The following is a 57671-nucleotide window of genomic DNA, read 5'->3' as shown; positions in this document are numbered from 1 at the left end:
ATTTGGTGATGATATCGCTGGTGTCATTGTAGAACCTGTGGCTGGCAATATGGGAGTAGTACCTCCAGTTGAAGGGTTTTTAGAAGGTTTACGTGAGATTACATCTGAATACGGTGCATTATTAATATTTGATGAAGTAATGACAGGTTTCCGTGTAGGTTATAACTGTGCTCAAGGTTACTTCGGCGTTACTCCGGATTTAACGTGTTTAGGTAAAGTTATCGGTGGTGGATTATCAGTAGGTGCATTTGGTGGGCGCAAAGACATTATGGAACATATTGCGCCAAGTGGTGCGGTATATCAGGCAGGAACATTAAGTGGAAATCCGCTTGCGATGACTGGTGGTTACTATACATTAAGTCAACTAACACCTGAAAGTTATGAATACTTTAACCATTTAGGGGATATGTTAGAAGCAGGCTTAACGGATGTATTTGCAAAACATAACGTACCGATCACGATTAATCGTGCTGGTAGTATGATAGGATTTTTCTTAAATGAAGAAAAAGTGACAAATTTTGAAATTGCTTCTAAGTCTGACTTAAAACTATTTGCAGCTATGTACAAAGAGATGGCCAATAATGGTGTGTTCCTACCTCCTTCACAATTCGAAGGGATGTTCCTGTCGACTGAACATACTGAAGAAGATATTCAGAGAACAATCAATGCTTTTGATAAATCTTTAACTGTCATTTTATAAAATAAAAATTAAAATAATGTTTCGAGTTGTGATTAATAGGATATAGATTGATATGTAGTTGAAATAAGCTGCATAATCTAATCTGGAGGTCGTTATTATGACAAACAACAAAAACAGCAACAGCAACGACAAAGAAAATGAAGTCATCTATGATTCATCTAAGAATAGACATGAAAATGTAACCCATCAAGCAGATGGAGATACATACAAAAACGGTCAAAAAGTTCGTGAAGGTGAACATCACGATAAAGTGGTTGGAGACCGAGATAATGTAGACCATGCGAAGAAAAGTAATCCGTTGAAATGGATTTTACCTTTATTACTTCTTCTGATTTTAATACCTTTATTATTTAAGTTCTGTAATGATAATAAAGATGCTGAAGAAGATGTAAAGACAGAAGAAAAAGCAACAACTGAAGCTCCTACAACAGAAAAAGCTACAGAAGAAAAAACGTCTGATGCACAAGTAAAATCATTTGATTTAGCATCAATCGTCAACTTTGATTTAGTAGCTTAAAAATGTTGCTTAAAGTCTAAGACATATGTCTTAGACTTTTTTTGAGCATGTTAGTATAATTATTATACCTAAATATGGTATGATTTGTATGAAAAAGGCAGGTGATCCTTTGAATTACATCATTATTTTTATCGTGAGCTTACTCATGGGGCTGATCCTAAGTACTGTTCATCTTATTTTACCATGGTTATTCGGTCCGATTATTGCCACAGTGCTACTGAGAAAGTTTACTTCAAGAGAATATCAATGGCCGAAGTGGTTAAGCGAAATCGGACTATATATTCTAGGAGCTCAGATTGGAGCATCTTTTACGAAAGAAATTGTAGCTGATATTCACGATGAATTAATGTACATCATATTAATAAGTATCTTCGTTATTTTGTTAGCTATAATGATATCTTTTGTGTTAAAGCATTTTTTAAACTGTTCTCTCGAAACAGCAATTTTAGCGTCGATACCAGGTGCACTTAATCAAATGATCGTGATGGCAGAAGAGAATAAACATGCCAATCTATTGGTCGTCACATTAGCACAGACTTCGCGAATACTGATTGTTGTGTTGATTGTACCTTTCATTTCTTCTTTGCTTCCAGAAGGCGGGCATCATGCGACAATATCCCAGACGCCTTCCATGATGGAGGCTATAAATCTGCAAACCATGTTGTTGTTAATAGGTGCGATGGTAATTGCAGGTTATCTTTATAGACGCATACATTTTCCTGTACCGGATATGATAGGTCCGATAACTGTCCTGATGATCTGGAATTTAACGACCGGAATAAATTTCATGATTCCTACACCGCTAATTATTCTGGCTCAAATGTTTTTTGGCATTCGTATTGGATTACAGCTCTATGACCTTTCTTATCAAATTAATCGACAGCTATTTATTGGCGTGCTGATTCAGAATTTACTATTGATTATAGGGACATTTATAATTGTGTATTTAATGAATCTTTTTATGCATGAGAGTTTTAATGATCTTTTTTTAAGTGCAGCGCCAGGCGGTATGGCTCAGATTATTATTGTCGGACTGGAAACAGGAGCGAACGTAGCGATGATTTCAAGTTATCATATTTTTAGGATTTTTATTATTTTGCTGGTGGTAACACCATTACTATCCATCTACCTTAAATATAGAGCACGTCATATTTGAATATAAATTGACAATATATCATGAATCTAATACAATTATTTTAAGTTCATATTATATTAGGAAGAGTAGCGGATGCGTATTTATAGAGAGTGCATGGTTGGTGAGAATGCATAATGCAATTTTGTGAAGGTAGCCTGGAGCGTTTATTTGCTGAATAAAGTAGGTTAATACGTGTAAGAGCGTTAATCTTTTGAGTGCAGTAGCAATACTGAATTTAGGTGGTACCGCGGTAAATCCGTCCTATAGTTATAGGATGGATTTTTTTATTTGAAATTATTGAGTGGAGGTATAATAATGGAAACGAAATATAATCCAAATACAGTTGAAACAGGTAGATATAAAGAGTGGGTTGAGAAAGAATTATTTAAAGCAGAAAGTAAAAGCGACAAAAAACCGTATACAATTGTGATTCCACCACCAAACGTAACAGGAAAACTACATATCGGACACGCGTGGGATACAACATTACAGGATATCATTACACGTATGAAACGTATGCAAGGTTATAATACGTTATATTTACCTGGAATGGACCATGCCGGTATTGCGACGCAAGCGAAGGTAGAAGCAAAATTACGTGAAGAGGGTGTCAGTCGTCACGACATCGGACGTACTAAATTTTTAGAGCATACGATGGAATGGAAGGAAGAATATGCAGGATTTATTCGTCAACAGTGGGCAAAGCTCGGTCTTGGACTAGACTATTCACGTGAGCGCTTTACATTAGACGAAGGATTAAGTGAAGCGGTTAAAGAAGTGTTCGTTAAGATGTACGAAAAAGGTTTAATCTATCGTGGGGAACGTATCATTAACTGGGACCCTGCAGCACGTACAGCATTAAGTGATATTGAAGTTATTCATGAAGAAGTTGAAGGTGCGTTCTATCATATTAACTATCCTTTAGCTGATGGTTCAGGATTTATCGAAATTGCGACGACACGTCCTGAGACGATGTTAGGTGATACTGCGGTTGTGGTACATCCAGAAGATGAACGTTATAAAGAAATGATCGGTAAAAATGTAATCTTACCGATTATGAATCGAGAAATTCCTGTACTTGCAGATGAGTATGTTGAGATGGACTTTGGTACTGGAGCAATGAAAGTTACCCCTGCACATGATCCAAATGACTTTGAGATCGGGAACCGCCATAATTTAGAGCGCATCAATGTGATGAATACTGATGGCTCGATTAATAAGTTAGGTGGTAAATATGAAGGATTGGACCGTTTCGAATGCCGCAAACAGCTTATCGCTGACTTGAAGGAAAGCGGAGAACTTGTGAAAGTGGAACGTCATATGCATCAAGTCGGCCATTCTGAACGTAGTGGCGCAGTTGTAGAGCCTTATCTTTCAACGCAATGGTTTGTTAAGATGGCACCGCTTGCTGAGCAGGCATTAAACAACCAGAAAACAGAGGGACGCATTGAATTCGTTCCGAATCGTTTCGAAGGCACATTTAACCGCTGGATGGAAGGCATTCATGATTGGTGTATTTCTCGTCAGTTATGGTGGGGACATCAAATTCCAGCATGGTATCATAAAGAAACAGGTGAACTTTACGTAGGTAAAGAAGCGCCTGCAGACATAGAGAACTGGACCCAGGATGAAGACGTACTAGATACATGGTTCTCAAGTGCGCTTTGGCCATTTTCAACACTTGGCTGGCCAGATACTGAGACGATTGACTATAAAACGTTTTATCCGACGAATGTCCTCGTAACGGGATATGATATTATATTCTTCTGGGTAGCACGTATGATCTTCCAAGGATTAGAATTCACAGGAAAACGTCCATTTGATGATGTGTTAATCCATGGATTAGTACGTGCAGAAGATGGTCGCAAAATGAGTAAGTCTCTAGGTAATGGTGTTGATCCAATGGATGTTATCGATCAGTACGGTGCAGATAGCTTACGTTATTTCTTAGCGACAGGTTCTTCACCAGGACAAGATTTACGTTACTCAACTGAAAAGGTTGAAGCGGCATGGAACTTCATCAACAAAATCTGGAATGCTTCACGCTTTAGCTTAATGAACATTGGTGATGATTTTAAAGCTGAACATATTGACCTATCTGGTAAGAAATCACTAGCTGATGAGTGGATTTTAACACGCTTAAATGAAACTATTGCAGACGTTACGCGTCTTGCTGAGAAGTATGAATTCGGTGAAGTAGGTCGTATACTGTATAACTTTATCTGGGATGAATTCTGTGACTGGTACATCGAAATGAGTAAGATTCCGATGAACGGTGAGGATGAAGTACAAAAACAAATGACGCGATCAGTATTAGCATATACGTTAGATTCAATCATGCGTATGTTACATCCGTTTATGCCGTTTGTAACTGAACATATCTGGCAGAACTTACCGGTAACAGGTGATTCAATTGTTACTGCAAGCTGGCCAGTGGTGAAACCTGAACTATCAAATGAACAATCTAAACGTGATATGGAGCAGTTGATGGAAATTATTCGTGCTGTGCGTAATACGCGTAGCGAAGTGAATACGCCGATGAGTAAACAAATTCCGATGATGATTAAGACAAATTCTGAAGCCATTTCAAATCGTCTAGAAACAGAACGTCCATTTATTGAGCGATTCTGTAATCCATCTACATTAACGATTTCAACGGATGTAGAAATTCCAGAAGAAGTAATCACAACTGCGGTGACAGGAGGTTCTGTCATTCTGCCATTAGAAGGTCTGATTGATATGGAAAAAGAAATTGCACGTCTTGAAAAAGAACTTGAAAAATGGCAGAAAGAACTAGAACGTGTCGATAAGAAGCTAAGTAATGAAAAGTTTGTCGCTAAAGCGCCAGAGAAAATTATCAATGAAGAAAAAGAAAAGCAGGCACTATATACAGAGAAATATAATAGTGTTCAGGAACGTCTAAACCAATTGAATAGGAAGTAATGACTATGAATTATTTAGAGAGTTTATATTGGATACATGAACGCTATAAATTCGGTATTAAACCTGGTGTAAAACGAATGGAATGGATGCTCGACAAACTCGATAATCCTCAGCACAAGATAAAAGGTATTCATGTTGTAGGTACGAATGGAAAAGGGTCGACTGTAAGCTATCTTAAAGATGCACTTATAGCTAACCATTATGAAGTCGGTACATTTACAAGTCCATATATTGAAACGTTTAACGAGCGTATCAGTTTAAACGGTCAGCCGATATCTGATGAGGAAATCGTGCAACTCGTTGACATTGTGAAGCCAGTAAGCGAACAGCTGGAAGTAGAAACAGATCTTGGTACTGCAACAGAATTCGAGATTATTACGATGATGATGTTTGTCTATTTTGGTGAAGTTCATCCTGTAGACTTTGTAATTGTTGAAGCAGGACTGGGAGCAAAGAATGACTCTACAAATGTATTTACACCGGTCATGTCGATATTAACATCGATTGGGTTAGATCATACAAATATCATCGGAGATACTTATTTAGATATCGCTAAAGAAAAAGCGGGTGTCATTAAAGTTGGCGTACCGTTAGTCTATGCGGCAAAGAATGAAGATGCACAGGAGTATATCGATGGTGTCGTCGCTGAAAAGCATATCAAAGGGATTAAGCTTGGTTGTGACATTCAACTCATTCAAAATGGAAATGAATTTACATTCCGATATAAATCTTACGAACTTGAGGCGATTGAACTGAAGATGATCGGCGCGCATCAGCAGGAAAATGCAGCGCTCGCGATTGCTACATTGCTTGAAATGTACGATAGAGGTATGCTTCTTCTGGACTTTAATAAAATGATTCAAGCCATTGAAGATACAACGTGGACTGGTCGTATAGAGAAAATTCAGGAGGGTCCGACAATTATATTGGATGGCGCACATAATGTTGAATCAATTGAAGTATTAGTCGATACGATGAAATCTCATTATGCAGGTCATAAGATTGATGTGTTGTTCTCCGCAATCGATGGAAAACCAATCGGTCGCATGTTAAAGTCGCTTGAAGAAATAAGCGAGCATTTCTATGTGACAACATTTGATTTTCCTAAAGCGCTGCCGCTCGACACTTTATATGAACATGTCGAACATGATAAACGAATTAAGGTAAAAGATTACGCAGATTTTATCAGAAACTATGAAGGTGATGTACTGCTTGTAACAGGAAGCCTGTATTTTATTAGTGCCGTTAAAGATAAATTAAGACAATAAATTTTGTTAAAAAAATAAACTTTCGGAAAATGTAGGAATTAAGAGATTCGTACATTGCCGAAAGTTTTTTGTATTCTGAAGAATAAATGCATTTAAAATCTGAAATTTTTGAATGTACTTTATAAATTAGGGAATGCTAACAAAAAGGGGGAATTGTATGAATTTTAAATTAAAGATGCCGCATACATATTTACTACTGCTTATAATTGTCTGTCTCGCAGCTTTCATGACATATATCATACCTGCTGGAGAATTTGAACGTCAGAAAGTAGAAGACCGAACAGAAGTTATCAATGGTTCCTATCATCATGTAACGCAATCACCAGTTGCACCAATTGAGATATTTAGGTCTATTCCGAACGGTCTAATAGAAGGTGGAGAGATTATCTTCTATATATTTATCGTCGGTGGAGCTTTCGGTATTATCCATCGCACCGATGCCATTACTACTGGCGTTAACGCATTAATGGAACGTGTCGGTCGTCATGGAAGATGGCTGATTCCGATTACGATGACTATGTTTAGTATTCTTGGGTTTTCAATTGGTCTTAGTGAAGAGACAATTATATTTGTACCCATTGGAATTGCATTAGCGACAGCACTAGGATATGATGCCATGGTTGGAGCTGCAATGATCGCTCTAGGTGCAGGGATTGGATTCTTAGGTGGCATGATTAATCCATTCACGGTCGGAATCGCACAAAGTATAGCGGAAGTACCGTTATTTTCTGGTTGGGGCTATCGTACTTTGATCTATCTACTTGTCTTATTTACTGGCATTCTTTATGTAATGCATTATGCTAAGAAAGTTAAGGCGCATCCCGAAAAAAGTTTATTATATGATGTGAACGTAGAAGAGAGAAGAACAATGAGTGATGATGTGCTCGATACTAAATTTGATTCTTTTAAAAAGCGTCATGCTGTTATCTTAGTGATTCTAGCTGCAACGATAATTATCAATGTTTATGGTATATTCAAGTTTGGCTGGTTTTTAACACAGATGAGTGCAAACTTTCTAATTATGGGTATTGTTGTCGGAATCATTGGAGGACTCGGGGTTAACGGGACATTCGATGCATTGCTTGAAGGTATGAAGGATATTCTGTTTGGTGCGATGATTGTCGGTTTTGCTAAGGCTATTGTTGTCGTACTCACTTCTGGTAAGATTATTGATACAATTGTTTTTCATATGACAGATTTTATAGACCATCTACCCGCTGCCTTTTCAGTAGTCGCAATGTTCCTGACACAGCTTATATTGAACTTCTTTATCCCTTCTGGTTCAGGCCAGGCGATGACTACAATGCCGATTATGGTGCCTATCAGTGACCTTCTGGGGATTAATCGACAGGTTGCCGTTATGGCATTCCAATATGGGGATGCAATCAGCAACAATATCATTCCGACAAGTGCCAGTCTTATGGGCTTATTAGCAGTCGCTGGTATTCCATATAATAAGTGGTTGAAATTTGTCTGGAGAATTTCTGCAATATGGATTTTGATATGTCTTGGAGGACTGATACTTTATATGTATCTTTAAAAAATAAAATATTACTAAAATTAAAAAACTGCATAAATTATATGCAGTTTTTTAATTTTAGTCTAGAAATTTTTTAATAGATGTATCAAAATCACGGTTATTTTTAAAAAATGCACTTTTTACAGGATTTACTTTTTGTTATATATTATAAGCGAAAGTGAGGTGAATTATGACAGTCATCATTTTTTTGCTCGGTGCGTGCTTTAGTTCGTTTATAAGTTGCGTCAATGACCAGAACGGTTTATTTCGTCGTTCTAGGTGTCTTAAGTGTCATCATAAACTATCAGCTAAAGATTTGATTCCAGTCATTTCATATTTCATGCTAAAGGGACGATGTAAATATTGCAGCATACATATACCGACTGAATTGTTATGGGGTGAATTATTAATGGGTGCTGCTTTTGTATATATATTTTCCTTAAATAGTATAATTCATAATAATATTGCGCTTACAATCACAATTTTTTTAATCCCACTTTCGATCATTGATATTGAAACATATACTATTCCTAATCAATTACTTACGTTATTCTTTTTTTGCTTAATGACAGGTTATACGTATCTATTTATCTTTCATAGCGAAACAATTTCCGAGATAAGATTTGAACATATTATAATCAAATTACTGATTATTATTCTTCTGCATATTTTCTTCTTCTTAACGAAAAGTATCGGATATGGAGATATCAAACTTTTCGTAATTTTACTTATTTTTCTGCCAATCCCTTATTACATTGCAATGTTCTTTATGACATATCTAATTGGAGGTTTTGCCAGCATGATATTTTTATCCTATAAAAGAAATTTAAAGAAGATTCCGCTTGTCCCATTTATTGCTGCAAGTTTCTTTGTGGTGATGTATTTGTACCAGGATATTAAATATATTTATTTTGGAGGGTTTATTTAATGCAGACGGTTGCACTGGAATCTGATAAACCGAGAGAACGTCTTCTGACTTATGGTGCTGCACAGTTAACAAATCAAGAACTACTATCTCTTATTATTGGTAGCGGTGTTCGAGATGAAAGTGTTTATACGGTGGCACAGCGTTTGCTGGAACATATAGGTCATATTGGAGATTTAAGATATACGACGTTTCAGGAGCTGATCACAATTAAAGGCATAGGCGAGAAGAAAGCAGCGATGATTCTTGCCATTATTGAACTTGCCATAAGAATGCATACGCATACGAAAGAAGCAAGAATCAAAGTGAAATCACCTGCATGTGCAGCAAATTTATTGATGGAACGTCTGCGTTATATGACACAGGAGCATTTTATCGTATTATCACTGAATACAAAGAATATCGTGATGCACGAATCAACGATATTCATCGGTTCACTGAATGCATCTATCGTACATCCGAGAGAAGTATTTAAAGAGGCGGTTAAAAGAAGTGCAGCAGCAATCATCGTTGTGCATAATCATCCTTCTGGAGATCCAGAACCGAGCTATGAGGATATAGAAGCTACAAAACGTCTGATTAAATGTGGAGAGATCTTCGGGATAGACGTACTGGATCATATTATTATAGGAGATGGTTATTATGTCAGTATAAAAGAAAAGGGGATACTTTAATGGGACTTGATATGTATTTCTATGTTGAAGATAAAGCAACACGTGAACGTATAGAACTTGCATACTATAGAAAGTTCAATGCATTGCACAGATATTTTGATAAGAAATATCAGCTGGATAATCCTGGGCAATGTGAAGTGACCTCTCAGGACCTTCTTTATTTATTGAGCGCAGTAAAAGCTATACAGTCTCGTCCTGATGATGCACCTATGAGACTCCCGTATTATACAGGGCCGTTCTTTGGTTCATATGAATACGAAGCGATATATTTCGGCCACATCTCTCAGCTTCATAAAGACTTAAAACGCTTAATATCAATAGATAAAGAAAAATATCAAATACTGTATTTAGCAGATTACTAATCTTCGATTTTCGAAATTTATTCATATAAACTATTGAAATTTTCAGAAGATTAAATTATGATGGAGATAACTTATAGAGAAAGGAGGAAAATAAGATGAACAAATTAATACATTTTGTATTGATACAACAAGAAATTCAATATTTTCCTCGTGCAGTGCATAAATTTATGTGATTGCAGGGAGATCTCTCTAGATATAAAAGCGCACATGCTTTCATTTTATGGGAGTGTGTGCTTTTTTGTGTTTAAGGAGAAAGGAGATGGAATATGTTTGATGTTTTAAGTAAGTTAAGCTGGTTTTTTAAACAGGAGAAGAAACGTTATATTATTGCGATCATCGTTTTGTTAATAGCAAATGTAATTGAAGTCATTCCACCATGGTTAATTGGTCAGACGATAGATGCAGTTAACTTGAAGACGTTGAACGCATCAAAGTTTAACTGGATAATGCTTGTCTTCCTAATTACGATTATCCTTAGTTATATCATCAATTTCTTATGGCGTTATCTACTCTTTAATGGATCTCAACTGCTTGAGAGTATGATGCGCAGAAAGTTGATGGCAAAGTTTCTGACGATGAGTCCGGGATTCTATGAGAAAAACAGAACAGGAGACTTGATGGCCAAAGCGACAAATGACTTAAGTGCAATTCGTATGACTGTTGGTTTCGGAATATTGACATTAGTCGATAGTACGACTTACATGATTACAATTATTGCAACAATGGCAGTCCTTGTATCCTGGAAATTAACGTTAGCTGCATTATTACCGCTTCCATTTTTAGCGATAATCGAGCAGAAACTCGGTAAGATGATTCATGAACGCTATACAGTGAGTCAAGATGCATTCGGTGAAATGAATGACAGTGTACTTGAGTCTATAGAAGGAGTTAGGGTATCGAAAGCGTTTGCTCAGGAAGAAAATTTAAACGAACGTTTCCGTCATATGACCACAGATGTAGTAAATAAATTTATCCACGTAGAGAAACTTGATGCGTTATTCAAGCCTCTAACTATTATTATTACGGCTTTAAGTTTTATGATTGCGCTAGGGTATGGAAGCTTTCTGGTCAATCAAGGTGAAATTACGGTCGGTGCATTAATATCATTTAACGTCTATTTGAATATGCTTGTATGGCCAATGTTTGCAATCGGCATGCTCTTTAATATTATGCAGCGTGGCAATGCATCATTGGATCGTGTAATGGAAACGTTAGATGCTCAGGATGCCTTACTGGAACCGATTGACCACGTTGTACCTGACGACCATAATGTTGCATTTGAAGCTGTGACGTTCCAATATCCATCGAGCGAAACAGTCAATCTATCAAATGTTTCGATCCACCTGGACTCGGGAGATACTTTAGGGATTGTTGGTCCGACTGGAAGCGGAAAGACGACATTAATTAAGCAGATACTAAAAGAATATCCACTTGGACGAGGGGAGATAACTTTAGGAAATGTTGCTCTGGATCGACTAACAAAAAAAGAAGTAAGAGATAAAATTGGTTACGTATCCCAGGAAAATATCTTATTCTCAAGGACAATTCGAGAAAATATTAAGTTTGGTAAAGACGATGCGACCGAGGAAGAGATCGCTGAAGCTATACGCCTTGCAAACTTTGATGAAGATATCAAAAGACTGCCATCTGGTCTGGATACATTGGTAGGAGAAAAAGGGATAGCGATATCTGGAGGTCAAAAACAGCGTATCTCGATTGCACGTGCGATGATTAAAAATCCAGATATTCTTATACTTGATGATTCTTTAAGTGCTGTAGATGCAAAGACGGAAACAGCGATTATCGAGAATATAGAATCTTCACGTAAAGGTAAGACAACCATTATTTCCACGCATAGACTTTCTGCTGTACAGCATGCCGATCATATTGTCGTGCTCTCTGAAGGAATCATTGTACAAGAAGGTACACATGATGAACTAATTGCACAGGATGGATGGTATAAAGAACAGTTTAATCGACAACAACTAGGAGGTGAGTCGTCATGAGTACGACGAAACGTCTCTATCATGAAGCAGTAAAAGAAAAGAAATTATTTATCGCAGGTTTTATCATTCTTTTCTTTGCAGTCGTTACTGAATTATCAGGTCCGATAATAGGAATGTATATTATCGATCATCATATCAAGGATGCCGGTGAAATAATCAATATGCAGCCTATATTTCAGCTGCTTGGATTATATTTCCTTATTGCTTTAATCTATGCAATTATGAGTTATTATCAGACAATTGCCTTTCAGACAGCGGGTTCGAATGTTATAAAACATCTACGAACAAACTTGTTTGAACATATTCAGAAATTACCGATAAAATACTTTGATAACTTGCCTGCTGGAAAAGTTGTTGCAAGAATTACGAATGATACTCAGACGATTCTTGAACTTTTCACAGTGATGCTTCCGACATATATCGCAGGTTTTGCAAATATCTTAGGGATTATTATTGTCATATTCTATTTTAATGCAAAAGTAGGACTGCTGGCATTGATTGTTGTACCATTATTGTTTTTCTGGCTGTTGATCTATCGTAAGGTTTCAGATAAATATAATCATATCGTTCGTGAACGAAACAGTGATATGAATGCGATGCTGAATGAATCGATCAATGGGATGGCGATTATTCAGGCTTTCAATCAAGAAGCGAAGATACAGCAGGAATACGAAGAGCTGAATAAAGAGTATTTAAAGAACTATGAACGAATTATTAAGCTAGATTCATTAACAAGTCATAATTTGATGGGAATTATACGTTCTGCGGTGTTTTTAATCATGATCTATATATTTGGTCAGTCATTCTTATCGAATGAAGCGACATTAACAGCAGGAATGATGTATATTCTTGTAGATTATTTGACGCGATTATTTAATCCAATGTTCAATATCGTTAATCAGCTAAGCGTATTGGAACAAGCACGTGTATCAAGCAATCGTGTGTTTGAAATGATGGATGAAACGCCAGAAATCATTGAGCAGGACGAACTGGTGATAACACGTGGAGAAGTGAAGTTTCAAGATGTATCGTTTGGCTATAAAAAAGATGAACTTGTCCTTAAAAATATTAATATCCAGGCAGCACCTGGAGAGACAGTTGGTTTAGTCGGTCATACAGGTTCTGGTAAAAGCTCCATTATGAATCTGCTCTTTAGGTTCTATGACCCAACAAAAGGGCAGATTCTAATCGATGGAGTAGATACGAAGTCGGTGACAAAAGCTTCTATGAGAAGTCGTATGGGTATCGTCTTACAGGATCCATACTTATATACAGGTACAATTCTAAGCAACATTACTTTAGGTGATGAAAGTATATCACGCCAAACTGCAGAGCATGCCTTAATGCGCGTAGGCGGTCACCGCGTACTGCAGTCGCTTGAGGCAGGGATTGATACTGAAGTTGTAGAACGTGGTGCCACTTTATCGAGCGGACAGCGTCAGTTAATTTCATTTGCACGTGCACTTGCATTTGATCCAAAAATACTGATTCTCGATGAAGCAACAGCTAGCATAGATTCAGAAACTGAAGCGATGATTCAGCAGGCGATGGATGTATTAAAGAGTGGACGTACAACATTTGTTATCGCACATCGACTGTCTACAATTAAGAATGCAGATCAGATTATCGTGCTGGATAAGGGTGAGATTATTGAGCATGGCACACATGAAGAATTAATTGCACTTCGAGGTCAATATGCTAAAATGTATGCATTACAGTCAGGTAGGTAATGAGATGCTTATTATTAGGGATATGGATGAAGACAGTGCACAGGCAATCAGTCTATGGAATTTTGGAGAGGCATATGCACACTATAACCTGAATGGCGAACAAAGCGCTATTCAGGAATTTTTGCATGGACATTATTATGTTGTATATAAGGATGATGATATATTTGGTTTTTTTTGTGACGGTGATAGCGCCCAAGTCGATTTTATGTCGACAAATTTGTATGAGATAGACTTTGGTTTCGCGCTGAATCCAAAATTTATCGGTCAAGGGTATGGCAGGTCCTTTATTAAGATGATCATGCACTTTTATCATGCGTATCAAGATGTCTGTCATTTCAGACTCACTGTTGCATCATTTAACACGAGAGCGATCTATTTATACCATCGCATTGGATTTGAATTTAATAAGGAAATATCGATGATTGAAGATGGAGTACTCACGAAATTTTACGTAATGTCCCGTGATTTCCATCTTAAGACGGATGAAGCTATCCCTGTTTTACATTATAGTTATGTAAGAAGGTAGGGGGTCCGAATGTTTAAGTTTTTGAAAGCAATAATAAAATTAACACTGATTGTGACTGTATGTATCATGATATATTTAATTATACAGCTCAATCCGTTTGCAAATAATCCGAATCAACCAGAGAATGAAAGAGAAGCAGTCACATACAACCTCGAAGATAATGCATTATTTAGAAATATTCCTTTATCTCAAGTTAAAAATGCATTTAATTTCATGGACAAGCAGGAGTTTATGGCAGTTTCAGGTTTAAGTTTAATGGGATATAACGATGAATATCTGGCTGGTAAGCGTGGTAATGATTATATTCTCTATCGATTTGGGGAACAGCAAGTACAAGTTTATGCTGATGAGTATGCGCTGGATCAAGCATTAACAAAACGCAGTCAAAGAATTGAATTAAAGGATATTTCAGCCTATTAATGGTATGATAAATACACCAATAATATAACTTGAACTATGCATAGAAAATGTATGTTATTTTCTGTATAGTTCTTGTTTTTTTATAAACAACTTGAAATATAACTTAGAATGTTATCATTCATAAGTCCCACACTATGAACTAGGAGAATATATGAAACACAATCACTTTATTTTAATTCTACTTATTCCTGTCTTTTTAATATTAACTGCATGCAATAATCATAAAATAGCTAAAGTACAACATCCTATCGTTGAAATACAGAAGTTATCACATGTTAATCTGACCACTTATTACGCAAGTTCAATGACACTTGAAGAAAAGATAGCGCAACAGCTCGTGCTGGGCTTTAACGGTACGGATTATAATGCAGCCTTAAAAAGATACTCTGCTCGCAAAATTGGTGGTGTTATTTTGTTTAAGAGAAATATAGTGAATGAATCTCAAGTAACGCAACTGAATCGGGATATCTTTCACAATGCCACTGACATACCGATGTTTATCGGAATAGATCAAGAAGGCGGCAGAGTGAATCGATTGCCAGCTTCTATAAAAAATATTGAATCCGCCTACACAATAGGTTTATCGCATGATAAACAGTATGCATATCAGCAGGGGAGATATATTGGAGAAAATGTGAAACGTATGGGATTTAATCTGGACTTTGCACCTGTACTGGATATTTGGAGCAATCCAGTGAATAAAGTAATTGGAGACAGAAGTTTTGGTCACGATGCAAATACAGTGTCGGACATGAGTCGTTCGTTTCGTCGAGGCATAAACGATAGCGGAATCATTACGAGTGGCAAACACTTTCCAGGGCATGGAGATACGGTTGCAGATAGTCACGTGACACTACCTGTGAGCAATAAATCACTTGATGAGCTTATGAAGTTCGAACTGCTTCCATTTAAACGACATATTGATGATGGAATCGATATGATAATGGTCAGCCATATTTCATTTCCGAGCATCGATAGTAACTACCCGGCATCTATCAGTAAAGAAATTGTGACAAATATATTAAAGAAAAGGCTCGGGTATAAAGGCGTTATCATTTCAGATGATCTAAATATGGGTGCAATCAGTAATCGCTATTCTTTGAATGAGGCAGTTGTTCGTGGGCTTCAGTCAGGTGAGACAATCATGCTCATCGGAAGTGATGCTGTAGATGTTGATACACTGATTCAATATGTTAAATCGAATGTTGAAAACGGCAATATAGATAAAAAAATAATTGATGAAAATAATGAAAAAATAATCAGATTAAAGCTTAAATATGGTATCTTATAATATATTGAATATTCTATAATGAGGTGTTAATGTTGCCTAATTTCTACAAAAGAAATAAACTGGTCTTTATTTTATTCGGGCTGATTGTCTTTATCGTATTCGTCGGTGTATCTTTAAAAGAGCGCGCAACTTCTACAGCAGAAGCATTTGCTGGAGATACCGTTGCAGCTGGTCAGCGTATTGTATCCTATCCTGCTATGTTTGTAACATCGAACTTCAGCAATGTAATACATATGTGGGATGCTAATGAAGAAAATAAGAAGCTCAAACAAAAGATAAAGGGGTTTGAGCAGGTGGAAGCTGATAACTATAGGCTTGATAAAGAGAACCAAGAATTACGTCATGCCTTAAAGACAGAAAGTATTTCCATCTATGAGCCTGAAATTTCAACTGTCATCAGTAGAAATCATGATCAGTGGATGAATACGATGATCATTAATAAAGGGAAATCTTCCGGTTTCAAAGAGAATATGGCTGTAATTACGACTGAAGGATTGGTCGGTCGACTAAAGAAAGTAAATAGCTACTCATCACAAGTGGAAATGATTACTTCAAATGTTAAAGCAAGTAAAATTAGTGTCACGCTTCAGCAGGGTGATGAAGAAATCTTCGGTATGGTAGACCATTTTGATGATAAGAAGAACTTGCTGGTAATTTCTGACATTGATAATAACGTTAAAGTTAAAGTTGGAACGAGAGTTGTGACAAGTGGACTTGGAGGTCAGTTTCCTAAAGGAATTCTTATAGGGAAAGTTAAAAAAGTAGAAAATGATGAGTATGGTCTTAGCCAGATTGCGTATGTTGAAACTTCTGCAGATTTAAAAGGTCTTTCCCAAGTATATATCGCGAAGAAAAGTCCCAAAGCTGTTACGCTTGAAGGAAGTGGAGAATAATGCAAATCATTATTTTTCCTGCTATCGCATTGTTGCTGTTACTTATAAATAATTTAATAACGACATTTATGCCTATAAACTTCTTTGGATATGAGCTCTACTTTATACCCCACCTCGTATTAATATACTTGCTGATACTAACGGTATATAAGAATCCGAAAATTGCACTGATCTTAGCCATTTTATTTGGTATTCTATGTGACATTTACATTGGCAATATATACGGGCTCTATACATTTGGATTTATTATTGCAGTGTTGCTGATGGACCAGCTCTTTAAAGTTTTTTATAAAGACTTAAAGATGATGATTGCTTTATTGCTGTTATTTGTATTGTTATTCGAAAGCTTTAAGTTTATAACAGTTAAGGTACTTGGGCTGGCCACAACAGGTGGTTTTGGATTTGTTTTCACGCATTTAATTCCGACATTACTTATTAATTTCCTGTTTATTATCATTGTGTTTCCGATACTTCTTAAAATATTAGATAAATATACAATTTAAAATTGACTATTTACAATTCTGATGATATCATATTGAAGTTGAGTAGTTTCAAGCTACATACAACCGCACAACTTTAGGTTTAAGTGAGTGATCCACCTAAAGATGGCGTGACTTATAAATAATAGGAGGTGCAAGTATGTTTGCAATTATTGAAACTGGTGGAAAACAATTAAAAGTTGAGCAAGGTCAAGAAATCTGGGTTGAGAAATTAAACGCAGAAGAAGGTTCAACATTCACGTTTGATCAAGTATTAATGGTTGGTGGAGAAACAGTTAAAGTTGGTTCACCTGTAGTTGAAGGTGCTACTGTTACAGCGAAGGTTGAAAAACACGGTCGCGGTAAAAAAATCACTGTATTCAAATACAAACCAAAGAAAAACTACAAACGTAAACAAGGTCATCGTCAACCTTACACAAAATTAGTTATTGAAGCGATTAACGCGTAATGATTAATGTTACCGTCTTGGTCAATGAAGATGGACAAGTAACTGAGTTTACTATGGAAGGCCATGCGGATAGCGCACCTCATGGGCAGGATCTTGTGTGTGCGGGCGCATCAGCAGTTGTATTTGGTAGTATGAATGCAGTTATGGGTTTGACAGATGAAAGACCCGATATTGATTATGCAGATGATGGCGGTTATTTTACTGCTAGAGTTGTAGACCTTAATAATAAGGAAGCGCAACTGATCATACAGTCAATGCTCGTGTCGCTACAGACAATTGAAGCTGAATACGGACAGTATATAAAATTAAATTATAAGTGAGGTGTAACTCATGTTAAAATTAAACTTACAATTCTTCGCATCGAAAAAAGGGGTAGGTTCTACACGTAACGGTCGTGACTCTGAATCAAAACGTTTAGGTGCTAAACGTGCTGACGGTCAATTCGTAACTGGTGGTTCAATTTTATACCGTCAACGCGGTACTAAAATTTTTGCTGGTGAGAACGTAGGTCGTGGTGGAGATGATACGCTTTACGCTAAAATTGATGGCGTTGTTAAATTCGAACGTTTCGGACGCGACAAAAAGAAAGTATCAGTATACGCTGAAGCGAAATAATGTGAATCGTGGGACTTGGGACAGTTGTCTCAAGTCCTTTTTCATTTTATTTAATACCGGACATGTACAAAATCCTCAATGATTTTGTATGCTGTCCTTTTTTTATCACACATAATAGTGTTCGTCTGACGTATACAAAGTGTTATTCCATGTTATACTATATAAGAGGTGAGGAAATGAATCGCCGAGATATATACTTTAAGATGAAACATGATTTTGCAAACCAATTGCAGTTGATAGATACATATACACAGCTCGGAGAACATGAGAAAAGAGATAGACTTATACAAAGCGTTGTCATGTCATTTAAAGATGAACAAGACTTTTTAAAGTTGCCATTAAATCAGACGATTGATTGTTACATACGATACAAAATAGAACAGCATAAATTTGACTTCGCATTTGAAATAGGTACGCTATCAAGTGCAATTGGCTTATATGATAGGCGTGTTTCGTCAATATTTAATGATGTGTTTGCAGATGCCGGACATCGTATTGAAGAAAAGGGACTGATAACGATCAGTATCTTTGAAACTGAAGCTGCATTTGAACTGTTATTTGTTTTAACAGGGAGGATTATGGATAAAGCGATACATCCGGCAATAACTGAAATGAATCAGAATTTAGTAGAATATGAATATGAAATAAATAAAAGAGGTGTCTAAATGTTTATAGATCAGGTAAAGATTAATTTAAAAGCAGGAGATGGTGGTAACGGAATCGTTGCTTATCGTCGTGAAAAATATGTTCCACTCGGTGGACCATCAGGTGGGGATGGTGGAAAGGGTGCCTCAATTGTATTTGAAGTAGATGAGGGTCTCAGAACACTGCTTGATTTCAGATTTCAACGTATGTTTAAAGCGGAACAAGGTGAAAATGGACAGTCGAGCAATATGCATGGTCGCGGAGCGAAAGATCTAGTGTTAAAAGTTCCGCCTGGCACAGTTATCAAAAATGCAGAGACGGGTGAAATTATTGCAGATTTGGTGACACATGAACAGCGTGCAGTAGTTGCACGTGGCGGTCGTGGTGGACGAGGAAATTCCCGCTTCGCATCTGCAAGTAACCCTGCACCTGACTTCTGTGAGAATGGTGAACCGGGTGAGGAAATAGAAGTTTCACTCGAATTAAAGTTACTGGCAGATGTTGGCCTCGTTGGGTATCCAAGTGTAGGTAAATCTACTTTACTATCGATTGTTTCTAAAGCAAAGCCTAAGATCGGTGCCTATCACTTTACTACGATTAAACCAAATCTTGGTGTAGTTCAGACGAAAGATCAACGTAGTTTTGTGATGGCGGATCTTCCAGGGTTAATAGAAGGAGCATCAGAAGGTGTTGGGCTTGGACATCAGTTTCTTAAACATGTTGAGCGTACGCGTGTTATTATCCACATGATCGATATGGGACGTACGGATGGTCGTGATCCATTTGAAGACTATACAACGATAAACAAAGAATTGAAGCAATATAATGAAAAGCTTGCGCGTCGTCCTCAAATTATTGTAGCGAACAAGATGGATATGCCAAATGCTGAGGAATATTTACAGGAATTTAAATCTAAATTGGAAGAAGACGTTGAAATCATCGAACTGAGTGCGGCAACGTATCAAAATATTGATACATTACTATATAAAACCGCCGATATATTAGATGAAACGAAAGATATCGATTATGATCTAGATGAAGAAGCGAGTGCAGTTCATCGTGTCATGTATAAACATGAGAAATCAGTGGATCATTTTGAAATTACGCGTGATGACGACGGTGCATATGTCGTAAGCGGTAACTCGATAGAACGTCTGTTCAAGATGACAGACTTCACAAGAGATGCGTCGGTGCGCCGTTTTGCTAGACAAATGCGTACGATGGGTATCGATGATGCACTGCGTGAACGTGGGGCAAAAAATGGAGATACAGTACGTATTCTGCGTGGTGAATTTGAATTTATTGAATAGAAGGTGTATTTAATGACGACACAAAAGAAATTTTATTTAATACGTGAAGATGTACTGCCTGAATCTGTAAAGAAGACACTATTGATCAAGGATCTACTCGATAAGAATCCTAAACTATCTATCTTTGATGCCGTTAAAAAACATGATTTATCACGAAGCGCTTATTATAAATATAAGGATACGATCTTCCCGGTTGATGAAAAGGCGCGTGAGAAGAATTTGACGATAATGGTACAAGTGGATGATAAGGTCGGACTTTTAAGTAAGATACTATCCTTTATTGCGTTACAGAATGGGTCAGTATTAACGATACATCAGACCATTCCGATTAAAGAGAAGACGACCATTACGATTTCATTGAATGCTACAAATATCGACATGACAATTAACGAACTTATTGAAGCAATTGGTTCGATAGAGCATGTTAATGATGTAAAGCTCCTTGGAATGAGCTTATAGGAGGAACTATGTACGCATATTTAAAAGGTAAAGTAATAACAGTACTGCCAACGCATCTTGTAATTGAAGTGAGTGGGATAGGATATGAATGTCTAACTCCGAACCCTTACCGGTTTAATCATCAGTTAAATCAGATGATTACACTTCATACACAGCTTGTTGTAAGAGAAGATGCACAGTTACTCTATGGTTTTAAAGATGAGGAAGAGAAAGCGATGTTTAACGCTTTGAATAAAGTAACAGGAATTGGACCAAAATCAGCGCTTGCAATATTAGCTACAAGTACTCCTCAAGAGATTATTAGAGCAATTGAGTCGGAGAGTGAAAGTTATTTAATTAAATTCCCAGGAATAGGGAAGAAGACGGCAAGACAAATCATTCTAGATTTAAAAGGTAAATTGACGATTGCGGATGAAAGTGAATTATTTAAAGAAGTAAATGATACACTATTAAACGAAGCATTGCTTGCATTTGAAGCATTAGGATATTCAAAGCGAGAGATTTCTAAGATTGAAAAAGAGCTCAAGAAAAAACAGTTTAGTAGTGTGGATGAGTATGTAAAGCAAGGATTGCAGATGTTTGTGTCATAAAAAGGATGTGTTATTTTGGACGATAGAATCGTTGATAACAATTTAATTGATCATGATGAAGTTGAAGAAGAACTCTCTCTTAGACCAGAGCGACTTTCCCAATATATTGGACAGCATAAGATAAAGGAGAATCTTGATGTTTTTATTCAAGCTGCAAAGCTCAGAAATGAAGCGCTTGATCATGTACTACTCTATGGGCCGCCAGGATTAGGTAAGACGACGCTCGCGAATATTATTGCGCATGAACTCGATGTCAATATCAAAATTACATCTGGTCCTTCAATTGAAAGACCAGGAGATTTAGCAGCAATCTTGTCGAGCCTAAATGCGGGTGACGTTTTGTTCATTGATGAAATTCATAGAATATCACGTGTTGTAGAAGAAGTACTCTATCCTGCGATGGAAGATTTCTGCTTAGATATTGTAGTTGGAAAAGGAGAGGAAGCGCGAAGTATCAGAATCGATCTTCCTCCATTTACGCTTGTTGGAGCCACTACGCGGGCAGGAAGTTTGTCAGCACCGCTTAGGGATCGATTTGGCGTCCATCTGAGATTGGATTACTATGAGATAAAAGACTTGTCCCATATTGTGTCAAGAACAGCAGATGTGTTTGAGGTTTCAATAGATGCACAATCTGTACAGGAAATTGCGCTAAGAAGTCGAGGTACTCCAAGAATAGCGAATCGACTGTTAAAGCGTGTAAGAGATTTTGCACAAGTTAGAAATAATGGACTAATTGATATTGAAATGACGACGCATGCATTGAACCTATTACAAGTGGATCAATATGGACTTGACCATATCGATCACAAGATTTTACGTGCCATCATCGAACGTTACAATGGTGGACCAGTAGGATTAGATACGATTGCAGTCTCCATAGGAGAAGAACGCATAACTTTAGAAGATGTTTATGAACCTTACTTGATTCAAAAAGGCTTACTAGAAAGAACTGCACGAGGGCGTGTTGCAACTGTACATGCCTATGAACATCTGAATGTGCCATACGTTAATGAAAAGAGGAAATAATTGTGGATGTAAATGAATTCGATTTTAACTTACCGGAGTCTCTTATTGCTCAGACACCATTACAAGACCGTACAGCAAGTCGACTCCTTACACTGAATAAGCATACCGGTGAAATCAAGCATACAAACTTTAGATCGATAATCGATTACTTGAATGCAGGAGATACTTTAGTACTGAATGATACGAAGGTTATGCCAGCACGATTGTTCGGTTTAAAGGAAGATACAGGTGCGAAGATTGAAATGCTGATGCTGACAGAACATGATAACGGCTGGGAAGTTCTGATCAAGCCGGCAAAGCGTGTTACGATTGGAACGCGCATATCATTCGGTGAGGGTAAGATTATTGCAACTTGCGTGGAGGAACTTGATCAGGGCGGCCGAATTATGCAGCTGAGCTATGATGGGATACTTCAGGAGCGTCTGGATGAGCTTGGGTTGATGCCTTTACCCCCTTATATTAAAGAAACACTAGAAGACCAAAGCCGATATCAGACAGTCTATGCACGTGCTACGGGAAGTGCAGCTGCGCCTACTGCAGGATTACATTTTACAGAATCTTTGCTTGAAGATATTAAAGCTAAAGGTATTAATATCGCATATATCACGCTGCATGTAGGTCTCGGTACATTTCGTCCGGTGAGTGTCGATGATGTTGAAAGTCATAAGATGCATAGTGAATATTACGAGATGAGCGAAGAAACAGCAAAGCTATTAAATGACACACGTAATGGTGGAAACCGAATTATTACAGTAGGTACAACCTCAACACGTACGTTAGAGACAATTGTGGATGATTCCGGTCATTTTACAGCACAGAGTGGCTGGACGGATATCTTTATTTATCCAGGTTATTCGTTTAAAGCAGTGGATGCGATGATTACAAATTTCCATCTCCCAAAGTCAACATTAGTGATGCTTGTTTCAAGTCTTGCAACGAAAGAATTTATAATGAATGCATATCATGAAGCTGTGAACGAAAAATATCGATTTTTCAGCTTCGGAGATGCAATGTTTATCTATTAAAGGAGAGAACTATGAACGCAGTAACATATGAACATATAAAAACTTGTAAGCAATCTGGCGCACGCCTTGGTATTGTGCATACACCACACGGTTCATTTGAAACACCGATGTTTATGCCAGTAGGTACGCAAGCTACAGTTAAGACGATGAGCCCGGAAGAATTAAAAGCGATGAATGCAAAAATTATTTTAAGTAATACGTATCATTTATGGTTACGTCCTGGGAATGATGTTATCCGTGAGGCGGGAGGATTACATAAGTTTATGAACTGGGACGGTCCGATTCTTACAGATAGTGGCGGTTTTCAGGTATTCAGCTTAAGCGATATGCGTAAGATTGAAGAAGAAGGTGTGCATTTCAGGCATCATCTGAATGGTTCTAAATTATTTTTAAGCCCTGAAAAAGCAATGCATATTCAAAATGATCTTGGCTCAGATATTATGATGGCTTTTGATGAGTGTCCACCGATGCCGGCAACCTATGAATACGTTAAAGCGAGTATCGAAAGAACTTCACGCTGGGCAGAACGTTGCTTAGAAGCGCACCAGCGTCCCCAGGACCAAGCGCTATTTGGTATTATTCAAGGTGGAGAATATGAGGATTTACGCACACAGTCTGCAAAGGATCTTGTTTCGATGGACTTCCCGGGTTATGCTATTGGTGGTCTGTCTGTAGGTGAACCAAAACCAATAATGTACCGAATACTTGAACATACGACGCCACTTATGCCATTTAATAAACCAAGATATCTAATGGGCGTTGGTTCTCCGGATGCGTTAATTGAAGGTGCGATTCGTGGTATTGATATGTTTGACTGTGTATTGCCGACACGAATTGCAAGAAACGGAACATGTATGACATCTAAAGGACGCGTCGTTGTGAAAAATGCTAAATATGAAAGAGATTTCACACCGTTAGATGAAAAATGTGACTGCTATACATGCAAAAATTATACGAAAGCCTATTTACGCCATCTGATTAAAGCGGATGAAACATTTGGTATTCGTTTAACGACAATTCATAATCTGCATTTCTTGCTTAATTTAATGGAACAAGTGCGTGAAGCGATTCGAAATGACCGTTTATTAGATTTTAAGGAAGAATTTTTTGAAGAATACGGATTAAACGTTGAAAATCCGAAAAACTTTTAGGAGGTACAGAGATGAGCCCAGAAACACAAGCATTGTTAATCAATTTATTACCATTAGTCGCAATTTTTGCAGTTGCTTACTTTTTTATGATTAAACCCCAGCAAAAGCGTACGAAAGAACAGCAGCAGCTGATCAGAAATTTAAAGCGTGGAGATAAAGTCGCTACAATCGGAGGATTACAAGGAACTGTTAAATCTGTAGATAATCAATTTGTTACTTTAATCGTCAATAATAAAGGTACTGAAATGACATTCGAAAAACAAGCGATAAAAGGAGTATCTAATAAATAATTTTGATTCCTTCAGAATTTAGATGTATACTTTTTACATCAAAAGGATTATAGAGGTGAAAGTGTGAAGAAACGTAGCAGAATCGTTGCCCTTTTGCTGCTGACTATATTATTGTTCAGTACAATGGGTGTAACAGCAAAAGACATTATGAATAAAGTAAATCTCGGCTTAGATCTGCAAGGTGGCTTTGAAGTACTTTATAAAGTTGATAAACTTGAAAAAGAAGATAAGATCACACCAGAAGTTGTTAAAGCCACGAGCAAGACCCTTGAATCTCGTGTTAACGTACTTGGAGTAAGCGAACCTAAAATTCAGATTGAGAATAAAGATAGAATTCGAGTACAGTTAGCAGGCGTTAAAAATCAGAATGAAGCGAGAAAGATATTATCGACAAGTGCCAATCTGACAATTCGTGATGCAAATGACAAATTGTTATTAAGCGGTAAGGATCTTGTTCAAGGCGGTGCAAAGCAAAGCTTTGATCAGACAAACAATGCACCTGTTGTTACTTTAAAATTAAAATCAGCTGAAAAATTTGCTAAAATCACTAGAAAAATCTCTCAACAAGATCCAAATATAATGGTTATCTGGATGGATTTTGAAGAAGGTAAGGATAGCTACGAGAAAGAAGCAAAAAAAGAACAGCAGGGAAAACAACCAAAATATGTGAGTGCAGCAGGTGTATCACAGGAAATCAACTCCCAAAATGTTGAAATTTCAGGTGGATTTAATGGAGAAGATGGTTTAATTCGTGCAAAACAAATTGCTGATCTATTAAATTCTGGTTCACTTCCAGTGAAATTAACAGAAGTATATTCAACATCTGTTGGTGCACAGTTTGGCCAGGATGCACTACATGATACTGTATTGGCATCTGCAATTGGTGTCGGATTAATCTTCTTGTTCATGATACTCTATTACAGATTACCAGGAACTATTGCCGTAATTTCATTGTCGGTCTACATCTGGTTAACGATGATCGCCTTTAATTTGATTTCAGGTGTTTTGACATTACCAGGCATTGCCGCGCTCGTTCTAGGTGTAGGTATGGCAGTCGATGCAAATATCATAATGTATGAACGTATTAAGGATGAAATTAGAATCGGAAGAAGTATCAAACAAGCCTTCAAAAAAGGCTCGAATTCATCTTTCTTAACAATATTGGATGCCAACTTGACAACTGTACTGGCTGCATTAGTGCTATTCTTCCTTGGAACGAGTAGTGTAAAAGGGTTTGCAACGATGTTACTGCTTGGTATAATAATGATCTTTGTTACGCAAGTATTCTTATCACGTTTCTTACTCAAACTTGCTGTAAACTCCGGAATGTTTGACAATAAGTTTTCATTCTTTGGTGTCAACAGAGCGCATCGTCATGATATTGCAGAAGGTATGGATGTTCAGGATTTAAAATCAGCCTGGGAACGTATTGATTTTGTGAAGTTAGCAAAACCATTGCTAGGCTTATCATTAGCATCAATTATCATTGGAAGTATCATTGTTACGATGATGGGATTAAATTTAGGTATCGACTTTAAGAGTGGTTCACGTGTAGACATTAAAAGTGAACAAGTATTAAAAGAAGATGGACTTAAAAAAGAGCTAGAAACGTTAAAGATGCCAAGTGAAAATGTTGTCGTAAATGCTGAAAATCCAAAAATGGCATCTGTACAATATAAAGATCCGTTAACGAAGGAACAAATCAATGATTTAAAATCAACATTCTCTAAAAAATATGGACATGAGCCAAACGTAAACACGGTATCAAGTGAAATTGGTAAAGAATTAGCGAAAAATGCGATTAAATCCGTGATTATCGCTTCAATCGGAATCATCATCTACGTTACATTCCGTTTTGAATGGCGTATGGGACTGACATCCGTATTATCTTTATTACATGATGCATTTTTAATCATTGCATTCTTCACTATATTCCGCCTGGAAGTAGACGTTACATTCATTGCAGCAGTTCTGACCATTATAGGTTATTCAATTAACGATACGATCGTTACATTTGACCGTGTCCGTGAGAATCTACATAAGATTAAAGTTATCACAACACCAGAACAAATCGATCATATCGTAAACAGTTCGATTCGTCAGACGATGACGCGTTCAATCAATACGGTGTTGACAGTATTAATCGTAGTTATCGCATTAATGTTACTCGGTGCAACAAGTATCTTTAACTTCTCGGTTGCATTGCTTGTCGGATTAATTTCAGGCGTCTTCAGTTCAGTCTTTATTGCAGTACCACTTTGGGGAATGCTAAAGAAACAACAACTGAAAAAATCAAACGGCAAACTTATTGTTTATGAAGAGAAGAAACCGAACGAAGAAAAAATCTACGTCTAATAGCTGACTATTGATCGGCAAACTAAGCCCGGGGAACTGTATACAACTACAGTTCCCCGGGCTTTGTTAAATAAATAAATGCGTATATCCTGTTTTCTATTTTTGTGTAAAAAATGATATGATAAATAGTAAAGTCAAAGGGGGATGAACTTGAAAATAACTAAGATAACAGGCTATCAAATTGAATTGCCGTTAAAAGAACCATTCGTTATTAATTATGCTACGTATCCTTATATGCCGGCATTTATTTTAGCAATAGAAACAGACGAAGGCATTACAGGATATGGTGAAGCTGTACCTGATGAACATGTAAATGGGGAACATGTGAATGCAGCTTTTGAAATTATGCAGCATGTCATTGCACCAGCATTGATTAACAGAAATCCGCTGAACATTAATGCGATACTGAATAGATTAGATGACTTAATCATTCATAACCCTTCAATAAAAGCAGCTGTAGATATTGCATTACATGATATTCTTGGGAAGAAGGCTGGACTCCCATTATATGAATTACTAGGTGGTAAAACGAAAGACAGACTATCATATGCAAAAGTGTTAAGCGTTAAACCATTTGAGCAACTAAAGGATGATATCGATGTTTTAATAGAACAGGGATACAATGTTATTAAAGTCAAGCTTGGTGGAGATGTGGTATCGGACTGCAGAAAGTTAGAACAGATTCTGGATTATGTAGACGAATCGATTGAAGTTCGTGTCGATTGTAATCAAGCGTGGTCTTCGCCGAAACGTGTTGCACAAATGGTCAATCAATTAGATTATCCGAATTTAATGTGGATAGAACAACCGTTAAGTTATAAGGAAATTGAAGGGCTAAATTACTTATATGACCATATGAAAGTACCGTTGATGGTTGATGAGAGTATATTAAATGTTAAGCAGCTTGTACAACTTAATATTAATACAGATTTAATCAACGTTAAATTAATGAAGTGTGGGGGTATAAAAGCAGCAGTTCATATTATTAATTACGCTGAGGCACATGATATTCCATGCCAAATAGGTTCTATGGTCGAATCTTCTATCGGCAGTGCTGCGGGGTATCATGTTGCAATGAGCCATCATAATGTACAGTCTACTGAACTGACAGGACCCCTGTTATTCAGTAAGGAAATCGGAAATTTAAAATATGAAATTCCATATGTCTACTTAAGTGAGGCACCAGGACTTGGAATAGAAATAGATCAGCAAAGTTTAAATGCAATAACGACACGACAATTCGAAATGAGTGAAATAAATGAATAGCACCACCTTTAAAAATGAAATGCAAGAAATTAATACAGAATTGAACAGTATTGCAGAAGTAAGCTGGAAGGAACAGAAGACGACAGAGTATTTAACCACGTATTTAAAGGACTATACCATTGAACGCTTCAACAAAACCGGTTTTTTGCTGCAAATTGATGGTAAGATTAAAGATGCAATTGCATTTCGTACGGATATCGATGCGCTTCCATACCGTTTAAATAATGAATTGAAAGTGCTGCATGCATGTGGACATGATGTTCATATGACGATATTAACAGGCTTCATCTTAAAGCTAAAAGAGATGAACTATAAACCGAAACATACGTTAAAGTTTATTTTTCAGCCTGCTGAAGAACTAGGAGAAGGCGCGAAGTATGTTGTGGAACATGAACAAGGAGCTCTCGAACATGTACACTATTTATTTGGTATGCATGTACGTCCTTTAAATGAACTTAAAAAAGGTCAGTTTTCTGCAAGTATACAGCATGGTGCAAGTGGTACAATCTATATGGATGTAATTACTAAAGCAGGGCATGCGGGACGACCGTGGGAATCAATTAACAGTATTGATATCGTAATGGAGATATATGAACATATAAAGCGTATCAACATGGGAAGTAACCGTAATTATTCTGTTAAGATGACAAAGATTAATACGATGAACGGACAAGATAATTCCATTCCTGGGCACGTAAGCGTAACTTTTGATATTAGAGCCAATTATAATGATACGATGGATGAACTGATCGCAGTTTTTAATAAGATACTTGATGATAGTAAAGTTCAATATGCTGAACAAGATGTATTGATCAATACTAGGATTGACGGTTATACAGTAGCTGCACAAATAGATCCAGATGCGAAGGAACTTCTGAAAAAAGCGATAAAAAGCAAAAGATTTGAATATGTTGATACCATCTATACTCCAGGTGCAGAAGATTTCCATAACTATACGTATGCACTGCCGGATATCAAGTCGACAATGCTAGGGATTGGGTGTAATATGGAACATGGATTGCATCATCCTGATATGAATCTGGATAAATCAGTCATCTTTGATGCGATAGAAATATTTTATCAACTTTTATTAGATATCGATAAATAATAGGCAAACTTATATAGGGGGATTGTTGTGGATAAAACTGTATGGACAGTCAAACAACCTGTAGATACAATTCCTGCAGCGTTAATTAAAAAATATCACATCACTGAAATTAATAAGAAAATATTAGAATCTCGTCATATTGTGACGGACGCAGCATTACATGATATTTTTGCAGCAGATGACATTCATGATCCATTTGCTATGCATGACATGAGTAAGGCGGTTAAGCGTATTCAAACCGCAATAGATAATAACGAAATGATACTCGTTTATGGAGACTATGATGCAGATGGTGTGACGAGCGTCACTGTTCTCGTTGATAGCTTGAAGTCTATCGGTGCAAACGTAGGCTGGTACATTCCGAATCGTTTTACAGAAGGCTACGGACCAAATGAGCAGGCTTTTCGTGAAGCGAGTGATGCGGGTGTATCTTTAATCATTACGGTTGATAACGGGATACAAGGTCATCATGAAGTAAATATTGTGAACGAACTAGGGATAGATGTAATTATTACAGATCATCATGAGATTGGTCAGACGCTTCCAGATGCTTATGCAATTCTGCATCCGATGCATCCAGACGGCAGCTATCCCTTTCATCATCTTGCAGGGGTTGGGGTGAGCTATAAGCTTGCATGTGCATTAAACGGACAGATGAATGAGCACTTACTTGGATTTGTTGCGATTGGTACAATCAGTGATCTTGTATCATTGACGGGTGAGAATCGAGCGCTCGTAAAGCGTGGACTTAAAGCCTTAAATGTGCATACACCGATGGGCTTGAAGGCATTACTTAAGCAAGCGGCTTTTAATGGTGAAATCACAGAAGAAACAGTCGGATTTATTATAGGTCCGAGACTGAATGCAGTCGGTAGATTAGATGATGCACGATTAGCATGCGAATTACTGCAGATAGATAATGAAGATGAAGCAGAATGGATGAGCGAACAAGTCGATCAGTTCAATATTGAACGTAAGGAGATTGTAAGCTCAATTACTGAACAAGCATTGATAGATGTTGAAGAAAAAATTGCGAAGGGCAATCGTTTTATCGTTGTTGCAAAGGAAGGCTGGAACGAAGGTGTACTTGGTATTGTCGCAAGTAGAATTACGGAGCAGTATCATTTACCCGCAATCGTATTGAACATTGATTATGATAATGGCTACGCGAAAGGCTCTGCAAGAAGTATTGCGCAAGTATCGATGTATGACAGTCTTGATGCATCGAGAAATCTTATTACTAAATTTGGTGGACATCATATGGCAGCAGGGATGACATTGCCCATTGAAAATATTGAACAGCTCGAAAAAGCTTTGAATGACTATTTAGATACACGTATTCATGGTGAAATCATTCAGGAAATAGAAATTGATGCTGCTATTGAAATGTCAGATATTACAGTGAAGAATATTAATGATATGGATAAACTCCGACCGTTCGGAACAGACTTCAGTGCGCCGTTACTCTCATTAATGAATGCTGAACTAACAGATGTGAAGCAGATTGGGCAGAACCAGGCACATCTAAAGATGACTGTTCAAAACACCCTGAATGCACTTATGTGGAATGAAGGGGCAAGAATGTCAGAACTTCCAGTAGGCAGTCAAGTGAAATTGGCAGGTACGCTGCAGCTGAACGAATGGAATGGTAACGTTCAGCCTCAGATGATTGTGCGTCATATAAAGCAGGACGCTATGCAGATGATTGATTTTAGAAATGTACACCCAAATTCATACAAGTTTTTAAAGGACGAGCGTGCTGCATTGATTATTCATCCACGTAAAAATAAATTAAATGAACATTATTTTCACTATGGCGAAACGATATCGGGTTATGACAAAGTTATCTTCCGTGATCTTCCGGATAGTGAAGAAAAGTTTTTAGATACGTATAACAGTGTGGATGCGACATTAATCTATTTTATATTTCACACACCAAGACAATTATATTTTGAAGGTATGCCGACAGCAGAAAAATTTAAGCTGCTATATAAATGTATCATGATAAAGCCAGAGATTGATCTGGAAAAAGAAGGCGGTTATTTACTACAGACAATAAATGTGTCACCGGATACTTTGTTGTTTATGCTGGATGTGTATCATGAACTTGGCCTTATTATTAAAGAAGGTCAACTTATAAAAAAGCAGGAAGTTGATAAAAAGGTCGATTTATCGAGCTCAAGTACTTATCAAGCACGATTAAATCAGTTAAAATTAGAAAGTAAGCTATTGTTTTCATCATTCGATGAATTAAAACAATTTATCTTATCGAATAACTCATTGTCCTAGGAGGCATATTATGGATCTAAAGCAATATATTACTCAGGTTAAAGACTGGCCAAAACCAGGCGTAAATTTCAAAGATATTACAACAATCATGGATAACGGTACGGCATATAAATATGCAACGGATCAGATTGTGGAATATGCAAAAGAAAAACAAGTTGATATCGTTGTAGGTCCTGAAGCGCGTGGATTTATTATTGGGTGTCCGGTTGCCTATGCGATGAATATTGGCTTTGCACCTGTCCGCAAAAAAGGAAAACTTCCCCGTGAAGTCATTAGCTATGAATATGAACTTGAATATGGCACGAATGTACTTACAATGCATAAAGATGCAATAAAACCGGGTCAGCGTGTACTAATAACAGATGATCTACTTGCTACAGGTGGAACAATTGAAGCGACAATTAAGCTAGTTGAATCTCTTGGTGGTATCGTTGCAGGGATTGCATTTATCATCGATCTTAAATACTTGAACGGTATGGACAAGTTAAAAGGATATGATGTGATTTCGCTCGTTGCGTATGAAGAAGAATAATTATGTTTAAAAAGGATAAGTATGTACTTATTCTTTTTTTATATTATTTATTTTATATATAGATTGTAGTATTATTAATACATTATAGCTTAGGAGGTGATAGGATGAATAACGAATATCCATACACTAAAGATGATGTGCTTGAGATGACAAGAAGCTATTTGTCAGAGAAAGATTATCAGTTTGTAGTAAAAAGTTATGAGCTGGCAGAAAAGGCACATGAAGGTCAATTTCGTAAAAATGGACTTCCTTATATCATGCATCCTATCCAGGTCGCAGGTATACTTGCCGAAATGAAATTAGACGGACCTACAATCGTTGCAGGGTTCCTGCACGATGTCGTTGAGGATACGCCTTATACATATGAAGATCTGAAGCAGATGTTCAATGAAGAGGTTGCCTATATCGTTGATGGGGTGACGAAGCTCGAAAAAGTAAAGTACCGTTCTAAAGCTGAGGAGCAGGCAGAAAATCATCGTAAACTATTTATTGCAATTGCAAAAGATGTCCGTGTTATTCTCGTGAAACTCGCAGATAGACTACATAATATGCGTACATTAAAAGCGATGCCCCACGAAAAGCAGGTGCGTATCGCAAAAGAAACGCTAGAAATCTATGCCCCTCTGGCCCACCGTCTTGGTATCAATACGATAAAATGGGAGCTTGAAGATATTTCACTGAGATATATTGATAGTATCCAGTATTTTAGAATTGTTCATCTTATGAAAAAGAAACGTAGTGAACGTGAATCTTATATAGAGAATGCCATCGACAATATTCAAAAAGAGATGCAGATTACAGGTATTGATGGTGAAATCACAGGGAGACCGAAACATATATACAGCATTTATAGAAAGATGGTTAAACAGAAGAAGCAGTTTGATCAGATATTTGATTTATTAGCAATCCGCATTATTGTTGATAGTATTAAAGATTGTTATGCGGTTCTTGGACTTGTACATACATTATGGAAACCGATGCCTGGTCGTTTTAAGGACTATATCGCGATGCCGAAACCCAATATGTATCAATCACTTCATACAACAGTCGTAGGACCGAATGGCGATCCGCTTGAAATCCAGATTCGAACACATGAAATGCATGAAATTGCTGAGCATGGGGTTGCTGCGCACTGGGCATATAAAGAAGGAAAGTCATTAGTTAACCCAGATGAAGCGAAAAGTTTAAGCAAGATGAGCTGGATGCAGGAAATTGAAGAAACAGATTCTACTTCACCAGATGCGGAAGCTTTTATGGAATCATTAAAGTACGAGCTTCAAAGTGATAAAGTATATGTGTTTACCCCAGAATCAGATGTTGTTGAGCTTCCGATTGGTGCAGTGCCGATCGACTTTGCATATGCTGTACACAGTGAAGTCGGCAACAAGATGATTGGCGCAAAGGTAAATGGTAAGATTGTACCGATTGATTATGAATTATCGACGGGAGATATTATAGAGATTAGAACATCAAAACATTCTTATGGCCCAAGTCGTGACTGGCTGAAAATTGTTAAAAGTGCAAGTGCAAAAAGTAAGATAAAGAGTTTCTTTAAGAAACAAGACCGTTCTAGCAATGTTGAAAAAGGTCGATTTATGATAGAAGCTGAAATTAAAGAAAATGGTTATCAAGTTGAAGAGATTATGACGGCAGAAAATATTCAGGCCGTCGTGGAAAAGTATAATTTTCAAAGTGTTGAGGATGTATATGCGGCAATTGGTTTTGGTGGGTTAACTGCATCGGCTGTTTTTAATAAGCTTTCAGAGAAACAAAGAATTAAAGAGAAGGAACTGAAGCTCAATCAAGTTCAGGAAGTAAATAAACAGTTAAGCGTGAAGGGTAATATCCAGACAGAGTCAGGTGTATATGTCGAAGGTATGGATAACATGCTGATAAAGCTTTCAAAATGCTGTAACCCAATTCCTGGGGATGAGATTATCGGCTACATTACTAAAGGTCATGGCGTAAAAGTTCATCGCACGGAATGCCCTAATGTTGTAAATGAAACGGAGCGTTTAATCGACGTAGAGTGGGTTGTTTCCTCTTCTGAGAATAAGACGTATCAAGTTGACCTCGAGATAACAGCTTACGACCGTCTCGGACTTATTAATGAAGTGCTGCAGGCTATAAATGCGACGAAAGTATCACTCGTTCAAGTTTCTGGTAAATCTGATGTTGATAAGAATGCGAAAATCAATATCAGTATCATGGTTAGAAATGTATCAGAATTAATGAAAGTCGTAGATAAGATTAAGCAGCTTGGTGATATCTATACAGTAACAAGAACATTAAACTGAGGTGTTGTATGAGAGTTTTAGTACAAAGAGTGAAAGAAGCTTCCGTGAAGAGTGGTGATTATTACGGATCGGTTCAAAAAGGGTTGCTGCTACTTGTCGGTATTCATGAAGAGAGCACTGAACGTGATGCAGATGTACTGGCAGATAAAATTGTGAAATCTAGAATCTTCGAAGATGCTGGCGGTAAGATGAACTTATCTGTTCAGGATATCGACGGAGAAATTTTGTCGATTTCTCAGTTTACACTGTATGCAGATGTAAAAAAAGGAAATCGTCCAAGCTTTACTAAAGCTATGCAGCCACGAAAAGCAGAGCAGTTATACCATTATTTTAATATGCAGCTTAAAAATAAAGGGATGACGGTTGTGCAGGGATGTTTTGGTGAAATGATGGATATTGCACTGATAAATGAAGGACCCGTTACCATCATGTATGAGAGTAAAGATGGTAAGTTAGTATGACGAAGATAAAACTGACGACAAAAGCATTGAAACTATTACTGGCACTTTCTTTGTTGGTATTAATTGTGCTTATTATGTTTGCTTTCATTGCAAAGCAGGAAAACCCAAAACGTTTGTCATTAGTTGAAGACAATTCACTGAGAACTGGTCCGAGTGCGATGTATCCTGAAATCTTCAAAGTTGAAAAAGGTGAGTCCTTCAAAATATTGAAGCAGGATAAAAAATGGTTCTTCGTTCAAAATGATGAGAAAAAAGGATGGATTGCAGGTTGGCACACGAATTTAAATATTAAACGTGACCACGTTCATCAGGAACACCCTTTAAAAAATAAGACCATCATCATAGATGCAGGACATGGTGGTGCAGACCAAGGTGCATCAAGTAGAAATGGTACAAAGGAAAAGGAAATCACCTTAAAGACCGGTCTCATGCTGAGGGATAAGTTACAGGATGAAGGTGCGAATGTAATTATGACGCGCGCAACTGATGAATACGTTAAGCTGAATGACCGTAAAGGAAAGGCTGATGCATTTTTAAGTATTCATGCAGATGCTTTGGAAGGTTCAGCACCACATGGTCTGACGGTCTATTATTATAGAGACTCACAAAAAATGCTCGCTGATACATTGCATATGGCGATTAAGAAAAAAGCGTTATTATCTGATCGTGGTGTAAGGCAGGAGAACTTTCAGGTCATACGTCAGACGAAGCAGCCGGCAGTATTGCTAGAACTTGGATATATAAGTAATCCTACTGATGAACATATGATGAACGACCAAATATACCGTCAGATTACGACGACGAGTATAGTAGACGGTCTTAGAAATTACTTTTCTTATTAACTTGACTTTAAACAGTTAAATTAGTAATATAAACCTAATATTAATTCCATATCAACCGTTATGAGCTTATATATTGTTATTGATTATTTAAAGAGACATCTACAGCTGCTGAAAGTAGATGATTAATGATGACAATGTGAACAATAAGCAAGGTTGCTTTATGAAAGTAAAGCCGTAATGCATGCGTTAAATGTACTAAAGAGGATATTCTTTACTGAATATCAATTTGGGTGGCACCACGAATATTTCGTCCCTTATGCATATGCATAAGGGGCTTTTTTATATTAAGGAGGATAATGATGATTAATATACCAAGAGGAACACAAGATATACTACCTGCTGAAACTGCCAAGTGGCGCTATGTCGAATCAAAGTTGCATAATATTGCAGCAAGTTATAACTATAAGGAAATCCGTACACCAATGTTTGAGTCGACGGATCTCTTCGCGCGTGGTGTTGGAGGTTCTACAGATATCGTTCAAAAAGAAATGTATACGTTCAAAGATAAAGGAGATCGTAGTTTAACATTACGTCCAGAAGGGACAGCAGCTGTTGTAAGAAGTTATATTGAGAATAAGATGAATGGAGATGCTAATCAACCGGTTAAACTTTATTATAATGGGCCAATGTTCCGCTACGAACGTAAACAAAAAGGACGTTATCGTCAATTTGTACAGTTCGGTGTTGAAGCAATCGGTAGTGAAAATCCAGCAATTGATGCAGAAGTTATTCATATGGTGTATAACATATACAAATCATTTGGGTTGAAGCATATTAAGATTGTACTGAACTCAATTGGTGATATGGATAGTAGAGAAGAGTATAAACAGGCGCTCATTGAGCATTTTGAACCACATATCGATAATTTCTGTAATGACTGTAAAAACAGATTACATACGAATCCGATGCGTATCCTGGATTGTAAGGTTGACCATGAGCAGCCTGCAGTTAAAACAGCACCGAAGATTACTGAGTACTTAAACGATTATTCAAGAAATTATTATGAAGAAGTGAAACAATACTTAGACTTGCTAAACATTCCATATATCGAGGATGCAAATTTAGTGCGTGGCCTAGATTACTATACGCATACTGCATTTGAAGTGATGAGTGAAGCGGAAGGTTTCGGAGCGATTACAACACTTTGTGGTGGTGGTCGTTATAACGGATTATTAGAGATGCTGGATGGACCTAAAGAAACAGGAATCGGATTCGCATTAAGTATTGAACGATTATTGCTTGCGATTGAAGCAGAAGGCATTGAACTTGATGTTGAAGAATCAGTAGATATATTTGTTGTAACGATGCCTGAAACTGTGAAAGAAGCAGTTAAGATTGTTGCAGAACTGCGTAATGCAGGTATAAGTGCTGATATGGACTATCTCGGACGTAAGATGAAAGGTCAGATGAAGCAGGCCGACCGTATTCACGCAACATACACTGTTGTACTCGGAAGCGACGAAATTGAGACGAATGAAATACAAATTAAAGCGATGCAGACCGGTGAAAGTGAAACAATTAAATTACAGGATATTGCATCATATATTAAAGGAGAATAATGAATGGATAACAGAACAACTTATTGTGGCTTAGTCACAGAATCATATATAGGACAAGAAATTATTTTAAAGGGATGGGTACAAAAACGTCGTGACTTAGGCGGACTAATCTTTATTGATCTACGCGACCGTGAAGGTGTCGTACAGATTGTATTTAACCCGGACTTCTCAAAAGAAGCATTGGCAGTTGCTGAAACTATCCGTTCTGAATATGTTATTGAAGTTCATGGTAAGGTAGCGATGCGTGATGAAGCTGTTATCAACCCAAAGATTAAAACAGGTAAAGTAGAAGTTCAGGTTAGTGATGTAACGATTATTAATAAATCTGAAACACCACCATTCCAGATTGAAGCAGAGACTGATAGCTCAGAAGACGTGCGTTTAAAATATCGTTACCTAGATTTACGCCGTGAACCTTTAGCGAACACATTTAAAATGCGTCATCAAATTACACGTGCTGTACGTAACTACTTAGATGAAGGTGGATTTTACGAAGTTGAAACACCTGTACTTACAAAGTCTACTCCTGAAGGTGCACGTGATTATCTTGTTCCGTCACGTGTACAAGAAGGAGAATTCTATGCATTACCACAGTCTCCGCAAATCTTTAAGCAGTTATTGATGATTGGTGGATTTGATAAATATTATCAGATCGTTAAGTGTTTCCGTGATGAAGATCTACGTGCAGACCGTCAGCCGGAGTTTACTCAGATTGATATCGAAATGAGCTTTGTTGATCAGGAAGATGTTATGACAATGAATGAAGGAATGCTTAAACGTATTATGAAAGATGTTAAAGGGATCGATATTGTGACACCTTTCCCGCGTATGACGTATGAAGAAGCGATGCGTGATTACGGAATTGATAAACCTGACACACGTTTTGATATGAAACTTGTGACTTTAAATGAACTTGCTTCAAAGATGGAATTTAAAGTATTCAAAGGTGCGGTAGAAAGTGGTGGTGCCGTTAAAGCAATCGTTGTAAAAGGCGCGAGTGATAAATATTCACGTAAAGATATTGATGCGTTACAGGAATATGCAAAGATATATGGTGCGAAAGGGTTAGCATGGGTTAAAGTGACTGAAGATGGATTAAACGGACCGATCGCGAAATTCTTTGAAGAAAGTCATGCATCAGAATTATTAGATGTGACAAATGCAGAGACGGGTGACTTAATATTATTTGTTGCTGATAAGTGGAGTGTTGTCAACGCAAGCCTCGCAAACTTACGTAATAAGCTTGGTAAGGAACTTGGCTTAATTGACGATAATAAATTTAACTTCTTGTGGGTGACAGACTGGCCGTTATTTGAATATGACGAGGAGCTAGATCGCTACTTCGCAGCACACCATCCATTCACAGCACCGAAAAAAGAGCATAGAGAATTATTGAAAACGGACAAAGAAAAAGTACAGGCGAATGCATATGACGTCGTATTAAATGGTTATGAGCTCGGTGGTGGATCAATCCGTATACATGATCAGGAGATGCAGCAGGAGATGTTCGAGGCATTAGGATTCAGTGAAGAAGAAGCACAGGAACAGTTTGGATTCTTAATGGATGCATTTAAGTACGGTGCGCCACCACATGGCGGTATCGCTCTAGGATTAGACCGTATGGTAATGTTATTATCAGGCCGTACAAACTTACGTGACGTAATCGCATTCCCGAAAACTGCAAGTGCAACTTGTTTATTGACAGATGCACCAAGTAAAGTGGACGACAAGCAATTAGAAGAACTTCATATCCAGTTAAATATTGAAAATTCAGAAAAATAGAAAGTTTTTTATTTGCATTATATGAAATATATGATATTATAAAGACATAAGATAGGTGTCTGAAGAGTACGACATTAGTTTTTATATTTTGACCTAACACTTTATGATCAGGGAGCCTAATAGGTTTTCTTACGATGCACACGCCTCTAATGGAGGACTTGCTGAATAAGAAACAGGGCACCCACCTGAATTTATCAGGCCAAAATGATCAACTATACAATGACGGCTCAGTTGGATACTATCGTATTGGCGAAGGACTTATGTCCTTCGTCTTTTTTGTGTTCACAAATTCGAGTTATATGGTAGGATATACATATAATGAAAGAAGAATGGAGAACATTATGAAACATCAATTTTCAAGAAATGAGCTTGCATATGGAAAAGAAGGATTAGATGCATTAAATAAAAAGACGGTAATGATCTTAGGTGTTGGAGGGGTAGGTTCTTTCGCTGCTGAAGCGCTTGCTCGTACCAATATCGGGCACATTATACTGATCGATAAAGACGATGTAGATATAACGAATGTAAACCGTCAAATTCATGCACTGACGACAACTGTGGGACAATCTAAAGTAACATTAATGGAAGAGCGTATAAAATTAATCAATCCTGAATGTAAGGTGACTTCTCTGCATATGTTCTATACAGACGAAACGTATGAAGAGATATTCGAATATGACATTGATTATGTTGTAGACGCATCAGATACAATCATGTATAAAATTCATTTAATGAAAGAATGTCTAAAGCGTGGTATAAAGATTATTTCGAGCATGGGGGCTGCAAACAAAACGGATCCGACACGTTTCCAGATTGCAGATATCTCGAAGACACATACAGATCCTATGGCGAAAGTAATTCGTACAAAGCTGCGTAAAGAGAAGATTTATAAAGGCATCCCTGTTGTTTTCTCTGATGAAAGCCCGATTGTAATACGTGACGATGTGAAATCGTATGTCGGCAACCCTGATGCTCCGATTCGTAAAGCGCAGATGCCCCCGTCTTCTAATGCTTTTGTACCAAGTGTTGTCGGATTAATTTGTGCGAGCTATGTGGTAAATGATATTTTGAAGGATTTCCCTGTGACACGTGTGAAAGATAAACAAAACAGCAATTGAGGTTGCTGTTTTTTAATGTCATTTTACTAGTAATTTTAGCATTAAATGGATAACTATAGTACAATTAAGTGGTAAAAATGATGGAGGTGCATCATGGAAAGTCAGCAATATAGTCTTGAAGTCACTAATCTTCACAAAAAGATTGGTAAGAAAGAAATTATTAAAGATCTGAACTTCACCGTAAATAAAGGAGAAGTATTTGGCTTCCTCGGTCCGAACGGTGCAGGTAAAACGACGACAATCCGTATGATTGTAGGTCTTACAACACCAACAGAAGGTGACATTAAAGTACTTGGAAAGTCTGTCGTGCACAATCGTTCAGAAATAATGAAAGATATCGGTGCAATTGTAGAAAATCCTGAGCTTTATCCATTTTTATCTGGATATGAAAACTTAAAGCAGTTTGCACGTATGCAAAAAGGAATAACGAAAGCTGATATCGATCGCGTTGTGAAGCTTGTAGGGCTCCAGCCACGTATAAAAGATAAAGTGAAGAAGTATTCACTAGGTATGCGTCAACGTTTAGGTCTGGCACAGGCGCTCTTACATAAACCGAAAATTTTAATTTTAGACGAACCGACAAACGGATTAGATCCGGCCGGAATTCGTGAAATTCGTGACTACATAAAGAAACTCGCTAAAGAAGAAAATATGTCAGTAATCGTATCAAGCCATTTAATGAGTGAGATGGAGCTGATGTGTGACCGTTTCGGTATTATTAAAAATGGTAAGATGGTACAAATTGAAGAAGTCAATAAAGTTGTAACATCAGACACTATTGTTAAACATACGTTAGACTTATATCCTTCTGAACGTGCGCAGGCATTTTTCCAGCGTATTGGTAAACAGTATCATCAAGAAGGTGATACGTTTACAATCGATACCGCAAGTAAAGATATACCGGAATTGATACGTAATATCGTAAAGGATGATATTGATATATATAGTGTTACGAAAGAAAAAGTATCACTTGAAGATCGCTTTATGAATATTACGAATGACGGAGGTGTGCACATTGGGTAAGCTGGTTTATAACGAATGGATTAAATATTTCAATCGACTTGGAACATGGATCATGCTCGGGTTAATCATTTTATTTATGTTGCTGCCTAGTTTACTAACGATGCAGTTTGGTTCAACGAAGTATGACCATAAAACGTATGGTGATAACTGGAAAACTGAAGTAAAAAAAGATATTAAGGATATGCAGACGGAACTTGCAAAAATTAATAAAAAGAAAGAAAAAGATAGAGAAGTAGTAGATTATAATAAACTTGCGACGTATGAAAGTCGTATTTCTGAGTTGTCATTCTACTTGAAAAAAGATGTTCAGCCACCTGCTGGTAATGATGTATATGGTGATATGCTCGGTATCAATGGTTTTATCCCATTAATCGCGATAATGATTACAGTTATGTGTAGCGGATTAATGTCGCGTGAATATCAGCAAGGGACGATTAAACTGTTATTAATACGCCCAGCATCACGACTTAAAATATTTGCATCTAAATTAATATTTGCATTTATTGCATCGTTTTTATTCCTGTTATTTGGTTATGTCGTGAAGCTTATCATTAGTCTTATAACATCTCAAATGAATCCAACAAGTAAGATTGCTGTACAGAGTGGTGAAGAGATGAAGTATAAAATGGTAGAATTCATGCCATTACTGATGAGACATTTTGCAAATGACTATATGTACGTTGTTATATTTGCAGTTATTGCATTTAGTTTATCCGTACTGTTCAGAAATACTTCATTAAGTATCGGTATCGCATTTACGTTAATGTTCTTCGGAGATATCGCTGTCATGTTCTTACAAAGTAAAACTGAACTTGTAAAGTTTTTATGGCCGGCGAACTGGGGACTGAATCAATATAATGTTGATAATATTGCACCACTACCTGTAGACGATATGACGTTTACTTACAGTTTAATTTACAACATTGTTGCACTACTCATTGTAATTATCGTAACTGCTGTTATATTTAAGAAACGAGATGTAGCAAACTAAATCAAAACGACAAAAGCGATTAACGCTTTTGTCGTTTTATATTGTCATAAATCTGTTTGAACTGCTGCTCTGACTTACTCGTTGCTTTTGGTTCGTAATAGTGCTTATGCTTTAATGTATCAGGTAAATACTGCTGCACGACATAGCCACTTTCAAAGCTGTGTGGATATTTATAATCAACACCATTTCCTAAGTCTTTGGCACCTTGATAATGTGCATCCTTCAAATGTTTTGGTATCGCACCGACTTTACCGCTCTTAACATCTTTTAGTGCGTGATCGATCGCACTGATACCAGAGTTTGATTTTGGACTTAAACATAATTCAATCACAGCTTGTGCGAGTGGGATACGTGCTTCCGGAAAGCCTAGACGTTCTGCAGATTCTATCGCAGCGAGGGTTCTTGCACCAGCACCTGGTGAGGCAAGTCCAACGTCTTCATAGCTGATAACGAGCAGACGTCTCGCAATTGTCGGTAAGTCTCCACCTTCAATCAGGCGTGCTAGATAATGGAGACTTGCATCAACATCACTACCACGAATGGATTTCTGAAATGCACTCATTATATCGTAATGCATATCCCCATCTGCATCGAAATTAAAACTCGGTTTCTGCAGACAATCTTTCGCATCCTGTAAAGTAATATGAACAGGGTCATCCTGTGCAGATAAAATTGAAAGTTCCAGTGCATTGAGTGCAGTTCTGATATCCCCGGCAGCACTTTGGACAAAGTGGGAAACTGCATCATCATCAATTTGAACATCTTTTTTACCATACCCATTCACATCATCATTTAAAGCACGCGTCAGCGCCTGCTTTACTTCTTTATCACCATGTGGGTACAGTTCGAAAATTTGTGTCCTGCTACGAATGGCAGGATTAATAGCATGATATGGATTGCTCGTCGTTGCACCAATCAGTATAATACTGCCCTTTTCTAGATGCGGCAGCAAGAAATCTTGTTTTCCTTTATCGAGTCGATGAATTTCATCCAGTAATAATATGACTTGACCGCTCATCTTTGCCTCTTCAGCGATGAGCTGCATATCTTTCTTAGTATTTGTTACAGCATTTAATTGTCTGAATTTAACATTTGTACTTCCAGCGATGGCTTGTGCGATACTTGTCTTGCCAATGCCGGGAGGTCCATATAATATCATTGAGGATAAACGTTTCGACTCAACCATACGTCTAATAATGCCACGGGGACCGACGAGATGTGCCTGTCCGATGATATCATCAATCGTATTCGGTCTCATTCTATATGCTAATGGTTCCAAAAAATCCTCCCCTTTTCATATAAAGTGTACCTTATTTTACATAAAAATGTGATAAAATTGATTTATTGAAAAGGAGCATCTATATAATGAAAATATCAACTAAAGGAAGATATGGTTTAACGTTAATGATATCGCTCGCGAAACGATATGATAAAGGTGAAACTGTATCCTTAAAAACGATTGCAGAAGAAAATCATTTAAGTGACTTATATTTAGAACAACTTGTTGGACCACTTAGAAATGCAGGACTCATTAAAAGTGTACGTGGTGCACGTGGTGGTTATAAGTTGATGAAACATCCGAAAGAAGTGACAACGAGTGAAATTATTCGTTTGTTAGAAGGACCGATTACACCAGTTGAGGGCATTGAAGATGAACCGCCAGCACAGAAACAGTTATGGATTGATATTCGTGATGCGGTGAAGAAAGTCCTTGATGAAACGACATTGTATGACTTAATGCATTATAAAGAAAGCAGTCCGATAGAAGGGTATATGTTCTATATATAATGTTTTGTAATGTTTGATTCTATGTTGTGATAGGGAGTAGATGGCGAATGTCGTGAAAGTTCGTCACCTACAAGCTTTAGGGCGACCACCTGGAAGGTCTAGGTGCCGAACATCGTGAAAGTTCGTCACCTACAAGCGTCAGGACGGCTACCTGGAAGGACTAGATGCCGAACATCGTGAAAGTTCGCCACCTACAAGCGTCAGGACGGCTACCTAGAAGGTCTAGGTGCCGAACATCGTGAAAGTTCGCCACCTACAAGCGTCAGGGCGACCAACTGGAAGGACTAGATGCCGAACATCGTGAAAGTTCGCCACCTACAAGTGTCAGGGCGACCACCCAAAACATCACCCCCACATATAACACTAAAAAACTCCCAGATCTATGATCCGGGAGTTTTAAATTATGATGTTAGTGCTTTAAACTTACGATAGCTTTCATGCTGTTTATCAATATCATATATATAACTTACAGCGATAAACTCATCTACATTAAATTCTTCTTGAAATGCTTCCAGCTGTGCTTTCACTGTCTCTTCAGAACCGATAAATCCAGTCGCTGTGCGTGACATGGCCATCAATTTCTCTTGCGGACTCCACAGTGCATCCATATTTTCTACAGGTGGCTGCATCGGAATGCGTGCATTTCGGATAATGCTTAAGAACATCTGGTGCATCGTTGTTGCCAGGTATTCTGCTTCTTCGTCTGTTTCTCCGATGATAACATTTGTTCCGACCATAACATATGGTTCTTTCAAATATTCAGAAGGTGTAAATAAATTTCTGTATATCTGAATGGCTTCTTTCATCTGTTCTGGTGCAAAGTGTGATGCGAAAGCATAAGGGAGACCTAATCGCGCTGCTAGATGTGCAGAATCTGTTGAAGATCCTAATATATAGATAGGAACGTTCGTATCTGCACCTGGATATGCTTTGACGTAGCCTTGTTTTTCTTCTGGTCCAAAGTATTGCAATAAGTCTTTCACTTCATCAGGAAATGTGTAGACACTGTCGTGTCTATCACGTCTTAATGCACTTGCAGTCATCATATCTGTTCCAGGTGCACGTCCTAATCCTAGACTTACACGGTTCGGATAGATTGTTGCGAGGGTTCCGAACTGTTCGGCAACAACAAGTGGTGCGTGGTTTGGAAGCATAATACCACCAGAACCAACTTCGATTGTCTGCGTATGTTGTAATACGTGACCGATTAATATGCTCGTTGCAGAACTTACTAAGTTCGGTGTATTGTGATGCTCTGCTATCCAATATCTTCTGTAATCGAGTTCTTCAGCGAGTTGCGCGAGTGCTGTCATTTGTTCTACTGCTTCTTTATTTGTTGAACCTTTTCTAACAGGTGCTAAATTTAATATTGAAACAGGTACTTTAATATTTGCCAATGTTATTCCTCCTAATACTCTCTCATGTATCGCTATTTTAACACTTCGTCAGAAACAATGAATAATAATTTGCTTTAAGTGATATATTTTATACAATGAAGCTGTTCTTATAGTTTTTTTATAGAAAGGGTGTTAATATAAGTTATTGAAAAAATAGAAAGGATGTTCAATATGAAAGTTTATGCAGATTATGCTGCGACGACGCATGTATCACCAACTGTAGCACAAGTGATATATGATGGGATTACTCAACAATTTGGTAATGCATCAAGTATTCACACAGTAGGTCGTGAAGCACGAAAATTGTTAGATGATGCACGTCGAAATATCGCACGTGAATTTAATGTCGATGCGAAAGAGATTATCTTTACGAGTGGCGCTACTGAATCAAATAATACAGCAATAAAAGGAGCGGCATATCGTCATCAGCATAAGGGGAAGCATGTTATTACTTCTCAAGTTGAACATCACGCTGTACTGCATGTCTTCAATAAGTTAGAGCAAGAAGGATTTGAAGTGACGTACTTACCGGTCGATCGTCATGGTGTGATTAATATTGAAGATCTGAAGCATGCGTTAAGAAGCGATACAATACTCGTCTCAATCATGACCGGCAATAATGAAGTCGGCGCGATACAGCCGATTGATGAAATAGGTGAACTATTATATGGGCATCAGGCATTATTTCACACGGATGGCGTACAGGCAGTCGGTCATATGCCACTCGATTTTCGTGCATTGAACATAGATTTGTTCACTTTAACTGCTCATAAATTATATGGACCTAAAGGTGTTGGTTTACTCTATGTTAAACAAGGTGTGGATTTAGAATATCAGCAGCTTGGAGGGTCTCAGGAGACGAAGCGTCGTGCAGGAACGGAGAATATCCCTTATATTCTTGGGATGACACAGGCGATTAAAGAAGCACATGAAAACATGACAGAACGCAATGTGAAACTTGTTAATTTAAAGATGCACTTTATTAATGCATTAACTGAACGTGATATTCCATTCGAAGTAAATGGCGACTTGAACAATCAGTTACCTCACATTCTTAATCTTTACTTTCCGTTTAGTGATGTAGAGATTATGTTAACGCGTCTTGATATGGCTGGTGTATATGTATCAAGCGGTTCAGCGTGCACAGCAGGCAGTATCGAACCATCACATGTCCTCACAGCAATGTATGGTGAGGATAAGCGTACGAAGCAGTCCGTTCGCTTTAGCTTCTCGTACACAATGACAGAAGAAGAAATTGAATTTATCGCACAAAGTATACAGGAAATATATAATAATTAAGGATTGATAACATGGATAACAGTAAAACAAAAGTGGTAGTAGGAATGAGTGGTGGCGTTGACAGTTCTGTTACAGCTTTACTGCTGAAAGAACAAGGGTATGACGTTATCGGTATTTTTATGAAGAACTGGGATGATACGGACGAATTTGGTGTATGTACAGCGACTGAAGATTATGAAGATGTGATTCGTGTATGTAACCAGATCGGCATACCGTATTACGCAGTGAACTTTGAACAGGAATATTGGGACAAAGTGTTTACGTATTTCTTAGATGAATATAAAAAGGGACGTACACCAAATCCTGACGTGATGTGTAACAAAGAGATTAAGTTTAAAGCATTTCTTGAGCACGCAGTGAAACTTGGTGCGGATTATGTTGCAACCGGTCATTATGCGCAAGTAAGACATACAGAAGACGGTGTAGAAATGTTGCGCGGCGTCGATAACAATAAAGATCAGACATATTTCTTAAACCAGTTAACGCAAGAACAACTCTCACGTGTGATGTTTCCACTTGGACATCTGCAAAAGCCTGAAGTGCGTGAAATTGCTTTGAAACATGATTTAGCGACAGCAAAGAAAAAAGATTCTACGGGCATATGTTTCATCGGTGAGCGAAACTTTAAAGAATTTTTAAGTGGATATTTACCAGCACAAAACGGTGAAATGCAGACGTTGGATGGTAAACCGATGGGCACACATAGCGGTTTAATGTACTATACGATTGGACAGCGACACGGATTAGGTATCGGTGGAGACGGAGATCCTTGGTTTGTCGTAGGTAAAAACTTGAAGGATAACGTTTTATATGTTGAGCAGGGATTTGATCATGATGCGTTATACAGTGATTATTTAATCGCATCTGATGTATCGTTTGTAAATCCTGTTGATTTAACGACGCCACTTGAATGTACTGCGAAGTTCAGATATCGTCAGAAAGATACGAAAGTTACAGTTGAAAAAATTGATGATAACACAATTAAGGTAACGTATGCAGAACCTGTGCGTGCAATTACACCGGGTCAAGCTGTTGTGTTTTATGACGGAGAAGTGTGTCTCGGCGGTGCAACAATTGACGATGTATATAAGACGTCAGGACAGTTAGAATATGTAGTACAGAATTAGAAGACAATTTGTCTTCTTTTTTTATAGTTTGATATAATAGTAGTATTTGGAGGTTATACAATGGATGATAATCAGTTAATGGAATTAATTAAGAATAAAAAGTATGAAGCGGCGTTAAAGTTATTATTTGAAGCAATTGAGTCTGAGCCTGAAGAGGTGACGCACTATATTAATGTTGGTACGATCTTGTTTGATACAGGTAAGCTTGAAGAGGCAGAGCGTTTCTTCCAGAAGGCGATCACTGTTAATCCTGAGCATGGTGGCGCTTATTACGGCTTAGCCAATATTTATTATAATGCTGAACGATTTGATGAAGCGGTGAAGTTGTATCAGAAGGCGATAGCGTATGAGCTGCAGGATGCGGATACGTATTATATGCTCGGTATGTCGTTCGTTAATCTAGGTGAGATGAGTAGCGCATTGCCGTATTTGATGCGTGCACATGAGCTAAATGATGCAGATATTGAGATTGCATTCCAATATGGTCTCGTGATGTGTCAACTTAGTATGTATGGTGACGCTGTCGAGATGCTACAGCGTGTAATGGATCAGGACGCGTCTCATGCGGATGCGTTATATAATTTAACGCTTGCACAATATATGATTGATGAAGATGCAGATAAAGCGATTGAAGGGTTTAAGCGTGTGTTAATGGTGAGTCCGGATCATATGCTTGCTGGTCACGCTGTTAAGCAATTCGAATTACTTAAGGAGGAGTAGCATTGGAAAATATGACTTTGTTTGAGCAATCCTTTGTAAAAGGGACAATAACGAGAATATTATTTTATAACAATGATAATTTCTATACTGTGCTGAAAGCTGAAGTGATTGAATCAAATGAAGATTTCGATGATGATGCTACGATTACAGGATACCTTCCGCAAATTGCTGAAGGTGATACATATACTTTTACCGGTAAGATTGTAACGCATCCGAAGTACGGAAAGCAGCTACAGGCGGATAAATTCGAGAAGGATATGCCACAGTCGCGTGACGGTATTATTCATTATCTATCAAGTGATCTGTTTAAAGGAGTCGGTAAGAAAACAGCGAGAACGATTGTAGAAGTACTTGGTGAAGATGCACTGAACATTATTCTTGATGATAAAAGTAGTCTTGACCAGGTGCCGAAGTTATCAGATGAGAAGAAAGAATTAATCTATAGTACGATTCATGATAATCAGGCAATCGAGAAGATTATGATTCGACTGAATGAATTTGGTTTCGGGCCACAGCTTGCGATGAAGATTTATCAGTTCTATAAGGACGATACGCTAAAGGTGATTAATGAATCCCCGTATCAACTCGTGATGGATATTGAAGGTATCGGATTTAATAAGGCGGATGAACTGGCAGGGAAACTCGGTATCGATAACAATCACCCAGAACGTCTGAAAGCAGCGCTCGTGTTTACGATAGAACAAGCCTCTAACCAGAATGGACATACATATATTCCAGACCAGGTATTACTTGAAACAAGCTTCAATCTACTGACGAAAAATGGCAGTAAAGTCAATCCTGATCGTCTCGTTATCGCACTCACTGAACTGACAGAGGAACATAAGCTCGTTGAACATGAGAAGAACATCTATATCCCGAGTCTATTCTATTCTGAAACAAAAGCTGTACAAATATTGCATCGATTAATGAATCATAAGGATCAGGTGAAACAATTCGAACAGTCAGAAGTGTTGATGGCAATTGGGGATCTGGAAACCTTGTTTGAAGTCAGCTATGCAGAACGTCAGAAAGATGCACTTGTTACGGCGATGAACGCTAAGCTGATGATTCTAACGGGGGGTCCTGGTACAGGAAAGACAACGGTAGTGCGTGGTATTGTGAATTTATATGCCGAGCTGCATGGCTTAAGTCTCGATTATGATGACTACGACGGACAGGACTATCCTATTGTCGTCGCAGCACCAACTGGTCGTGCATCGAAGCGTCTTCAGGAATCGACAGGACTTGAAGCGACGACGATACACAGGTTAATTGGATGGACGAAAGAAAATAAACCGGACGATGTGCTGGAAACCGAAATTACAGCGAAACTGGTCATTATTGATGAAATGTCAATGGTTGATACGTGGCTCATGTTTCAATTGATGAAGGCTGTACCAAACGATGCCCAGATTATATTTGTCGGTGACCAGGACCAGCTCCCATCGGTCGGTCCGGGGCAAGTATTTAAGGATATGATAGATGCACAAATTATGCCTCAGATTGAGTTGAACGAAGTGTACAGGCAGCAGGAAGGTTCATCAATCGTTGAACTTGCACACCAAATTAAGCGTAATGAACCATTTGATATTACGAAACGCTATAACGATAGAAGCTTTATCCCGTGCTCAAGCAATCAAATACCAGATGTGATTGAGAAAATTGTGCGTAGTGCTGTGAGTAAAGGGTATGATATGCGTGACATACAAGTACTCGTACCGATATATAGAGGACCAGCAGGTATACGTGCGCTGAACAAAGTGCTGCAGGAAATATTGAATCCAAGTGATGAAAACAAGCGTGAACTGCAGTTTGGAGATGTTTGTTTCAGAACGGGTGATAAGGTTCTGCAGCTTGTCAATCGACCTGAAGATAACGTATTTAATGGTGATATCGGAGAAGTTATCGGCATCTTTATGGCAGCTGAGAATGCATTAAACAAAGATGTTGTGATTGTTGACTATGATGGTAGTGAAGTAACGTATACGAAAGCAGATTTAATGGAAGTTACGCATGCATACTGCTGTTCTATTCATAAGTCTCAAGGTTCGGAATTTCCGATAGTAATCATGCCGGTTGTCAATCAGTACTACAGAATGCTGCAGAAGAATATACTATATACCGGATTAACGCGTGCGAAACAATCACTTATTTTTTGTGGAGATATACAGGCTTTTAATGAAGGGATAAAGCGTATCGGTAACGCAAGGTTTACAAGCTTCTATCAGTTCCTTATCGAATATTTTAAGACAGATGAAGCGGATGATACACAGCATGTTAATTCAGATGGAAACATATTGCCATTCAATGTTGGTGAGATGACAGAAGACAATATGCATCTCGTTGATCCGATGATCAACATGGAAGGCATTACACCATATGATTTTATAAGTTGACGATTACTGCTTATTTTTTTATAATTTATGTAATTCAATATACTTTAAAGGTGAGTAAGCAAACCGTACTTTTATAGAGACATATCGGCTGGTGAGAGATATGATGTACGTCTGCTGAAGCTACTTTAATAGTTGTAAGTGAATAACGAATGAGTGATGACTTTGTCATAACTAGGGTGGTACCGCGAACACGTTCGTCCCTTTTTTAGGGAGAGCGTGTATTTTTTTAACTAGAGGAGAAGATAAGATGAAACGTTTAACAGCTGCAGAAATAAGACAGATGTATTTAGATTTCTTTGTAGAGAAAGGTCATATGATTGAACCGTCAGCACCATTAGTGCCAATTGATGACGATACATTATTATGGATTAATTCGGGTGTTGCGACCCTTAAGAAATACTTCGATGGACGTGTGATTCCACGTAATCCAAGAATTACGAACGCACAAAAATCGATTCGTACGAATGATATTGAGAATGTTGGATTCACTGCACGTCATCATACATTTTTTGAGATGCTCGGGAACTTCTCGATTGGGGATTATTTTAAGAAAGAAGCGATTGAATTTGCATGGGAATTCTTAACGAGCGAGCGATGGATGGCCATTGAACCTAAAAAGTTATATGTAACGATTCATCCGGAAGATACAGAAGCATATGATTTATGGGTCAATGATATCGGATTAACAGATGACCATATCACACGTATTGAAGGTAATTTCTGGGATATCGGTGAAGGACCAAGTGGACCAAATACTGAAATCTTCTATGATCGTGGAGAAAGCTATGGTCAAGATGATCCAGCTGAAGAAATGTATCCGGGTGGAGAGAATGAGCGTTATCTAGAAGTATGGAACTTAGTATTTTCTGAATTCAATCATAATCCAGATCATACGTATTCTCCGCTTCCAAAGCAGAATATAGATACTGGGATGGGATTAGAGCGTATGGCGTCTATTTCTCAAGATGTTCCGACAAACTATGATACAGATTTATTTATGCCGATTATCGAAGCAACAGAACAAATTTCAGGGCGTAAATATCGCGATAATAAAGAAGATGATGTTGCATTCAAAGTCATCGCTGATCATATTCGTACGGTAAGCTTTGCTATAGGAGATGGTGCATTGCCTTCAAATGAAGGTCGAGGCTATGTGTTACGTCGTTTATTACGTCGTGCGGTGCGTTTTGCACAGAAGATTGATATTAATAAACCGTTCATGTACGAGCTTGTTGACATTGTAGCTAGCATTATGAAACCATATTATCCTGATGTTGATAAGAATAAGAATTTTATCAAGAAAGTCGTGAAATCTGAAGAAGATCGTTTCCATGAAACTTTAGAAGAAGGTTTAGTGCAGTTCAATGCACTTAAAGATAGTGCTAAAGCTTCTGACAATGTCTTAAAGGGTGAAGATGTCTTCAAACTGTATGATACATTCGGTTTCCCTGTTGAATTAACGGAAGAGCTTGCTGAAGAGGCGGGCGTGAAAGTTGATCATGAAGGTTTTGAAGTGGCGATGGAAGCCCAGCGTACACGTGCCCGCGAAGCACGTCAGAAGACACAAAGTATGCAAGTACAAAATGAGGTGTTATCGAATATTAAAGTTGACAGTAAGTTTGTCGGTTACGATACATTAACGACGGATACTGTCATTACTGCATTATTACAGGATGGTGTTGAAGTAGAAGAAGCAGACGACCGTTCTGATGTGCAGTTCGTCATGGCAGAAACGCCATTTTATGCTGTAAGTGGTGGACAAGTTGCAGATAATGGTATTGTTACAGGTGAAGGTTTTGAAATTGAAGTGACAGAGGTTACGAAAGCACCGAACGGTCAAAACTTACACACAGGTACAGTGCGTTTTGGTAAAGTAACGAAATCTGCAGTGAAAGCAGCGGTGAATGCAGAATTCAGAACATTCGTCATTAAAAACCACAGTGCAACACATTTAATGCATCAAGCCTTAAAAGATGTGTTAGGCACACACGTTAATCAGGCAGGATCTTTAGTTACGCCTGAGCGTTTACGTTTTGACTTCTCGCACTTCGGACCTGTTACAAAAGAAGAAATTGCAAAAGTTGAACAAATTGTTAATGAAAAAATTTGGCAGAACATACATGTGGAAATCAACGAGATGCCGATTAATGAAGCAAAGACAAAAGGTGCGATGGCATTGTTCGGTGAAAAGTATGGGGACATTGTACGTGTTGTTGAAATGAGTGATTATTCTATCGAACTATGTGGTGGTGTCCATGTCCGTAATACAGGTGAAATTGGATTGTTCAAGATTGTATCCGAATCTGGAACAGGCGCAGGTGTTCGCCGTATTGAAGCTGTTACAAGTAAAGCAGCATTTAATTACTTATCTGAGTTTGTGGATACAGTAGATACGTTACTGCCAGTTGTAAAAGTAAAAGCTAAAGAACAGTTAACTGAAAAAGTAAATGAGATAACTTCAGTGATGAAAGAGCAAGAAAAACAAATTATTCAGTTGAATAAAGAAATTTCTGCTTTAAAGATGGGTGATATCTCAGATAATATTAAAGAAATCAATGGCATAAAAGTGTTAAGTACTGAAGTAGAAGTACAAGACGCTAAAATGTTACGAGAACTTATGGATGACTATAAATCGAAAGTACAAGATGCAGTCATCTTCCTAGTCGCTGCAACAGATAAATTAAGCTACATGGCGAGCGTTCCTAAGGCTTTAACGGATAAAGTTAAAGCAGGAGACTTAATTAAAGCAGTGGCACAGGAAACTGAAGGTAAAGGTGGCGGACGCCCAGATTCAGCTCAAGGCGGAGCGCCGAACCCTAAAGACGTTACGAAAGCATTACAATTCGTTAATAGTTACATTAATCAATTGTAATTAAAATGTTATCTATAGTATGATGAATGTGTATCAGGTCATACTAAAAGGAGTGTTTCAAGTGGAATTTGACAAGACGATGAAATTTAACATCGAAGACTTACCCAAAGAAGAAGTTCGCACCGTATTATTAAATGTCTACAATACGCTGGAAGAGCGCGGATATAACCCGATTAATCAGATTGTTGGCTATTTATTATCGGGTGATCCAGCCTATATTCCTAGACATAATGATGCACGTAATCAAATTCGCAGATTAGACCGTGACGAAATTATGGAACAACTTGTATCAAGTTATATCAATTCAGAGAAAACCAATGCATAAATCAATAGGACTAGACGTCGGCTCAAAGACTATAGGTGTCGCTCTTAGTGATGCTATGGGATGGACTGCTCAAGGTTTAACAACACTCCGTATCGATGAAGCGAATGAAGATTATGGAATTGAAGCACTTAAAGAAATAATAGAAACAAATAATGTAACTACGGCGGTAATCGGACTCCCTAAAAATATGAATAACACGATTGGTCCAAGTGGAGAGGCATCACTGCACTTTAGTGAAATGTTAAAGTCAAGTTGTCCTGAACTTGATATCATCATGTGGGATGAGCGACTTTCTACAGTTGGTGCTGAGCGTAGTTTGCTTGAAGCCGATGTATCACGTAAGAAACGTAAGCAAGTAATCGACAAGATGGCAGCAGTATTTATACTGCAAGGTTATCTTAACTCTAAATAGAAAAGGATGATAAACATGACAGAAAACAATGAATTAAACCAAGGAACATTAGATATTAATAACGAAGAAGAGCTATTAACATTATTTGATGAAGAAGGTAACGAAGTATTATACCGTAAACTATTAGAATTCTATCACCCTGAATTTGAGAAGACATACATTATCTTAGCTGAAGAAGGCGCAGATGAGGAAGAAGAAATTGAATTAATTCCTATGATTAATGAGCCTAGTGAAGACGGTGAAGGTGGTAAATTACTACCAGTTGAAACAGATGAAGAGTGGGATATGATTGAAGAAGTTGTAAATACGAACTTTGACGGAGAATAATAGAAGGAGACTGTGATGACAAACAGGAACAAAGAAATTAGAGATTCAAAGACGTTCTCTAAACTTCTTTCTTCTATTATCATTGGTATTATTTTATTAGGCGCTGTTGTATTAGGTATTGCAGGCTTTATATATTTTAATGCAAGTCAAAAGCCACTGGATCCAGGAAATAAGACGGTAACGAAAGTTGAAGTGCTTCCGGGTGAAACGGCAACGATGATTGGAGAAAAGTTAGAGAAAAAGAAAATCATTAAGAATAGTAAGATGTTCAAATATTATTTAAAGTTTAATAATATTTCTAACTTCCAGGCAGGGAATTATGAATTCTCACCCTCAATGACTTATGATCAAATCGCAAAGAGCTTACAAAAAGGTGAAGTATATCTACCTGTACTATTCAAGATGAATGTGCCTGAAGGGATGACGATGGATCAAATTGCTGATATCGTATCTAAGAAGACGGATATCTCTAAGGAAGAATTTATGAAGACTGTAAATGATAAAACTTTTGTTAAAAAGATGATGCAGAAGCATCCGAAGTTAGTTACAGATGAAGTATTAGCTAAAGATATCAAGTCCCCTCTAGAAGGTTATTTATTCCCGGCTACGTATGATTTTACTGAAGAGAACCCAACGGTTGAACAAGTTGTTGACAAGATGCTTACTGCCATGGAGCATAATGCCTTTCCTTTATGGGATAAGTATGGCGGTATTATTATTACTGAAGCAGGCAAAGAAAGGAAACTTACTTTCCATGAATTTTTAACATTCAGTTCTCTTGTGGAGCGTGAAGCGACAGGATTAACAGACCGTGCGAAAATTGCATCAGTATTTATTAATCGTATGGGTGAAAATCCAGAAATGCCTCTGCAGACAGATCCAACTGTACTATATGCACTTGGAAAGCATAAAGCAGTAACTTATGAAGCAGACTTAAAAGTGGACTCCCCTTATAATACGTACATTCACACAGGATTACCACCTGGACCGATTGCAACGAGCGGTACTGCGTCTATGGAAAGTGTATTAAACCCGGCGAAAACGGATTATTTATACTTCTTAGCAGATAAAGACGGGAAAAACTATTTCTCTAAAACATTAGATGAACATTTAGAGAAAAAAGATAAACATATTGATAGTGTTGAAAATTAATAATTAAAATCCGGGTGGTGACTTTTCGTCATTGACCGGATTTTAATTATATACATAACGTTTGTTAATGAATTACCTATTACATTTTCTACTAAAATGTGATACAATACTTTGAAAATAAATTTTCTACTACCAGCCGTGTGGTTGGTAATTTTTTCGTTAAAGGATTGTTTAGATGATTAAAGAAGCAACATATATCAGTAATTTAAATCCAGTAAATGATATTGATACGTTAATTCAATATGCAATTGATAATGAAGTGCCAATTATGGATAAGATTTCTGTAGAATTTGTTAAACAGTTGATTCGAATTCATAAAGCGCAATCTATTCTTGAAATAGGTACAGCAATTGGATATAGTGCTTTGCATTTTGCTTCTGTAGATGATGCGATTCATGTTACGACGATCGAACGTAATGAAACAATGTATCAAACAGCGTTGTTAAATTTTGAGACGTTTAACACGAAGCAGATTAGACCGATATACAAAGATGCACTTGAAGCATTTCATGATGTAAATGATAGACAGTATGATATATTGTTTATCGATGCCGCAAAAGCACAGTCGATGAAGTTTTTTGAACTGTACAGTCCACTCGTAAGACGAGGGGGATTAATTATTACGGACAACATTTTATATCATGATTTTGTTGGTAATATTGAAATTGTACGCAGTAGAAATGTAAAACAGATGGTACGTAAAATTGAAAAATATAATACGTGGTTAAGTGAACACCCGGATTATGATACAAACTTTCTTGATATCGGCGATGGCATGAGCATATCAATTAAGAAATAAAGGAGAACACAATGACAGAATTATTAGTAACACCAAAATCGTTATTACATATAGATGCATTAATTGAAGCGGGTGCTGATGCATTTTTAATAGGTGAGTCAAAGTTTGGATTAAGACTTGCCGGTGAATTTAATAGAGAAGAAGTAAGACTTGCTGCTGAGAAAATTCATGCACATGGCAAGAAGGTGTATGTAGCAGTTAATGGATTATTTCATAATGAACATTTAGATGATGTTGAAGATTATATGAAGTATCTGCATACATTAGACATTGATGCGATTAGTTTCGGTGATCCGGCGATTGTCATGTATGCACGCGAACTTGGAAATACGATTCCATTACAGTGGAATCAAGAGACGCTCGTAACTAATTATTTCCAATGCAATTACTGGGGTGAGCGTGGCGCGAATCGCGCAGTGCTAGCACGCGAACTCTCATTAGAAGAAGTAATGAATATTAAAAC

Annotated in this window: 54 protein-coding genes, 1 other RNA gene and 2 other annotated features (2 of these 57 running past the window's edge); of the genes, 53 read left to right on the top strand and 2 right to left on the bottom strand. The window is 37.6% G+C overall.

Annotated features, from left to right (window positions below; genetic code table 11):
* The 41 genes from hemL to QNJ52_RS03830 all read left to right on the top strand — a co-directional run.
* Positions 1-700, top strand: partial view of a glutamate-1-semialdehyde 2,1-aminomutase gene (hemL, locus tag QNJ52_RS04030; RefSeq protein WP_283721922.1) — the 3' portion only. Its footprint begins 584 nt before the window's first position; 700 of the gene's 1284 nt are visible here — the last part of the coding sequence; the start codon falls outside the window, past its left edge; its stop codon occupies positions 698-700.
* 97 nt (positions 701-797) lie between these two features.
* Positions 798-1217 carry a hypothetical protein gene (locus QNJ52_RS04025; protein ID WP_219492370.1) on the top strand — a complete coding sequence of 140 codons (420 nt, stop codon included), beginning with the start codon at positions 798-800 and terminating at the stop codon, positions 1215-1217.
* Between the two features lie 109 nt (positions 1218-1326).
* Positions 1327-2373 (top strand): AbrB family transcriptional regulator, encoded by a 1047-nt coding sequence (locus QNJ52_RS04020; protein WP_283721921.1) that lies wholly within the window; start codon positions 1327-1329, stop codon positions 2371-2373.
* 42 nt (positions 2374-2415) lie between these two features.
* Positions 2416-2619 (top strand) — a binding site (T-box leader).
* 42 nt (positions 2620-2661) lie between these two features.
* Positions 2662-5295: a valine--tRNA ligase gene (locus QNJ52_RS04015; RefSeq protein WP_283722002.1), complete on the top strand. Its 2634-nt coding sequence runs from the start codon at positions 2662-2664 to the stop codon at positions 5293-5295.
* 5 nt (positions 5296-5300) lie between these two features.
* Complete coding sequence (locus QNJ52_RS04010) at positions 5301-6563, top strand: bifunctional folylpolyglutamate synthase/dihydrofolate synthase (RefSeq protein WP_219492365.1); 1263 nt, start codon at positions 5301-5303, stop codon at positions 6561-6563.
* A 157-nt stretch (positions 6564-6720) separates the two neighbouring features.
* Entirely contained in the window at positions 6721-8103 is a 1383-nt protein-coding gene (locus QNJ52_RS04005; protein ID WP_219492363.1) for a YfcC family protein, read from the top strand.
* Between the two features lie 169 nt (positions 8104-8272).
* Complete coding sequence (locus QNJ52_RS04000) at positions 8273-9010, top strand: prepilin peptidase (protein WP_283721920.1); 738 nt, start codon at positions 8273-8275, stop codon at positions 9008-9010.
* Entirely contained in the window at positions 9010-9681 is a 672-nt protein-coding gene (gene radC, locus QNJ52_RS03995) for a RadC family protein (protein WP_219492357.1), read from the top strand. Before QNJ52_RS04000 ends, radC begins: the two co-directional genes overlap by 1 nt.
* Entirely contained in the window at positions 9681-10043 is a 363-nt protein-coding gene (locus QNJ52_RS03990) for a hypothetical protein (RefSeq protein ID WP_283721919.1), read from the top strand. The genes radC and QNJ52_RS03990 overlap by 1 nt, the downstream gene beginning before the upstream one ends.
* 266 nt (positions 10044-10309) lie before the next feature.
* A complete protein-coding gene (locus tag QNJ52_RS03985; RefSeq protein WP_219492353.1) occupies positions 10310-12049 on the top strand; it encodes an ABC transporter ATP-binding protein in 1740 nt (579 codons plus the stop codon).
* Positions 12046-13779, top strand: coding sequence for an ABC transporter ATP-binding protein (locus QNJ52_RS03980; RefSeq protein WP_219492350.1), 1734 nt, complete (start codon positions 12046-12048; stop codon positions 13777-13779). The genes QNJ52_RS03985 and QNJ52_RS03980 overlap by 4 nt, the downstream gene beginning before the upstream one ends.
* A gap of 4 nt (positions 13780-13783) precedes the next feature.
* Positions 13784-14305, top strand: a complete 522-nt coding sequence (locus tag QNJ52_RS03975; RefSeq protein ID WP_219492349.1) for a GNAT family N-acetyltransferase — start codon at positions 13784-13786, stop codon at positions 14303-14305.
* A 9-nt stretch (positions 14306-14314) separates the two neighbouring features.
* Positions 14315-14725, top strand: coding sequence for a DUF4930 family protein (locus QNJ52_RS03970; protein ID WP_219492346.1), 411 nt, complete (start codon positions 14315-14317; stop codon positions 14723-14725).
* A 151-nt stretch (positions 14726-14876) separates the two neighbouring features.
* A complete protein-coding gene (gene nagZ / locus QNJ52_RS03965) occupies positions 14877-16016 on the top strand; it encodes a beta-N-acetylhexosaminidase (RefSeq protein WP_283721918.1) in 1140 nt (379 codons plus the stop codon).
* A 29-nt stretch (positions 16017-16045) separates the two neighbouring features.
* Positions 16046-16909 (top strand): rod shape-determining protein MreC, encoded by an 864-nt coding sequence (gene mreC / locus QNJ52_RS03960; RefSeq protein WP_219492341.1) that lies wholly within the window; start codon positions 16046-16048, stop codon positions 16907-16909.
* Entirely contained in the window at positions 16909-17412 is a 504-nt protein-coding gene (gene mreD / locus QNJ52_RS03955; protein WP_219492338.1) for a rod shape-determining protein MreD, read from the top strand. Before mreC ends, mreD begins: the two co-directional genes overlap by 1 nt.
* Positions 17413-17463: 51 nt before the next feature.
* Positions 17464-17535, top strand: a sequence feature (ribosomal protein L21 leader region).
* A 13-nt stretch (positions 17536-17548) separates the two neighbouring features.
* The gene (gene rplU, locus QNJ52_RS03950; RefSeq protein ID WP_012657190.1) at positions 17549-17857 is read left to right on the top strand and encodes a 50S ribosomal protein L21; all 309 of its coding nucleotides are present in this window, start codon (positions 17549-17551) and stop codon (positions 17855-17857) included.
* Positions 17857-18177: a ribosomal-processing cysteine protease Prp gene (locus QNJ52_RS03945; RefSeq protein WP_012657189.1), complete on the top strand. Its 321-nt coding sequence runs from the start codon at positions 17857-17859 to the stop codon at positions 18175-18177. Before rplU ends, QNJ52_RS03945 begins: the two co-directional genes overlap by 1 nt.
* 10 nt (positions 18178-18187) lie before the next feature.
* Positions 18188-18472 (top strand): 50S ribosomal protein L27, encoded by a 285-nt coding sequence (rpmA, locus tag QNJ52_RS03940; RefSeq protein WP_041636048.1) that lies wholly within the window; start codon positions 18188-18190, stop codon positions 18470-18472.
* Positions 18473-18648: 176 nt separating this feature from the next.
* A complete protein-coding gene (locus tag QNJ52_RS03935; protein WP_219492335.1) occupies positions 18649-19137 on the top strand; it encodes a Spo0B domain-containing protein in 489 nt (162 codons plus the stop codon).
* Positions 19138-20427: a GTPase ObgE gene (gene obgE, locus QNJ52_RS03930; RefSeq protein WP_219492333.1), complete on the top strand. Its 1290-nt coding sequence runs from the start codon at positions 19138-19140 to the stop codon at positions 20425-20427. It begins immediately after the preceding gene.
* A gap of 12 nt (positions 20428-20439) precedes the next feature.
* Positions 20440-20886 carry an ACT domain-containing protein gene (locus tag QNJ52_RS03925; protein WP_219492331.1) on the top strand — a complete coding sequence of 149 codons (447 nt, stop codon included), beginning with the start codon at positions 20440-20442 and terminating at the stop codon, positions 20884-20886.
* Positions 20887-20894: 8 nt separating this feature from the next.
* A complete protein-coding gene (gene ruvA, locus QNJ52_RS03920) occupies positions 20895-21476 on the top strand; it encodes a Holliday junction branch migration protein RuvA (RefSeq protein WP_219492329.1) in 582 nt (193 codons plus the stop codon).
* 15 nt (positions 21477-21491) lie between these two features.
* Positions 21492-22505 carry a Holliday junction branch migration DNA helicase RuvB gene (gene ruvB / locus QNJ52_RS03915; RefSeq protein ID WP_219492326.1) on the top strand — a complete coding sequence of 338 codons (1014 nt, stop codon included), beginning with the start codon at positions 21492-21494 and terminating at the stop codon, positions 22503-22505.
* A gap of 2 nt (positions 22506-22507) precedes the next feature.
* On the top strand, positions 22508-23530 hold the full coding sequence (gene queA, locus QNJ52_RS03910) for a tRNA preQ1(34) S-adenosylmethionine ribosyltransferase-isomerase QueA (protein WP_283721917.1): 1023 nt from the start codon (positions 22508-22510) through the stop codon (positions 23528-23530).
* Positions 23531-23541: 11 nt separating this feature from the next.
* A complete protein-coding gene (tgt, locus tag QNJ52_RS03905) occupies positions 23542-24681 on the top strand; it encodes a tRNA guanosine(34) transglycosylase Tgt (RefSeq protein ID WP_219492322.1) in 1140 nt (379 codons plus the stop codon).
* An 11-nt stretch (positions 24682-24692) separates the two neighbouring features.
* Entirely contained in the window at positions 24693-24971 is a 279-nt protein-coding gene (gene yajC, locus QNJ52_RS03900) for a preprotein translocase subunit YajC (protein WP_219492320.1), read from the top strand.
* Between the two features lie 63 nt (positions 24972-25034).
* The gene (gene secDF, locus QNJ52_RS03895; protein WP_219492317.1) at positions 25035-27326 is read left to right on the top strand and encodes a protein translocase subunit SecDF; all 2292 of its coding nucleotides are present in this window, start codon (positions 25035-25037) and stop codon (positions 27324-27326) included.
* Between the two features lie 150 nt (positions 27327-27476).
* Positions 27477-28592 carry a mandelate racemase/muconate lactonizing enzyme family protein gene (locus tag QNJ52_RS03890; RefSeq protein ID WP_219492314.1) on the top strand — a complete coding sequence of 372 codons (1116 nt, stop codon included), beginning with the start codon at positions 27477-27479 and terminating at the stop codon, positions 28590-28592.
* On the top strand, positions 28585-29700 hold the full coding sequence (locus QNJ52_RS03885; RefSeq protein ID WP_219492311.1) for an amidohydrolase: 1116 nt from the start codon (positions 28585-28587) through the stop codon (positions 29698-29700). The genes QNJ52_RS03890 and QNJ52_RS03885 overlap by 8 nt, the downstream gene beginning before the upstream one ends.
* Positions 29701-29721: 21 nt before the next feature.
* Positions 29722-31989 carry a single-stranded-DNA-specific exonuclease RecJ gene (gene recJ, locus QNJ52_RS03880; protein WP_419956638.1) on the top strand — a complete coding sequence of 756 codons (2268 nt, stop codon included), beginning with the start codon at positions 29722-29724 and terminating at the stop codon, positions 31987-31989.
* Positions 31990-31999: 10 nt separating this feature from the next.
* Positions 32000-32521, top strand: coding sequence for an adenine phosphoribosyltransferase (locus tag QNJ52_RS03875; protein WP_219492305.1), 522 nt, complete (start codon positions 32000-32002; stop codon positions 32519-32521).
* 104 nt (positions 32522-32625) lie between these two features.
* Complete coding sequence (locus QNJ52_RS03870; protein ID WP_219492301.1) at positions 32626-34818, top strand: RelA/SpoT family protein; 2193 nt, start codon at positions 32626-32628, stop codon at positions 34816-34818.
* Positions 34819-34826: 8 nt separating this feature from the next.
* Positions 34827-35279: a D-aminoacyl-tRNA deacylase gene (gene dtd / locus QNJ52_RS03865; protein ID WP_219492299.1), complete on the top strand. Its 453-nt coding sequence runs from the start codon at positions 34827-34829 to the stop codon at positions 35277-35279.
* On the top strand, positions 35276-36121 hold the full coding sequence (locus QNJ52_RS03860; RefSeq protein ID WP_219492297.1) for an N-acetylmuramoyl-L-alanine amidase family protein: 846 nt from the start codon (positions 35276-35278) through the stop codon (positions 36119-36121). Before dtd ends, QNJ52_RS03860 begins: the two co-directional genes overlap by 4 nt.
* Before the next feature lie 299 nt (positions 36122-36420).
* Complete coding sequence (hisS, locus tag QNJ52_RS03855; protein ID WP_283721916.1) at positions 36421-37680, top strand: histidine--tRNA ligase; 1260 nt, start codon at positions 36421-36423, stop codon at positions 37678-37680.
* A 3-nt stretch (positions 37681-37683) separates the two neighbouring features.
* The gene (aspS, locus tag QNJ52_RS03850) at positions 37684-39462 is read left to right on the top strand and encodes an aspartate--tRNA ligase (RefSeq protein WP_283721915.1); all 1779 of its coding nucleotides are present in this window, start codon (positions 37684-37686) and stop codon (positions 39460-39462) included.
* A 53-nt stretch (positions 39463-39515) separates the two neighbouring features.
* Positions 39516-39704: non-coding RNA, 6S RNA (ssrS, locus tag QNJ52_RS03845), on the top strand.
* Positions 39705-39803: 99 nt separating this feature from the next.
* Positions 39804-40580, top strand: a complete 777-nt coding sequence (locus QNJ52_RS03840) for a tRNA threonylcarbamoyladenosine dehydratase (protein WP_283721914.1) — start codon at positions 39804-39806, stop codon at positions 40578-40580.
* Between the two features lie 93 nt (positions 40581-40673).
* The gene (locus tag QNJ52_RS03835; protein WP_219492288.1) at positions 40674-41603 is read left to right on the top strand and encodes an ABC transporter ATP-binding protein; all 930 of its coding nucleotides are present in this window, start codon (positions 40674-40676) and stop codon (positions 41601-41603) included.
* Complete coding sequence (locus tag QNJ52_RS03830) at positions 41596-42594, top strand: ABC transporter permease (protein ID WP_219492287.1); 999 nt, start codon at positions 41596-41598, stop codon at positions 42592-42594. Before QNJ52_RS03835 ends, QNJ52_RS03830 begins: the two co-directional genes overlap by 8 nt.
* A gap of 19 nt (positions 42595-42613) precedes the next feature.
* On the opposite strand, the gene QNJ52_RS03825 is transcribed toward QNJ52_RS03830, so the two are convergent.
* Positions 42614-43852 (bottom strand): replication-associated recombination protein A, encoded by a 1239-nt coding sequence (locus QNJ52_RS03825; RefSeq protein ID WP_219494837.1) that lies wholly within the window; start codon positions 43850-43852, stop codon positions 42614-42616.
* A 107-nt stretch (positions 43853-43959) separates the two neighbouring features.
* Here QNJ52_RS03825 and cymR point away from each other — a divergent pair, with 107 nt between their 5' ends.
* A complete protein-coding gene (gene cymR / locus QNJ52_RS03820) occupies positions 43960-44382 on the top strand; it encodes a cysteine metabolism transcriptional regulator CymR (RefSeq protein ID WP_012657169.1) in 423 nt (140 codons plus the stop codon).
* A 401-nt stretch (positions 44383-44783) separates the two neighbouring features.
* Here the strand turns inward: cymR and QNJ52_RS03815 are convergent, their stop codons facing one another.
* The gene (locus tag QNJ52_RS03815; protein ID WP_219492284.1) at positions 44784-45779 is read right to left on the bottom strand and encodes an LLM class flavin-dependent oxidoreductase; all 996 of its coding nucleotides are present in this window, start codon (positions 45777-45779) and stop codon (positions 44784-44786) included.
* 171 nt (positions 45780-45950) lie between these two features.
* Here QNJ52_RS03815 and QNJ52_RS03810 point away from each other — a divergent pair, with 171 nt between their 5' ends.
* The 11 genes from QNJ52_RS03810 to QNJ52_RS03760 all read left to right on the top strand — a co-directional run.
* Positions 45951-47078: a cysteine desulfurase family protein gene (locus tag QNJ52_RS03810; RefSeq protein ID WP_101140268.1), complete on the top strand. Its 1128-nt coding sequence runs from the start codon at positions 45951-45953 to the stop codon at positions 47076-47078.
* A gap of 11 nt (positions 47079-47089) precedes the next feature.
* Complete coding sequence (gene mnmA, locus QNJ52_RS03805; RefSeq protein ID WP_219492280.1) at positions 47090-48205, top strand: tRNA 2-thiouridine(34) synthase MnmA; 1116 nt, start codon at positions 47090-47092, stop codon at positions 48203-48205.
* A 60-nt stretch (positions 48206-48265) separates the two neighbouring features.
* The gene (locus QNJ52_RS03800) at positions 48266-48925 is read left to right on the top strand and encodes a tetratricopeptide repeat protein (RefSeq protein WP_219492277.1); all 660 of its coding nucleotides are present in this window, start codon (positions 48266-48268) and stop codon (positions 48923-48925) included.
* Positions 48926-48927: 2 nt separating this feature from the next.
* Positions 48928-51321 (top strand): SF1B family DNA helicase RecD2, encoded by a 2394-nt coding sequence (gene recD2, locus QNJ52_RS03795; RefSeq protein ID WP_283721913.1) that lies wholly within the window; start codon positions 48928-48930, stop codon positions 51319-51321.
* A gap of 247 nt (positions 51322-51568) precedes the next feature.
* The gene (alaS, locus tag QNJ52_RS03790; RefSeq protein WP_283721912.1) at positions 51569-54193 is read left to right on the top strand and encodes an alanine--tRNA ligase; all 2625 of its coding nucleotides are present in this window, start codon (positions 51569-51571) and stop codon (positions 54191-54193) included.
* A gap of 79 nt (positions 54194-54272) precedes the next feature.
* Positions 54273-54518, top strand: coding sequence for an IreB family regulatory phosphoprotein (locus QNJ52_RS03785; protein WP_241427516.1), 246 nt, complete (start codon positions 54273-54275; stop codon positions 54516-54518).
* Positions 54511-54930: a Holliday junction resolvase RuvX gene (ruvX, locus tag QNJ52_RS03780; protein ID WP_219492272.1), complete on the top strand. Its 420-nt coding sequence runs from the start codon at positions 54511-54513 to the stop codon at positions 54928-54930. Before QNJ52_RS03785 ends, ruvX begins: the two co-directional genes overlap by 8 nt.
* Before the next feature lie 15 nt (positions 54931-54945).
* Complete coding sequence (locus QNJ52_RS03775) at positions 54946-55257, top strand: DUF1292 domain-containing protein (protein ID WP_099482913.1); 312 nt, start codon at positions 54946-54948, stop codon at positions 55255-55257.
* A gap of 15 nt (positions 55258-55272) precedes the next feature.
* Positions 55273-56409: an endolytic transglycosylase MltG gene (mltG, locus tag QNJ52_RS03770; protein ID WP_241427439.1), complete on the top strand. Its 1137-nt coding sequence runs from the start codon at positions 55273-55275 to the stop codon at positions 56407-56409.
* A 175-nt stretch (positions 56410-56584) separates the two neighbouring features.
* Complete coding sequence (locus QNJ52_RS03765) at positions 56585-57208, top strand: O-methyltransferase (protein ID WP_283721911.1); 624 nt, start codon at positions 56585-56587, stop codon at positions 57206-57208.
* A gap of 11 nt (positions 57209-57219) precedes the next feature.
* Positions 57220-57671 carry the beginning of a peptidase U32 family protein gene (locus tag QNJ52_RS03760; protein ID WP_219492263.1) on the top strand. The gene runs 472 nt beyond the window's last position, so 452 of the gene's 924 nt are visible here — the first part of the coding sequence; it begins with the start codon at positions 57220-57222; the stop codon falls past the right edge of the window.

The sequence above is a fragment of the Macrococcus sp. S115 genome (assembly GCF_030067655.1).
GTDB classification, from domain to species: Bacteria; Bacillota; Bacilli; order Staphylococcales; family Staphylococcaceae; genus Macrococcoides; species Macrococcoides psychrotolerans.
This window is presented reverse-complemented; position numbering and strand designations above follow the sequence as displayed.

Coding starts and splice junctions, on each gene's coding strand:
- QNJ52_RS04025 (WP_219492370.1), top strand. CDS start 798: ATGACAAACAACAAAAACAGCAACAGCAACGACAAAGAAAATGAAGTC.
- QNJ52_RS04010 (WP_219492365.1), top strand. CDS start 5,301: ATGAATTATTTAGAGAGTTTATATTGGATACATGAACGCTATAAATTC.
- QNJ52_RS04005 (WP_219492363.1), top strand. CDS start 6,721: ATGAATTTTAAATTAAAGATGCCGCATACATATTTACTACTGCTTATA.
- QNJ52_RS04000 (WP_283721920.1), top strand. CDS start 8,273: ATGACAGTCATCATTTTTTTGCTCGGTGCGTGCTTTAGTTCGTTTATA.
- radC (WP_219492357.1), top strand. CDS start 9,010: ATGCAGACGGTTGCACTGGAATCTGATAAACCGAGAGAACGTCTTCTG.
- QNJ52_RS03990 (WP_283721919.1), top strand. CDS start 9,681: ATGGGACTTGATATGTATTTCTATGTTGAAGATAAAGCAACACGTGAA.
- QNJ52_RS03985 (WP_219492353.1), top strand. CDS start 10,310: ATGTTTGATGTTTTAAGTAAGTTAAGCTGGTTTTTTAAACAGGAGAAG.
- QNJ52_RS03980 (WP_219492350.1), top strand. CDS start 12,046: ATGAGTACGACGAAACGTCTCTATCATGAAGCAGTAAAAGAAAAGAAA.
- QNJ52_RS03975 (WP_219492349.1), top strand. CDS start 13,784: ATGCTTATTATTAGGGATATGGATGAAGACAGTGCACAGGCAATCAGT.
- QNJ52_RS03970 (WP_219492346.1), top strand. CDS start 14,315: ATGTTTAAGTTTTTGAAAGCAATAATAAAATTAACACTGATTGTGACT.
- nagZ (WP_283721918.1), top strand. CDS start 14,877: ATGAAACACAATCACTTTATTTTAATTCTACTTATTCCTGTCTTTTTA.
- mreC (WP_219492341.1), top strand. CDS start 16,046: ATGTTGCCTAATTTCTACAAAAGAAATAAACTGGTCTTTATTTTATTC.
- mreD (WP_219492338.1), top strand. CDS start 16,909: ATGCAAATCATTATTTTTCCTGCTATCGCATTGTTGCTGTTACTTATA.
- rplU (WP_012657190.1), top strand. CDS start 17,549: ATGTTTGCAATTATTGAAACTGGTGGAAAACAATTAAAAGTTGAGCAA.
- QNJ52_RS03945 (WP_012657189.1), top strand. CDS start 17,857: ATGATTAATGTTACCGTCTTGGTCAATGAAGATGGACAAGTAACTGAG.
- rpmA (WP_041636048.1), top strand. CDS start 18,188: ATGTTAAAATTAAACTTACAATTCTTCGCATCGAAAAAAGGGGTAGGT.
- QNJ52_RS03935 (WP_219492335.1), top strand. CDS start 18,649: ATGAATCGCCGAGATATATACTTTAAGATGAAACATGATTTTGCAAAC.
- obgE (WP_219492333.1), top strand. CDS start 19,138: ATGTTTATAGATCAGGTAAAGATTAATTTAAAAGCAGGAGATGGTGGT.
- QNJ52_RS03925 (WP_219492331.1), top strand. CDS start 20,440: ATGACGACACAAAAGAAATTTTATTTAATACGTGAAGATGTACTGCCT.
- ruvA (WP_219492329.1), top strand. CDS start 20,895: ATGTACGCATATTTAAAAGGTAAAGTAATAACAGTACTGCCAACGCAT.
- tgt (WP_219492322.1), top strand. CDS start 23,542: ATGAACGCAGTAACATATGAACATATAAAAACTTGTAAGCAATCTGGC.
- yajC (WP_219492320.1), top strand. CDS start 24,693: ATGAGCCCAGAAACACAAGCATTGTTAATCAATTTATTACCATTAGTC.
- QNJ52_RS03885 (WP_219492311.1), top strand. CDS start 28,585: ATGAATAGCACCACCTTTAAAAATGAAATGCAAGAAATTAATACAGAA.
- QNJ52_RS03875 (WP_219492305.1), top strand. CDS start 32,000: ATGGATCTAAAGCAATATATTACTCAGGTTAAAGACTGGCCAAAACCA.
- QNJ52_RS03870 (WP_219492301.1), top strand. CDS start 32,626: ATGAATAACGAATATCCATACACTAAAGATGATGTGCTTGAGATGACA.
- dtd (WP_219492299.1), top strand. CDS start 34,827: ATGAGAGTTTTAGTACAAAGAGTGAAAGAAGCTTCCGTGAAGAGTGGT.
- QNJ52_RS03860 (WP_219492297.1), top strand. CDS start 35,276: ATGACGAAGATAAAACTGACGACAAAAGCATTGAAACTATTACTGGCA.
- hisS (WP_283721916.1), top strand. CDS start 36,421: ATGATTAATATACCAAGAGGAACACAAGATATACTACCTGCTGAAACT.
- aspS (WP_283721915.1), top strand. CDS start 37,684: ATGGATAACAGAACAACTTATTGTGGCTTAGTCACAGAATCATATATA.
- QNJ52_RS03840 (WP_283721914.1), top strand. CDS start 39,804: ATGAAACATCAATTTTCAAGAAATGAGCTTGCATATGGAAAAGAAGGA.
- QNJ52_RS03835 (WP_219492288.1), top strand. CDS start 40,674: ATGGAAAGTCAGCAATATAGTCTTGAAGTCACTAATCTTCACAAAAAG.
- QNJ52_RS03825 (WP_219494837.1), bottom strand. CDS start 43,852: ATGAGACCGAATACGATTGATGATATCATCGGACAGGCACATCTCGTC.
- cymR (WP_012657169.1), top strand. CDS start 43,960: ATGAAAATATCAACTAAAGGAAGATATGGTTTAACGTTAATGATATCG.
- QNJ52_RS03810 (WP_101140268.1), top strand. CDS start 45,951: ATGAAAGTTTATGCAGATTATGCTGCGACGACGCATGTATCACCAACT.
- mnmA (WP_219492280.1), top strand. CDS start 47,090: ATGGATAACAGTAAAACAAAAGTGGTAGTAGGAATGAGTGGTGGCGTT.
- QNJ52_RS03800 (WP_219492277.1), top strand. CDS start 48,266: ATGGATGATAATCAGTTAATGGAATTAATTAAGAATAAAAAGTATGAA.
- alaS (WP_283721912.1), top strand. CDS start 51,569: ATGAAACGTTTAACAGCTGCAGAAATAAGACAGATGTATTTAGATTTC.
- QNJ52_RS03785 (WP_241427516.1), top strand. CDS start 54,273: ATGAAATTTAACATCGAAGACTTACCCAAAGAAGAAGTTCGCACCGTA.
- ruvX (WP_219492272.1), top strand. CDS start 54,511: ATGCATAAATCAATAGGACTAGACGTCGGCTCAAAGACTATAGGTGTC.
- QNJ52_RS03775 (WP_099482913.1), top strand. CDS start 54,946: ATGACAGAAAACAATGAATTAAACCAAGGAACATTAGATATTAATAAC.
- mltG (WP_241427439.1), top strand. CDS start 55,273: ATGACAAACAGGAACAAAGAAATTAGAGATTCAAAGACGTTCTCTAAA.
- QNJ52_RS03765 (WP_283721911.1), top strand. CDS start 56,585: ATGATTAAAGAAGCAACATATATCAGTAATTTAAATCCAGTAAATGAT.